The 57,671-nt window shown below is 35.4% G+C and carries 49 protein-coding genes; 5 read left to right on the top strand and 44 right to left on the bottom strand.

The features are described from left to right. Nucleotides 1–311: 311 nt before the first annotated feature. Nucleotides 312–1,448 (bottom strand): CdaR family transcriptional regulator, encoded by a 1,137-nt coding sequence (locus tag BMX10_RS07660; RefSeq protein WP_244272675.1) that lies wholly within the window; start codon nucleotides 1,446–1,448, stop codon nucleotides 312–314. A 588-nt stretch (nucleotides 1,449–2,036) separates the two neighbouring features. Between BMX10_RS07660 and BMX10_RS07665 the strand changes: the two genes are divergently transcribed. Next, nucleotides 2,037–3,152, top strand: coding sequence for an amidase domain-containing protein (locus BMX10_RS07665; protein WP_090441870.1), 1,116 nt, complete (start codon nucleotides 2,037–2,039; stop codon nucleotides 3,150–3,152). 107 nt (nucleotides 3,153–3,259) lie between these two features. Here the strand turns inward: BMX10_RS07665 and BMX10_RS07670 are convergent, their stop codons facing one another. The 14 genes from BMX10_RS07670 to BMX10_RS07735 all read right to left on the bottom strand — a co-directional run bounded on the left by BMX10_RS07670 (nucleotide 3,260) and on the right by BMX10_RS07735 (nucleotide 19,171). After that, complete coding sequence (locus BMX10_RS07670; protein WP_090441873.1) at nucleotides 3,260–5,029, bottom strand: glycerophosphoryl diester phosphodiesterase membrane domain-containing protein; 1,770 nt, start codon at nucleotides 5,027–5,029, stop codon at nucleotides 3,260–3,262. Nucleotides 5,030–5,257: 228 nt separating this feature from the next. Then, nucleotides 5,258–5,935: an NAD(P)H-dependent oxidoreductase gene (locus tag BMX10_RS07675; protein ID WP_090441876.1), complete on the bottom strand. Its 678-nt coding sequence runs from the start codon at nucleotides 5,933–5,935 to the stop codon at nucleotides 5,258–5,260. Next, nucleotides 5,908–6,486 carry a flavodoxin family protein gene (locus BMX10_RS07680; RefSeq protein ID WP_090441879.1) on the bottom strand — a complete coding sequence of 193 codons (579 nt, stop codon included), beginning with the start codon at nucleotides 6,484–6,486 and terminating at the stop codon, nucleotides 5,908–5,910. The genes BMX10_RS07675 and BMX10_RS07680 overlap by 28 nt, the downstream gene beginning before the upstream one ends. 80 nt (nucleotides 6,487–6,566) lie before the next feature. Continuing rightward, on the bottom strand, nucleotides 6,567–7,046 hold the full coding sequence (locus BMX10_RS07685; RefSeq protein WP_090441882.1) for a flavodoxin domain-containing protein: 480 nt from the start codon (nucleotides 7,044–7,046) through the stop codon (nucleotides 6,567–6,569). A gap of 47 nt (nucleotides 7,047–7,093) precedes the next feature. Beyond that, entirely contained in the window at nucleotides 7,094–7,471 is a 378-nt protein-coding gene (locus tag BMX10_RS07690) for an FMN-binding protein (protein WP_090441885.1), read from the bottom strand. Between the two features lies 1 nt (nucleotide 7,472). Next, nucleotides 7,473–8,099, bottom strand: coding sequence for a TetR/AcrR family transcriptional regulator (locus BMX10_RS07695; protein ID WP_170834733.1), 627 nt, complete (start codon nucleotides 8,097–8,099; stop codon nucleotides 7,473–7,475). Between the two features lie 195 nt (nucleotides 8,100–8,294). Beyond that, complete coding sequence (locus BMX10_RS07700; RefSeq protein ID WP_090441890.1) at nucleotides 8,295–9,335, bottom strand: C39 family peptidase; 1,041 nt, start codon at nucleotides 9,333–9,335, stop codon at nucleotides 8,295–8,297. Between the two features lie 33 nt (nucleotides 9,336–9,368). Beyond that, a complete protein-coding gene (asnB, locus tag BMX10_RS07705) occupies nucleotides 9,369–11,216 on the bottom strand; it encodes an asparagine synthase (glutamine-hydrolyzing) (RefSeq protein ID WP_090441893.1) in 1,848 nt (615 codons plus the stop codon). A gap of 420 nt (nucleotides 11,217–11,636) precedes the next feature. After that, complete coding sequence (locus tag BMX10_RS07710; protein WP_170834734.1) at nucleotides 11,637–13,988, bottom strand: EAL domain-containing protein; 2,352 nt, start codon at nucleotides 13,986–13,988, stop codon at nucleotides 11,637–11,639. Between the two features lie 228 nt (nucleotides 13,989–14,216). Next, nucleotides 14,217–15,596: an MATE family efflux transporter gene (locus tag BMX10_RS07715; protein ID WP_244272667.1), complete on the bottom strand. Its 1,380-nt coding sequence runs from the start codon at nucleotides 15,594–15,596 to the stop codon at nucleotides 14,217–14,219. A gap of 68 nt (nucleotides 15,597–15,664) precedes the next feature. Beyond that, complete coding sequence (locus BMX10_RS07720; RefSeq protein ID WP_090441903.1) at nucleotides 15,665–16,291, bottom strand: histidine phosphatase family protein; 627 nt, start codon at nucleotides 16,289–16,291, stop codon at nucleotides 15,665–15,667. Between the two features lie 169 nt (nucleotides 16,292–16,460). Continuing rightward, the gene (locus BMX10_RS07725; protein WP_090441906.1) at nucleotides 16,461–17,348 is read right to left on the bottom strand and encodes a cell division protein FtsX; all 888 of its coding nucleotides are present in this window, start codon (nucleotides 17,346–17,348) and stop codon (nucleotides 16,461–16,463) included. A 1-nt stretch (nucleotide 17,349) separates the two neighbouring features. After that, nucleotides 17,350–18,024, bottom strand: a complete 675-nt coding sequence (locus BMX10_RS07730) for a cell division ATP-binding protein FtsE (RefSeq protein WP_090441909.1) — start codon at nucleotides 18,022–18,024, stop codon at nucleotides 17,350–17,352. A gap of 25 nt (nucleotides 18,025–18,049) precedes the next feature. Next, the gene (locus BMX10_RS07735; RefSeq protein ID WP_090441911.1) at nucleotides 18,050–19,171 is read right to left on the bottom strand and encodes a coiled-coil domain-containing protein; all 1,122 of its coding nucleotides are present in this window, start codon (nucleotides 19,169–19,171) and stop codon (nucleotides 18,050–18,052) included. A gap of 214 nt (nucleotides 19,172–19,385) precedes the next feature. Here BMX10_RS07735 and trmB point away from each other — a divergent pair, with 214 nt between their 5' ends. Together trmB and BMX10_RS07745 are read left to right on the top strand one after the other, a co-directional pair. After that, a complete protein-coding gene (gene trmB, locus BMX10_RS07740) occupies nucleotides 19,386–20,036 on the top strand; it encodes a tRNA (guanosine(46)-N7)-methyltransferase TrmB (protein WP_090441914.1) in 651 nt (216 codons plus the stop codon). Nucleotides 20,037–20,058: 22 nt separating this feature from the next. Beyond that, complete coding sequence (locus tag BMX10_RS07745; RefSeq protein WP_090441916.1) at nucleotides 20,059–20,748, top strand: helix-turn-helix domain-containing protein; 690 nt, start codon at nucleotides 20,059–20,061, stop codon at nucleotides 20,746–20,748. A gap of 191 nt (nucleotides 20,749–20,939) precedes the next feature. On the opposite strand, the gene BMX10_RS07750 is transcribed toward BMX10_RS07745, so the two are convergent. The 8 genes from BMX10_RS07750 to BMX10_RS07785 form a co-directional block, all read right to left on the bottom strand. After that, nucleotides 20,940–21,983: a Gfo/Idh/MocA family protein gene (locus tag BMX10_RS07750; RefSeq protein WP_090441919.1), complete on the bottom strand. Its 1,044-nt coding sequence runs from the start codon at nucleotides 21,981–21,983 to the stop codon at nucleotides 20,940–20,942. Between the two features lie 20 nt (nucleotides 21,984–22,003). Continuing rightward, complete coding sequence (locus BMX10_RS07755; RefSeq protein WP_090441922.1) at nucleotides 22,004–22,939, bottom strand: sugar phosphate isomerase/epimerase family protein; 936 nt, start codon at nucleotides 22,937–22,939, stop codon at nucleotides 22,004–22,006. A 22-nt stretch (nucleotides 22,940–22,961) separates the two neighbouring features. Then, nucleotides 22,962–23,939 carry an ABC transporter permease gene (locus BMX10_RS07760; protein ID WP_170834735.1) on the bottom strand — a complete coding sequence of 326 codons (978 nt, stop codon included), beginning with the start codon at nucleotides 23,937–23,939 and terminating at the stop codon, nucleotides 22,962–22,964. Then, entirely contained in the window at nucleotides 23,921–25,432 is a 1,512-nt protein-coding gene (locus tag BMX10_RS07765; protein ID WP_090441925.1) for a sugar ABC transporter ATP-binding protein, read from the bottom strand. The genes BMX10_RS07760 and BMX10_RS07765 overlap by 19 nt, the downstream gene beginning before the upstream one ends. Nucleotides 25,433–25,513: 81 nt before the next feature. Then, nucleotides 25,514–26,536 (bottom strand): substrate-binding domain-containing protein, encoded by a 1,023-nt coding sequence (locus BMX10_RS07770; RefSeq protein WP_090441928.1) that lies wholly within the window; start codon nucleotides 26,534–26,536, stop codon nucleotides 25,514–25,516. 68 nt (nucleotides 26,537–26,604) lie between these two features. Beyond that, nucleotides 26,605–27,597 carry a LacI family DNA-binding transcriptional regulator gene (locus BMX10_RS07775; RefSeq protein ID WP_090441930.1) on the bottom strand — a complete coding sequence of 331 codons (993 nt, stop codon included), beginning with the start codon at nucleotides 27,595–27,597 and terminating at the stop codon, nucleotides 26,605–26,607. 371 nt (nucleotides 27,598–27,968) lie between these two features. Continuing rightward, the gene (locus BMX10_RS07780; RefSeq protein WP_090441933.1) at nucleotides 27,969–29,873 is read right to left on the bottom strand and encodes a YgiQ family radical SAM protein; all 1,905 of its coding nucleotides are present in this window, start codon (nucleotides 29,871–29,873) and stop codon (nucleotides 27,969–27,971) included. Between the two features lie 32 nt (nucleotides 29,874–29,905). Further along, nucleotides 29,906–32,134 (bottom strand): amidohydrolase family protein, encoded by a 2,229-nt coding sequence (locus BMX10_RS07785; protein ID WP_170834736.1) that lies wholly within the window; start codon nucleotides 32,132–32,134, stop codon nucleotides 29,906–29,908. A gap of 419 nt (nucleotides 32,135–32,553) precedes the next feature. Between BMX10_RS07785 and BMX10_RS07790 the strand changes: the two genes are divergently transcribed. Beyond that, nucleotides 32,554–33,510, top strand: a complete 957-nt coding sequence (locus BMX10_RS07790; RefSeq protein WP_090441939.1) for an LCP family protein — start codon at nucleotides 32,554–32,556, stop codon at nucleotides 33,508–33,510. 43 nt (nucleotides 33,511–33,553) lie between these two features. On the opposite strand, the gene BMX10_RS07795 is transcribed toward BMX10_RS07790, so the two are convergent. The 11 genes from BMX10_RS07795 to BMX10_RS07845 form a co-directional block, all read right to left on the bottom strand. Further along, nucleotides 33,554–33,961, bottom strand: coding sequence for a phage holin family protein (locus tag BMX10_RS07795; RefSeq protein WP_090441941.1), 408 nt, complete (start codon nucleotides 33,959–33,961; stop codon nucleotides 33,554–33,556). Then, the gene (locus BMX10_RS07800) at nucleotides 33,904–34,245 is read right to left on the bottom strand and encodes a hypothetical protein (RefSeq protein ID WP_090441944.1); all 342 of its coding nucleotides are present in this window, start codon (nucleotides 34,243–34,245) and stop codon (nucleotides 33,904–33,906) included. The genes BMX10_RS07795 and BMX10_RS07800 overlap by 58 nt, the downstream gene beginning before the upstream one ends. Next, nucleotides 34,235–34,675 (bottom strand): SHOCT-like domain-containing protein, encoded by a 441-nt coding sequence (locus tag BMX10_RS07805; RefSeq protein WP_090441947.1) that lies wholly within the window; start codon nucleotides 34,673–34,675, stop codon nucleotides 34,235–34,237. Before BMX10_RS07805 ends, BMX10_RS07800 begins: the two co-directional genes overlap by 11 nt. A gap of 32 nt (nucleotides 34,676–34,707) precedes the next feature. Then, nucleotides 34,708–35,115 carry a DUF2089 domain-containing protein gene (locus tag BMX10_RS07810; RefSeq protein ID WP_090441950.1) on the bottom strand — a complete coding sequence of 136 codons (408 nt, stop codon included), beginning with the start codon at nucleotides 35,113–35,115 and terminating at the stop codon, nucleotides 34,708–34,710. A gap of 212 nt (nucleotides 35,116–35,327) precedes the next feature. Next, a complete protein-coding gene (locus BMX10_RS07815; RefSeq protein WP_090441953.1) occupies nucleotides 35,328–35,540 on the bottom strand; it encodes a hypothetical protein in 213 nt (70 codons plus the stop codon). Next, nucleotides 35,530–36,708, bottom strand: coding sequence for an ArsA family ATPase (locus BMX10_RS07820; RefSeq protein WP_090441956.1), 1,179 nt, complete (start codon nucleotides 36,706–36,708; stop codon nucleotides 35,530–35,532). Before BMX10_RS07820 ends, BMX10_RS07815 begins: the two co-directional genes overlap by 11 nt. A gap of 113 nt (nucleotides 36,709–36,821) precedes the next feature. Beyond that, on the bottom strand, nucleotides 36,822–37,310 hold the full coding sequence (locus tag BMX10_RS07825) for a MarR family winged helix-turn-helix transcriptional regulator (protein WP_090441959.1): 489 nt from the start codon (nucleotides 37,308–37,310) through the stop codon (nucleotides 36,822–36,824). A 191-nt stretch (nucleotides 37,311–37,501) separates the two neighbouring features. Further along, the gene (locus BMX10_RS07830) at nucleotides 37,502–38,443 is read right to left on the bottom strand and encodes a thiamine pyrophosphate-dependent enzyme (RefSeq protein WP_090441962.1); all 942 of its coding nucleotides are present in this window, start codon (nucleotides 38,441–38,443) and stop codon (nucleotides 37,502–37,504) included. 11 nt (nucleotides 38,444–38,454) lie between these two features. Then, a complete protein-coding gene (locus BMX10_RS07835) occupies nucleotides 38,455–39,636 on the bottom strand; it encodes a pyruvate ferredoxin oxidoreductase (RefSeq protein WP_090441965.1) in 1,182 nt (393 codons plus the stop codon). Nucleotides 39,637–39,646: 10 nt separating this feature from the next. Further along, entirely contained in the window at nucleotides 39,647–39,955 is a 309-nt protein-coding gene (locus tag BMX10_RS07840) for a 4Fe-4S binding protein (RefSeq protein ID WP_090441967.1), read from the bottom strand. Continuing rightward, nucleotides 39,945–40,529 (bottom strand): 2-oxoacid:acceptor oxidoreductase family protein, encoded by a 585-nt coding sequence (locus tag BMX10_RS07845; RefSeq protein WP_090441970.1) that lies wholly within the window; start codon nucleotides 40,527–40,529, stop codon nucleotides 39,945–39,947. The genes BMX10_RS07840 and BMX10_RS07845 overlap by 11 nt, the downstream gene beginning before the upstream one ends. 205 nt (nucleotides 40,530–40,734) lie before the next feature. On the opposite strand from BMX10_RS07845, the gene BMX10_RS07850 reads away from it, so the two are divergent. Then, nucleotides 40,735–43,398 carry a PAS domain S-box protein gene (locus BMX10_RS07850; RefSeq protein ID WP_090441972.1) on the top strand — a complete coding sequence of 888 codons (2,664 nt, stop codon included), beginning with the start codon at nucleotides 40,735–40,737 and terminating at the stop codon, nucleotides 43,396–43,398. Between the two features lie 187 nt (nucleotides 43,399–43,585). Here BMX10_RS07850 and BMX10_RS07855 read toward each other — a convergent pair whose 3' ends face one another. The 10 genes from BMX10_RS07855 to BMX10_RS07900 form a co-directional block, all read right to left on the bottom strand. Then, on the bottom strand, nucleotides 43,586–44,527 hold the full coding sequence (locus BMX10_RS07855; protein WP_090441977.1) for a methylenetetrahydrofolate reductase: 942 nt from the start codon (nucleotides 44,525–44,527) through the stop codon (nucleotides 43,586–43,588). A gap of 277 nt (nucleotides 44,528–44,804) precedes the next feature. Then, entirely contained in the window at nucleotides 44,805–46,790 is a 1,986-nt protein-coding gene (locus BMX10_RS07860; protein ID WP_090441980.1) for a DUF6449 domain-containing protein, read from the bottom strand. Continuing rightward, the gene (locus tag BMX10_RS07865; protein ID WP_090441983.1) at nucleotides 46,765–47,664 is read right to left on the bottom strand and encodes an ABC transporter ATP-binding protein; all 900 of its coding nucleotides are present in this window, start codon (nucleotides 47,662–47,664) and stop codon (nucleotides 46,765–46,767) included. The genes BMX10_RS07860 and BMX10_RS07865 overlap by 26 nt, the downstream gene beginning before the upstream one ends. A gap of 1 nt (nucleotide 47,665) precedes the next feature. After that, nucleotides 47,666–48,043: a GntR family transcriptional regulator gene (locus tag BMX10_RS07870; protein WP_090441987.1), complete on the bottom strand. Its 378-nt coding sequence runs from the start codon at nucleotides 48,041–48,043 to the stop codon at nucleotides 47,666–47,668. A 224-nt stretch (nucleotides 48,044–48,267) separates the two neighbouring features. After that, nucleotides 48,268–50,457, bottom strand: coding sequence for a DNA gyrase/topoisomerase IV subunit A (locus tag BMX10_RS07875; protein ID WP_090441990.1), 2,190 nt, complete (start codon nucleotides 50,455–50,457; stop codon nucleotides 48,268–48,270). 26 nt (nucleotides 50,458–50,483) lie between these two features. Then, the gene (locus BMX10_RS07880; RefSeq protein WP_090441992.1) at nucleotides 50,484–52,463 is read right to left on the bottom strand and encodes a toprim domain-containing protein; all 1,980 of its coding nucleotides are present in this window, start codon (nucleotides 52,461–52,463) and stop codon (nucleotides 50,484–50,486) included. A gap of 302 nt (nucleotides 52,464–52,765) precedes the next feature. Beyond that, entirely contained in the window at nucleotides 52,766–53,515 is a 750-nt protein-coding gene (locus tag BMX10_RS07885; protein WP_090441995.1) for an N-acetyltransferase, read from the bottom strand. Nucleotides 53,516–53,517: 2 nt separating this feature from the next. Beyond that, complete coding sequence (locus BMX10_RS07890) at nucleotides 53,518–55,932, bottom strand: MFS transporter (RefSeq protein WP_090441998.1); 2,415 nt, start codon at nucleotides 55,930–55,932, stop codon at nucleotides 53,518–53,520. 37 nt (nucleotides 55,933–55,969) lie between these two features. Next, nucleotides 55,970–57,136 (bottom strand): ABC transporter substrate-binding protein, encoded by a 1,167-nt coding sequence (locus tag BMX10_RS07895; RefSeq protein WP_170834737.1) that lies wholly within the window; start codon nucleotides 57,134–57,136, stop codon nucleotides 55,970–55,972. 84 nt (nucleotides 57,137–57,220) lie between these two features. Next, entirely contained in the window at nucleotides 57,221–57,604 is a 384-nt protein-coding gene (locus BMX10_RS07900) for a flagellar protein FlaG (protein WP_090442003.1), read from the bottom strand. Nucleotides 57,605–57,671: the final 67 nt, after the last annotated feature.

Here is a 57,671-nt window from a genome sequence, read left to right on the forward strand (position 1 = left end):
CAAAAGTAATCATCTCTCAGAGTTGTAAATATCTAATCCTGCAAAGTAGAAATTTACACTATATTTAACCTATTGCCTCAAATATTTCTTTATGATAACGTTATCCTATTGCCGACGAAATATTATATGCTGATTATGAGAGTATACTTCTTGTTTTTTTAAAGAGACGGATATAAGACAGATGATTTATTATTTTTTCCATTCTCTTATTAATAATTGTAAAACTATTAAGAATATTAATCTATGTTCAAAAATACAAAAAAAAATAGGATAACTCATCCTATTTTTGTTACCTATAACAACGTCATGACTTATTTATTATTTATTTGACCATATATCTTAACTGCTAAATACAACACAACCATATCCTTAGTAATCCGTGGATCATATCCCGTCAACCTGTTTAATTTGTTTAGCTTATATTGTAATGTATTTTTATGAATGAATAATTCATCTGCAGTCTTCGTGATTGAACCATTGTTTTTGAAATACCTTATAAGAATTTCCATATACCCATCAATCTCAGTAGGTTTCATTTTCTTAAAAACTCCATCAATAAAAGTATCTTTTGTTAAATCCGACACCTCATTAAGAAGAAGATCTGTATCTAAATCTGAATAATTCATTACATATTTTTCTTTAGTAACTAATACAACATCTAAAGCCTTTTTTGCTTCTTCATAGGATTTTCTCATTTCATCGACATCTATACTGCACCTACCAATCCCAAAGCAAAGCTTAATTTCATATTTATCTTTAATACTATCATGTATACTCTCAGCTAAGCTGGATATATCATTTAGAGATTTTTTATCTAGAATCAATATATAATTCATACCACTTTGAATAATTAAATTTTGTTTATTAAAATCAATATAACTTCTAATAAAATTGTATACTTTTTCCTGAAGTAATGGTGTGCTTACTGCATTATTATCATAATCTTGATAAATTCTAGCAACCATTACAATCCTAGGTATATCAATTCTGATATTCAATAGCTCAGAACGCATATTTAAAGTTCTTTTATCTTCATTATGAATCCGATATAATAGCTCTTCTATAAATTGTTTCCTACTTTCTCTTTCAATTTTTTCTTGTTCAACTACATAGGCTTCTTTTATAAGAATTTCCGTCATCTGCTTGATAATCTTTCCATACTTTCCAACTTCCTCTTCACTTCCAGTAATGCCGATCACTCCAACGATATCATTTTGAAAGAATACTGGAAGATTAATACCCTGCTTTGTACCCTCATATTCTCCATCATATTGAATAATGACTTCATCCTTTTTTTTCAATACCCGCCTTGCACCACCATGAAAGGTGCCTACTCTTGATATATTTGTACTGGCAATAATAACTGCATCTGTATCGATATAATTAATATCCTGATTAATAATCTCCTTGATGTTCTCAACAATATCTCGAGCTAAATATTCCGGCACTTTCAAGCTTACACCTCCTAAGTCTGTATTCTCTATTTTCTCTAGTGTACCATAAGATTTCTATGTTATGACTTTGTATTTATTGGCAAGCAGTCCCTCAGCAATAAATCATTTATATGATGCTGTCAGCATTCCTTCTTGGTAAAGCGCTAAATCCCCTTCTTCAAATAAGTTGAAAAAGGGGTATTAAATGGGTTGGGGATTATAGTTTTGTTTAGTTATTATGTACATCTGATAAATTATGCTGGTTTATAATTGCTATAACAAAGAGCGTTAAATCCTAATTGCCCCTATTTAAATAGACTATGCTATTGAAAACTATCCTCTTATAAATCATTGTAAACTTTTTTTAGTTTATTTAATAGGTTTTATACCCCAAAAAAAGACCTTTAAATTCCATTGTTTTTGTTATGAGTACCATAATTATGCACTTATTCAAATAAATCTTACATACCACAGCTAGAGAAATATAATCCTTCATACTTGATCTGTCCATTCCTATTCATATGAAAATAAAGGAAAAAACTAACGGAATAGCATATGAATTTAATACATATACTTCTATGACTATATTTGGGAGGAAAAGAAATGGTTATATTTATAGAATTGAAAAAAGTTAAAATATTTTTGCTGTTTATGGTTTTACTAATTGCCCTTAGTATCGTAGTTTATAAATGGAATCTGTCTGAAACAACCTCTTCTACTTATATAGATGATGAAGCTGCTGTAAAGGTTAACAGAATCATTAATCTTAGAAATAGTGCTTTACTAGAACAGGACATAGAGCTGCTGGAAAGTCTTTATGACATAGATATTCGAAGTGGTCTCTGGGCTTATGAGCAGGAACTTAAAAGAATGACCTACTTGCGCCAATGGGCTAATAAACAAGCTATTAAGTTTATAGCCATCAATTCCGACATAGTTGTACGCAGCACTAAGGATAAGAATGAGGGCTTTGCTTTAAATCTTTTGGTATCCACAGAGTATCAGTACATCTATGAAGATGATCTTTATAACCATAATTCCTTTAGAATCGGCTCCTACCATTCCTTAGACATTATGCCAAAGGATGATGGCTGGGTTATTTCAAGAGAATGGTATAAGGACCCGTTTGCTGATTCCTTAGATCTGGAATCCATAGAAAGCCATGGGATAAAGCAGATTATATTATCAGGGCAGCCTGTGGACTTATCTAATCTCAGTGAAAGAAGGCTTAAGGCAGTAGCCTATGCAGATCAATACTGTGGTGCTGCCAGTCCACCTGAATATGGTTTTCAGTATAATCCTGATTATAGAGATTATAATCCAGAGGGCGGAAATTGTGCCAACTTTGCTTCTCAGATGCTGTATGAGGGAGCTGGATTTAAAAAAAATCGTACCTGGAATTATGAGAGAGGAGCCGGAAGCAAGGTCTGGCTAAATGCAAATGCCTTCAACAATTATATGCTTAATAGTGGAAGAGCATCTCAAATTGCCCATGGAAACTATGAGAATACCTTAAAGGCTTCCTATGAGCTTTTGCCGGGTGATTATATAGCTTATGAAGTAAAGGGCAAGGTTACCCATATATCTATTGTTACCGGCATGGATTCAAAGGGGTATGCTCTTGTAAATTCTCATAATGCAGATCGCTATAGGACCCCTTGGGACTTAGGCTGGAGCAACAAGAATATTAAGTTTTGGTTGGTTCGCGTACACTATTGATAGGATTTTTTTAATAAATAAAGTATTTCTCTCCATATGCTTGATACATTATGGAGAGAAATTTTTTTATAATTCATGCTTATATTATTGTAGTCTTAGCTTTATCCCTATAGATGAAATCCAATGATCTCCTGTACCCTTCCAGGATAATCTGTTATAATTCCATCTATATCATATCTTAACACTTCTTTAATATCCTCTTCATTATTCACTGTCCATACCCACACTTCCCGATCTTTCCTGCGAGCACTTTTAATAAATTTATTAGAAAGCATTCTTTGTTCTACTGCGTAAAAATCTACATCTAAAGTAGATAAATCCCCTGCTGCAAAATACATGATTTGACCTATTTTTATATCTGGATTCAGATTTCTTACTATCTCCAACAAACTATTATCAAAAGATTGGATATAGCAGTCCTCCACCATATCATAAAACTCTACTAACTCAACAACTTTTTTTGCTAAGGCTGGTTCATAGCCATAGGGCTTTAGGTCGATAATTAGTCTAGCTTTGTCTTTTACCGCCCTTAATACTTCTTCTAAAGTAGCTATTCTCTCTCCATGAAATTCTTCAGAGAATCTGTATCCAATATCTAATGTAGAAATCTCTTCATAGGTTACATCAGCAACATTATAAGGAACACCTGCAACTCTTCTTAAATCAATATCATGATTTAAAACGATAACACCATCCTTTGTTCTTTGAACATCGATTTCAACAAAATCTACTTCTTGATCCAAGGCCTTTCTGACACTACTAAGTGAATTTTCCGGTGCATTGATTGGGTCCCCTCTATGGGCGGCGATTAAAACATTTCTTCCTATATAAATAATATTTTCATTTACAGAATAACTTAAAAAGAATGTTGCTAATAGGTTACTGCCCAATATCAGGAACACCAATATTTTTCTTCTGTGTAATAGACTGGCAATCTTTTTTTCCAGCTTTAACAATAGCCCACTTTTATAAGTAGCTAAATTATCTTGTAAGGGTACACCCTGTTTCCTGTTAAATTGATAAAATAACCTTGTCAAAAATATTATATTGATTGGAGTAAGCAGTAAAACAAAAATATATGTCAAAAAACTGGAAAAGGTAATAAAATAGTTCTCAATAAAATAGGCTCCTCTATCTATGTCAATGAAGGATGGTATTAGATTTATTGCAGAAAGTATTGTTAATCCGATAGCAAAGAAAAATATATTAAAGAGAAGAAGCTTTAGTAGAATTCTAATTCTATTGTGTTTAGTGATGACTAAGCTGCAACCGATAGCATCTAAGGTAGATTTGCCTTCAATAATAATATAATGTAGTGTAAAAATCCATCTAAGAAAGAGATAGATAACCGACAAAAAAACTGCTATATATAGGCCTGTTAATATATAGGAGCTATAGATTTCTTGTCTAATAAATATTGGAACATTTATATTTTCTATTAGGGAGGAGGATATGGGTAAATCAATAAAAGGTATTAAAAATAATTGAAAAAACATCAGATGTAATATTCCAAAACCAAATATCTTTGGTGTTTTCATAATCATTGTAATAAAGGCTTCAGATATAGAAATATTCTTAGAAAAATAATTCTTTTGTGATATAACAATAAGTACACCAAATTCAATAAAAATTACTATCACTGATAAAATTGAAATAATAATAAGGCCAATGATGCCGCTAGTGCTTAAAGCTATTTTAAATATATCGCTGTTTAGCAAAGGTCCCGACCCCATTGCCACAAGGACACGATTAAAAACATATGCAATAATAGGTACAAAAATAAAACCAGTCATTAGCATATATATAAACTCAAAAACAAGATACTTTTTATAGGTTCTTCTAAAATCCCTTAAGCTATTTATTAATAAATTGAACACATTAATCACCCTATACTGAAAATAAATGTTGAAAAAACATCTTTATTATATATACCCCTTCAGTTCTATATTACACCATATGCTTCTATTTCTCTAGATATAATGGATTTGCTTTATGAAAAATACTTGTAAAAAAATCAAGGTAGCCTAGATTTTAATCCAAGCTACCTTGATAGAAATTGTATAATTTATCATTTGAAAATTCTAGTATTGTATTAAAAATTAATCCTAGTCCAAATATACCTTTTTAGTAAACTCTTCAAAGCTTATGTTGTGCTTTCGTAGATTTCGTTTTGTCATATGGTTCATAAAAGCTGCTAGAAGAGGATAAAATATTTTGGAGATTTTTATTGTTAGCAGCTCTTGTGAACGGGAAGGTACCATTTTATCCTGAAGGATATTTTCTAAAGCAAGCTTAAAGGCCATCGAAATTTTTTTACCCTTCCTTCCCAAATTCTCTACCTTTTCTCCGTTGATTATGGCTCCACCTCCATGGGCTAAGCCACCAAGCCACTTCATCCCTGTTTCCTCTGCAAAAAATTTGCATGAATTCAGTAAAGGCTCCGAAAGCTTTATATCCAAAAATCCACTTTGTGCAATTGCAAAAAATCTTTTCCCCTTAAGCTGAGTTTTGTACTCATCAGAAAGCCTTTCAAAAAACCAAATATTTGGATAGGTTAATGTATCTACATATAAAGGCGTTACAACGGCTATAATATCACTTTGTTGAAGCTTACTTTCCAATTCTTCAAAGCTTTCTTTTTCATCATAATAGTCAATAATATGTATAATCTCTGCTGTATTTCCTACATTCTCAGTAAGCTTTTTTAATGTCCTAGCAAAGCTATAGGAGGTCCCGCCCCTTCTGGGACTTCCATTTATAAGGAGTAATCTCTTTTCAGACATAGGGGATACACCTCCTTCACAGCATTGCTGATTTCATTTTCTATCGTCTTTATCTCATCAGCTGATGTAAAAACAAGAGATTTATGGGGTGACTGCATATTAAGAGCATTTCTTTCAACTAATGTCTTGAAGTTCTCTTCCTGAGTCTGGGAATGATTTTCTATCCATCCTATACCCAGCAAGGATGTTTTATAATAACGCATAGGGTGGAGTAAATGCCCATCCTTTACAAAAAACAATGGTAAACCCATTACCACCAATCTATCCATAGCCTTTTTAAGCTGAGAGGAATATCCACCAAAGGTAATGGGGGTAACCCATACCAGCATATTGCACCTGGCAATAGCCTTTAATACCTCTGTCATATCATCTTTTATTATACATCTCCCTGGAGTCTTGTAGTTGCAAGTTTCACAGCATCTACAGGGCATAATATTCATATCCTTTAGATTGAAATAGGAAACACTATCAACTTCTTCATCAAGGATTAACCTTAATTTTTCTTCAATACAATTTTTCTCTGACATCCCGTCTAAGACTACCACACTCATAATGACACCTCGCTTTAAAAGATTTTTCCTAGCGTATTAAAGGGTTTACCATCTCTTTTCTAGACATTGTCTAATGGTAATTAAAGATCATTCATTGCCATTGCAAGCTTAGTTATGTTTTCCTCTAGAATGGCGGAAACGTCTTCAGTTTGTTTTGAAATCTTTTTACTAATAAATCGATCTATTGTGTTCATCTTCTTAAAGATAAACTCTCCTCCAAAGGCTTCTGTAGCAATGGACTTTGATAGTAATTCCTGTGGGAAAACACTGTTTAATTGGGTTTCAAGCTGCTGCCCGGTTTGCATTCCACAGATAAATAGTCCCACCTTCTTATCCTGTAATACATCTAGATTTTCTGAGCAGAATTTAGTTGCTTCTTTTTGAATTCTCCCCATATAAATAGATCCTCCTATGATGACTTTATCATATTGTGTCATATCTATGTTTTTTTCTGTTTTTAAATTATATACATCTACTTTCCCTTTAAGTTTTCCTGATAGGGCTTTAGCACACTTTTCTGTGGACCCATACTTGGTAGTATATGCTATTAATGTTTTCATCCTCGTATCTCCATTCCTTGAATTATTTATATTTTTGATCCTCTTCCTTATTTATTAAGGGCATCTTCTATTGCCTTACGAATTGCATTGCTGCTATGGGTTGCCCCAGTAATAGCATCAACCTGCAAGGACTGTTTGTTGATGATTTCCGCTACTATTTCCTCTCCCTTTGATCCTCGACCATGCTCATGTTCATCAATGATTATATCTATTATTTTATTATTCTCTATATGTACCGTCACAATAGCCTTTAATGGGGTCACATCATACTCCCCTTGATAGAAGCCATCCTCAATGCTCTCAAGATTTATTTCTGCAAAGTTATCATCTGGATTCACCCAGGATTTAGTCATAGATATAATTGCAATAATCATAATAATTACCAACACTACCACTACTCCAAGAATTTTAAGTATTATTTTCATCCTATTCAACCTCCTTCCTTATCATGATTCCATTAAACAATATAGTAAAGTTATGTTCAATCAACCGTTCAACTTGTTCCTGAGGGATGTCTTTCTCAACCATTAGCTTTATGATTAAGCCAAATACTGATGTCCAAATAATCTGAGCTGTGATTTCGGGGTCACATGGTGCTACGCGTCCTTGATCTATTCCTCTCTGTACGTTTTCTCTAAAAAGCTGCATTGTAGGACTTTCTTCACATATCCCCTTATGAAGAATACTGGTCTTCTTTAATACCATTGGATCGTCATTAAGCATAAAAGCCTTAAATTCCTCTGGATTCTGTAGAGCTGCCATGATATAGTTGGTAAACACTTCCTTCATTTCCTTTTCTGGTGCCTCTTCATTCCTTGCAACGGACTTGATAGCAGCCAGTATCCTTCCATATCCTTCCATTACTAAAGTTTCTACAATCTCGTTTTTATCTTTAAAATAGTGATAGATAATGGCAGGCGAATAATCAATGGCATTGGTAATTTTCCGTATTGAAAGACCTTGAATGCCGTCCTGAGAAATAATATTTCTAGCAGCATCTAAGATGAAATTTCTAACCTCCTCTTGCTTAAGTAATTGTCTGTTTTTTTTCAAAATGGTTCACCCGCTTTCATTTTTAAACAGTGTTCAGTAAATTTAACTGCGTTTAATATTATAAATTCTTCCGTCTCTAATGTCAACAGTTTTTTGGTAAATTTTTCTTCTAAAAGAAAAATATCCAATATAGATGCATTCTACATTGGATATTTTCTCTTATATACATGTGTTTCTATTTGATTGAATATAGTATTAATACACCGCTACCGCAACACTGCCTAAGCCATAATAGTGTTCAAAAAAAGTATCAGCATCATAAAGAATTTGTCCTTCTAAGGGGTCCATAACATGGACTTTATCCTCAACATACCCATTGATTACAAGGGCGTGTAAATTTGTTGCTGCTTGAAAATATTCCCCATTTTCAATGAGATACCATGAGTAATTAAACCTTGCTGTTCGTTGGTCAATTGTGGACCATATAACGATAGGATTCCCGTTATTTAGCTCTTGGATAATTTCTTCTCTTGTGCTCTTGCTGATATCCACAGCAGTATGGGTTCCTCCCATAGTTTCAATATAGCTGTTTGCTGCCTCTACAATTGGTGGGGCATAGACAAAAAAGCCATTTTGGTCCCTTGGATTTCCCGCAAATGCAATATACGGATTTGCGCCAAATAGTTTATCTCCTTCACGGAAGAAGGCTTGTTGTGGTAAATAACTATCTGCCATTTCAGTTTTTGATACATCATAGCCTAGATAGTTTAGTACTGCTGTTAGTGCAGTTATCTCACAGCCATTTGGCAGTTCAGGTTTTTGCATAACTGTAGGCACAGGAATATAAACTTCATTAATTACGTACTCACCATCAGCGGTCCTAAGAAATGCTTCAATATGCTGATGAATTTTGTTTTTGGTAACAAATTCATAATTGTCTTCACTGATTTTTATGTCAATGACTGCTTCATTATCTATCTGATAAATAGATGGCACCTTCACTTGCCTTATTTCAAATTCCATATCATAATCATACAATGCGGATGTTGCTTTACCTTCCTGGTCAGTAATCAGTCTCTCTACAATATCACCTGATTCTAACTTTGTTATGGTATATTCACTATTTTTTATAGGCAGCTCTGTTGTATCATCCATATTAATGATGGTAATGCTGCCTTGTTTTATTTCAATTATTTCAATAGGCTGTTCAATTAAGTTACTTGCAAAGGTATAAATCCCTACACCTATTAACACTAGGCATAGGATTAATAACGTTAATCGAATTATTACCTTCATCTTATTCTGCCCCCAGACTAAATCATTGTCGGATTATAACTCAACAAAAAACTTCTCATACCACACAAGAAAAACATACACGGTCCAGATGTATCTTGCATAATTATTTTTCCTAGTATAGTGTTCATCTAAAAATCTAATGAGATGGTCAGTATTAAAGAACTCTTTCGCTATATCCGATTCAAACATTTCCTTCACTAGATCATAATATTTCTTTTCTCGAAGCCAATATCTTATAGGTATTGGAAAACCAACTTTTTTTCTATTGGCCCATGCTTCTGGCAATGTTTCACCTGCAGCAACTCTTAATGAATACTTTGTGTTTTTCCTATTGACCCGAAGATAACTAGGAATTTGTGAGGCTAGTGCCATAACTTCTTTGTCCAGAAATGGAACCCTTAACTCCAAAGAATGTGCCATACTCATTTTATCAGCTTTCAGTAGAATATCTCCCGGCAGCCAAAGATTTAGGTCTATATATTGCATTTTAGAAAGATCATCTTGGTTTTTCACTCTATCATACACTTTTTTTGTTATACTTTCCACAGAAGGACCATTTTTATAATCATCCTTTAATACCATTAAAGCATCATTTTCCTCAAAAACCTTTGCTTGTCCGATAAACTTCTCTTCTACTTTTTGTCCACCTTTTAGTAAAAATCCAGTTGCTCTATTTTTAGGCAGCTTTTTACATACCAAAGAGATTGGGCGGCGAATAGGGTACGGTATCTTCTGGTATTTATTCATTGTTGGTGAGGTTTGATACCAATCATATCCACCAAAAATCTCATCTGCTCCTTCTCCAGATAAAACTACAGTAACAAATTCACTGGCAAGTCCAGCTAAAAAGTATAGTGGAACTGATGATGGGTTTGATTGAGGCTCATCCATGTGATATTGGATGGTTGGCAGCATTTCAAAGCACTCATCAGCAGTGATTATTTTTCTATGATTTTCTACCTTCAATAAATCTGATAGCTCTTTTGCTAAATTGGTTTCGTCAAACATAGCTTCATAATCGTGGAAGCCTACAGAAAAGGTATTGTTTGGCATCAATAAAGCTGTAATATAACTAGAATCTATGCCGCCGGATAAAAATGATCCTACCTTCACATCACTGATTTTATGATAGTTGACGGATTCCAGCATCGTTGATTTAATTTTATCAACATAGTACTCTAGAGTATTTTCTTTTTCATCAAACAGACAATCCCAATAACGCTTTATTTTTATGTCACCCTTCTTGTAAATCATGTAGTGACCTGGTTTTAGCTTATAAACGCCTTTGAAAAATGTTTCATCCAGTACTGAGTACTGAAAAGTAAGGTACGGTCTTAAAGCATCCTTATTCAATTCTTTTTTAAAGGAAGGATGCTTCAAAAATGATTTAATTTCGGAACCAAAAATAAGGGAATTGTCTGTGGTATTTTGTGTGTAATATAACGGCTTAATGCCGAAAAAGTCTCTTGCTAAAAACATTGTTTCATTTTTTGTATCCCATATTGTAAATGCAAACATTCCTCTTACTTTTTGTAATAAATCTACACCATACTCTTCATAGGCATGAATAATCACTTCACTGTCAGTATTGCTTTTAAATATGTGCCCCTTCTTTTCTAATTCTATTCTCAAGATTTGATAGTTATAGATTTCACCATTAAATACCAATACACAGCTCTTGTCTTCATTGTACATTGGCTGGCTTGCTTCCTCCGATAGATCAATAATCATAAGTCGTCTAAAGCCCAATGTGACAGCCTCATCTGTGTAAATTCCTCCACTGTCAGGTCCTCTATGAATGATTGTATCCATCATGGTATTAATTGTTTTTTCTTTATCTAAAGCTAGATTTGAACCCGCAAAGCCAACAAAACCACACATTTTTATCACCTTTCATTCTTCTACTATTTTAATATCTAAATTCTCTTATTCTCATACAATTTATTCCAAATCTGTTCTTCATTTTACGCTATCCTTACCGCTGCTGAAGCACTTTATTTTCTATTGCAAAAAACTAGCTTCGCATTGATTTTAGTATACTTTAATACCATTCCTCTGTCAAACAAATAATACCAAAATTGCATTAGACTATATGCTTATTTATCATCATTGGTTTTAAAATCTAAGCTATTGTATACTGTTTCTATTGCCCATTATCAGTCATGGTGCCAAAAATTACATTCACCTGCAATAGTATCTTCCTGATAACTATCATTCCCCTAGTTATATGCTGTACTCTTTAGTATTTTGCCCTAATTTACATAAAGAATGAGCCAAAAGGAAGAAAAGACCTCCCTTGGCTCAAGAATTGACTTGCACTATTTTATTAGCTTCATTGACACTTAAATAGATTTTTTCCAGCTCCTTAGCTGGTAAAGGTCTGCTGTAGAAAAATCCTTGTACTTCATCACATCCTAGGTTGATTAGTTGATCCAGCTGATCTTGATATTCTACCCCTTCAGCTATGGTTTTTATTGCCATTGCCTTTGCTAGCATCACGATGGCTTTCACAATCTGTCTGTCACTGTGATTTGAGGATATATTGTCTATTAGAGGCTTTGCAATCTTTAATCGATTCACGTCAAAGCGTTTAATATAGCTCAAGGAAGAATAACCTGTACCAAAATCATCAATAGAAATAGAAGCACCTCTATTTGCAAGGGCTGTAAACATCTCTTCCATTGTACTTTCATTATTCATAGCACTGTTTTCTGTTATTTCAATGTCTAGCCATTCTGGCTTAATATCATAGGCTTGAATGAAGCTATCAAACATATGCATAAAATTGAGGCTGTTCAACTGCCTAGGAGAAATATTGATGCCCATTTTCAGATTCAAGTCATACTGTTTATTCCATTCAGCGATTTGAGCAATAGCCTTCTCCATTACCCATTCCCCAATTTTGACGATACTGCCAATCTCTTCAGCTATGGGGATGAACTCTCCTGGAGATATCATTCCCTTTTCTTTACTTTTCCATCTCAACAGTGCTTCTATACCAATTAGTTCACCCTGTGGGATACTGAATTGCGGTTGATAATATAATTCAAACTCTTGATGATAATCTGCTTTTTTTAGTAGAAGCTCTAATTCATGCTTTCTTTGTACCTTATTACTAAGGTAAGTATTGAAGAAGGCATATTGCTGATGATCCTGTCCCTTAGCATGATACATAGCTATATCCGCATACTTCATTAATGTATTTCTATCAGAAGCATCTATAGGATAAAGTGAGATTCCAATGCTGATGGTCACTTGTAGTTGATAGGTATCAATGGTCATTGGAATGTGACAAAGTTTGATTATTTCCTCGGCAATTTCTTCAATATCCTGTTTATCATATTCTCCCTTCATGGTAATAACAAATTCGTCTCCACCCAATCTAGCAAGTAACATAGCTGGTGATTTCCAACCCTTAAGACGATTAGCTATTTCTATCAAGGTCTTATCTCCTACATCATGCCCATAGGAGTCATTAACGATTTTAAATCTGTCTAAATCCATGAAAAACAAAGCTACTGTCTCAGGTGAACTTCTTTCGACAATCATTGCGTCTAACTTCTTTAAAAAGTATCTCCGGTTAAAAAGCCCTGTAAGGTAATCCTGCTTTGCCAATATGTCTAAATCTTGATTCGCTTTAAGTAATTCTTGAGTTCGTTCCTTAATGCCCTGTTCTAGCAGGCTATTCATCTCTTTTTCCTGTTTAAGCATGTATTCCTTCTGTATTGCCCCTTGGACATATCCACTCAATGCTTGATGCACTATGACTATTCCAATCAGGAAAAGCATCTCTGCCGCATTGAAGCCTTTCATATAGGCTAGAAAAAGCGGTACAAATAATAATAGTCTCACTTTTTTTGCAGAGCCAGCATTCTCTGGCAATGAGGACTTTATCATTGAAGAGGCCACTGTTGGTTTATATATTTCTAGCAGGCCACCGCTGGCTAGAATAAACAATCCTGCCATGTAAATAGCATCGATAATACTATTAGGGATATATAAGTCATTGAAGGATTGATATATATAATGTAAGTCTGCTCCTGTATATACTAAGGTTCCTAGTATTGTTAACCGCAGTGTGCTGGATAGGTTGTTGGTTCTTTTTGATATGTATACAAGAAAAATAGCGCTGATGGCAAAAAAATCTGTTAGGATATATAAAAATGTTGCAATTGTTTCTAGATCCAACGCTACTAATAATTGAAATTGATCACGGAAAAAAAGAATCCAAATCACGCTGGCACTGGCACTGGCAGTGGCTATAACATCAAGTATTAACTGATATAAATTCCATTTTTTTTGTTGTTTTATCAGAAAAATACCAAAGGCTAGTGCAATAAATAGGTTAGGCAATAGATATAAATACATAAATAGTGTTAAATCCTCAGGGTTAATACCAAAGCCTAGATTATATATTCCCCATAGAAGATCAACTAAGGCCCAGGATAAGCATGCTAGGGCTGCCATCAACCAACTAGTGCGAAAATCCTTAACCTTTTTATAGACATACTGTAAAATCATATATGCTCCCAAGGCGGCAATAGGAGAAAGTAAATTACCCCAAAAGTTTGATTGCTGAAAAACTACAATAAAATAGATGATAAAACATCCCCATAGAAGCCCTAAAATCCAGCTGTAGTTCTTTTTTGTCACTCTATCTCCTCCTCTGTCTTCAAAGCATATCATGATTAACAATTTTGTTTTATATTTATAATACCAAATTTAGACATTATGCGCTATAAATATATTTTCTTATAAAACAATTTGTTATAGAATCCTTGATTTTACGAAGGAAAACAACGAAGGCTGTAAAGAAAAGCATCTAACCCTTCAACTGAGTTAGATGCTTTTCATTTCCTTTTGGAGCAATTTTCTACTGACTTAACTGGATTGTACATTCTTATGAAGCGGTTTGTAGGATTTTTTATGAAGAATAATCATAAACCAACCTACCATTATTATGCCTTTAAATACACTGGTGATGCTGATGCTCCACCATACCCCGTCTAACCCCAGAAGGCTCTCAGAGGAAAGGATTAAAGCCAATGGTATCCTGAGAGCATTAAAAACAATTCCTATAATAGAAGGGGGAACGGTTTTCCCCAATCCATTAAAGGCACCAGACGTTGTAATTTCAATGCACATAAACAGCTGTGATAACCCAATAATCCTTAGATAGACTACACCATAGGCCACAGCCTCTGCCTCAGGCAGAAAAATGCTAAAGACTGGTCTAGCACCAAGTACCAGTATACAGGTTGCTGCTAAACCAATGATGCCCATGATCCTTAAGGCTACATAATATCCCTTCTGAATCCGATCCCACTTTTCAGCACCATAGTTTTGCCCCACGAAGGCACTTAGGGCCGTTGAAAATCCTCCTGCTGTCAACCATGAAACAGCTTCAATTTGTGATCCTACCTTTTGAACTGCAATCGGCACGGGGCCCCATTGTGCAATAATCCTTGCAATAACCATAGAAAAAATAGTAAAGAGTCCACTTTGCACTGCCACAGGTAACCCTAGCTTGATAATACTCTTCATATGAAGTAAATCAGGTTTTGTCAATAGATGAATTCCTGAGAATATCTCCCCTTTAGCTTTTATGATATTGTAAATAAAGAAGAAGGTTACTATTGCTTGTGCTATCACTGTTGCTAATGCAGCACCCTTTACTCCTAAAGCTGGAAATGGACCTAGTCCTAATATCATCATAGGATCAAGAATCATATTTACTATTAATCCAATTACATTAAGCTTAAATGGCATTCTGCTATTTCCAGCACCATTTAAAATCCCACTCAAAACTGGATTGACAAAATAAAAAATCATCCCCAAAGCTACGATTACTAAATAAGATACCGCCATTCCATTTATTTCTGCATCTCCTAGATTAAAAAAGCCAATTAATGATTCTCTAAATAGTATAAGTCCAGTTCCATAAAGAATAGCTAGAAAAATTATTAGCTGTAGGGTATGACGTACGTATCGTTTGGCTTCCTTCATGTCTTCTTTACCAATAGACTGGGCTACACCTACCTCTGCTGCAACTTTAGGGATAAAAATGAATGCGAAGGCCAGCCAAGTAAAGAAGCCTGCAGTCCCTACAGCTGCCATAGCACTGCTTCCTACTCTGCCAATCCAAATCATATCTGTCATATTGTAAGCCATCTGAACAAAGGATGTGCCCATTATAGGAAGAGCTAGTTTTATTAAGGCTTGTGATATATTACCCTCTATTAATAGGTTATTCTTTTTCAATAAAAGTCCAGCTCCCATCTAAATCTTTTTTTAACTTTATAAAACATATGCATTGTTGCTTTTTATGATTAATAAGCTTCTTGAGCTTTAGCAAGATGACTTATGTCCCCATATAGTACAATATTTGATTCTCCATTTTCTATCTCTATTAGACTTACGCTTGTATTATGGATATAAGGAGGCTCCCAAATTTCCTCTAAAGGGCGTCCCTCAAAATAACCCATAATAGCCTTTAAAGTCACAGCGTGAGTAAGAATTAATACATTACCTTGTTTTTCCTCTTCTATAATACTATTGATTGCTTTTATTCCTCGGTTTTGAAGCTCTAGAAAACTTTCTCCACTATGATTCTTATATTTATGAGGCGCCTTCCAAAAATGATTGTACTCCTTTGGATTTAATGTCTCAACCTCTAGAGATGTTTTACCCTCCCAATCTCCTAAATTGATTTCCCTTAGGTTCTCTTCTTTTATGATTTCTATTTTCCTATCTCCCCTAACAATCCTCCCTGTATTATAAGCTCGAGGACTAGGGCTGGAGTAAATAGCATCGAAGGTAGTATTTATTAAATAGTCATGTAGGGCTTCTGCCTCTTCTATGCCTTTTTCTGTTAAAGCAGAATCCTGCCAGCCCTGCATCCTTTTTTCAATATTCCATTCAGTTTCTCCATGTCGAACTAAATATAAGCTTAGCATTTCGTCTCCCCCTCTATTGATTCACTAGATATATTATACCACCAGACTCAAAGAAAATCTTCACCTTCTTGGTGCCTTTGAAAACCCAGCACCCTTACGTATATAAGTATACGCTGTGGATACTGGGTTTTTATACCTTCAGCATGATGGCTTGTAAATAGCCTTCTTTTTACTTGCTTTTAGCAGAGGATAAACCCAACAAACTGCCAATAATCCCAAGAATTCCACTTAGAGACATAACCAGTATAACTAAGCCTGGTACGAGAGTTTCACGAGGAGGCAGAGGAATAAAAGGAAGGGGACCAGTCATTTGAGCATAAACCTGCTTTAGTGTAAAGACTGATAGTATTGATGCCAATAGCCCGCCTCCTAAGGTCAATAACAATCCTTCTAATAAAAAGGGAAGTGCGATAAAATTCTCAGGAGCCCCTAACAACCGCAAAGTGTTTATTTGCTCTCTATTGTTAAATATTCCCTGTCTAATAATATGAGATATAATCACCAGTGTAGAAATCCCTACCGCTGTTATTATCAAGTATCCTAAAAGCTTTGATAACTCTGCAATACTCTGAAGACGATCCAATACCTCCCTGTTATCTCTTACATGCTCTATCCCCGCCATAAGATGTAGCCTCTCCAGAACAGGTTCAATTTTTTCTAAATGAATCTTTACCTCAATAAAGGCGTTAAAGGGATTGTCATCAAAAAACTCTAAGACACGGGCTTCCTTCCCAAGAATTTCCACCATCCTTTGGTAGGCTTCTTCCTCATCAACCACTCGTGCTTCCCTTACACCATCCATGTCATTTATTCTTTCAACCAGCTGTACAGCACCAGTATTATCAATATCTTCATCAAAATATACATTTATTTCTGCCTCTCCCTGGATTACTTCAACCACTTCACTACTTATCAACCACCCAGAAATTACCATGGCAAGAATAAAGAAAATAAGTCCTGTACTGATAAGAGAAAAAATATTGGATAACAAGCTTAAACGTAGCATGGTTTTTGCTTCTTTTAAAAAGTAGCCTGTATTGTATAATATATTCTTCATTTTATGTTAATCCCAGCCTTTCATGACAAATACTTCCATCATTTATTTCAATGATTTGAATATCTTTCGTCTCATGGATTAAATGGGTTGCATGTGTAGTAATAACTACCGCTGTATCTTTATCTTTAAATGATGTCAATAACTGAAGTATATTTAAAGCATTATCCTTATCCAAATTACCTGTAGGTTCGTCCGCTAGTATTAAGGCCGGCTTCCTAGCTACAGCTCGAGCTATAGCTACTCTTTGACACTGTCCCCATGATAGATTTTCTACAGGAGAAAGGGCTTTGTGTTCCAACCCTACTTTTATCAGCGCATTGCTGGCATTTGCCTTTAACTGATGAGGGGGAATCCCTAGAAACCTCATCCCCAGCATCACATTCTCTAGGGCAGTTCTCCCTTTTATTAGTCGAAACTCTTGGAAAACAGGTCCAATTCTCATCCGCATATTTCTGATATTTGTTGCCTGTCCCTTGGCAATGGCCTGACCCAGCACTTCTAATGTGCCGGCTGTAGGATATTCTACCCCCATGAAAAGCTTTAATAGGCTGGTTTTTCCAGAACCACTAGGTCCTGTGAGATAGACAATGTCCCCCGCTTCAATTTTTAGATTTATATTTTTTAAAGCCTTTGTTCCATCAGGGTACTTGAAACAGACTTCTTTTGCTTCAATCATTTTGACCGCCTCCCCTAGCTTTTTACTAGAATAAAAATGGTGTTGATAGTAATTCTATATATCCTTTTTTAATATCTACAGATCGCAAAGTATTGTTTTCTAACACTGGCTTAAGATTCAGGGTTAAATCACCCTCCCGAAATAGGTCCTCCAGTGCTCCAGCCTCTAGTGGCATTTGGTAAAAGCTTCCTTCACTTACTTCAAATTTCAAGGTGTCCCTCCCCTGGATAACAAAGGTTCCCCCTAAAACTAGGTTCTGTTTGGGTAATCTCATTTCAATTTTGTTATCAGAAAAACTAAAGCTCATCTCTGGAAGACTAGAATGTTGTGCAATTATTGAGTTAAGGGTTCCTTCCTCTAAAGTTCCTTTAATACCTGCAAAAGAGAATGATATTTTCAAAGCATCTGGCGGTAGATTCCCTTCTCGAATAATACGTGAAAATTCTTCTACTGTCTCCGAGAGCAAGGGCTTCAGTTGCTGCCAAACCTGCTGTATGCTGGCTAGATGTTCTTGAAAATACTCTCTTTCTTCCTCCATAGATGCAAGATACTCCTCCATGTCCTTTCTTAACTGCATTTTTTTAGCTAGGGCTTCCTTCAGTTGATACTGTTTCTCTTCTGTCAGCAGAAGTTTTTCCTCTAGCTTTGTTTTTTCTATCGTCAGCCTTTCTCTATTTTCATCCATTTCTTCCAAAAGCTCTCCTGTGTTGCGGGTGAGATCCTTGAGGATATTTATTCTCCTAAGAAAGGTCGTCAGGCTATCAGAATCTAGTATGATTTCTAAGTAAGATCCTGGCCCCATTCTCTGATAGCTTTTAAGTACTTGCTTTAGATCTTCTTGTTTTTTTTGATAATCGACTTCTTTTCCTGCAATGATTTTTTCTAAATCATAAATCTCACGGTTTATGATTACTATGTCCTGGGATATCTTCTCTTCCTCCCGCTCCATTTCTTCTATCTCTTGTACTATAAGGAATAGGTTTGATAGAATCTCCCTTTCCTCTTGAGAAATTTCTATTAATTTCTCTTGGACCTCTGTAAAAGAGTCTACTTGTCCTTCCACTACAGTGGAAGAAACCATTATCAGAGCAAAAATAATTGCTAGGCCTGAAACAAAAAATATTTTTACCTCTCTTTTCTTTAACATATACCTCACCCCCGTTTGCCATAAGGAAAAAATGCTTCTTTTTGCCATATCATAATCTAATTTTACCAAAATATCTCCGATACTAACATCTTTTTTTTATTTAGTTTTCCTTATTTCCGACTTCCTTACTTTCATAAAGGGCAATTGATAGAATTTGGTCCTTGATGGTATAATAAAGCATATCAAATATTAGTGAGGGAGCTTTATGTAAAAAATGAGAAGAAGAAAAAAACCTGGATCGAAGGAAAAACTGTTAAGCTATGAAAGATATTTATGTACAGAACCAGAAAAGTATAAAGGTAATTGGAATAAATATTTTGTTGAAAAAAATCCAATTCATGTGGAGCTAGGGACAGGTAGAGGACAATTTCTTAGTACCTTGGCGGAGATGAACCCCAATATCAATTACATAGGCATCGAGATTAAAGAAGAGGTTTTGTTAAAGGCTGTAGAAAAAGCCGATACCAAACAATTAAAAAACATTGTATTTCTTTGGTATGATATTAATAAAATAGAAAATATCTTTGCTGCAGGTGAGCTTAATAGATTCTACATTAATTTTTGTGATCCTTGGCCCAAGAAACGTTGGGCCAAACGAAGACTTACCCACAGAAGCTTTTTAGAGAAATACAAGTACATGCTCATTAAGGATGGAGAAATTCATTTTAAAACAGATAATGAAAAACTCTTTGAGTTCTCTTTAAATGAATTTTCCTTCGTAGACCTTCGTTTGAAAAGTATTACTTTTGATTTGCATCATAGTGAAGTAGAAAATGCTGCTACTACAGAATATGAAGATAAATTCTCTGCTATGGGAATGAAAATATACCGATGTGAAGGAATAAAAATTGATAGAAGCAGCTGATAAAGGGAGATGAAATGAATACATGAGTAGAATAGGAAAAAGAGTTCAAGAGGAGAGAATAAAAAAAGGGATGACACCCAAGCAGCTTGGAAAAAAATGTGGTGTAGCAGAATCCTTTATTTTGGATGTTGAGAGTGGTAAAAGGATTATGAACGAGAAGCTTTTTGCACAAATCTCTAAAGTCCTTGGTGGAAATTTGCAGGAAAGTATGATTTTAGAAACAGCTGTTGAGGATAAGAAACCTATGGAAAAACAGCTAAAGCCAGCTGTCAAGACGGACTCTGTAAAAAGAAGTCAGGTAGAGCCTTTAGCCCAATGGGGAGAGGCCTTATCCAATATCATCAAGAGAATTCCTATTTATGATATGCAGATGATAGGTATTAAAGATTATAAAAGCTTTCCCATCATCGATAAAAAAGTGGAGGGCTTCCATCCAGATAAACTAGTTTATGTTGAGCTTTCTGATGATACCATGGCACAATATAGAATGAAAAAAGGGGATCGATGTCTCATCTATATTAATCATGAATTTACCAATGGATCCTTTCATTTACTGGAGTATGATAACAAGAAATGCTTGAGAAGAGTAAAGAAAATAGAAGGCACTAAGATTCAGTTAGTTGAAGGTACTAGAGAGGATAAAGCAGTTATCAAGGATCTAAAGGAAGTTAAAGTAATAGGAAAGCTGATTCGAGTAGAAATTGATTTTTAGTTGTAAACTTACATAATTCTATTATATAGAAGCATGACTAAAAAAAGAAACTCCCATAGGAATTTCTTTTTTTGTAATGCTTCTATATTTTAAGGGGAGGAAATTGTACTATTATAATCCTCTAGAATATAGCTGTGAAAACTGTCAGTTCGTATCCGTATATTTATAGAACTTGATGATCCCTAGATTTATTAGGACAACACAACCTTCACAGTTTTTTTTGTTTCAGCCGCTAGTATGGAGGCTTCTATTATTTTTAATGCCATCCTGCCATCTTCTCCAGTCACTATAGGCTGTCTATTGTGGATGATAGCATCAATAAATTCATTGATAATGCCAGTGGAGGTTTGATTATCATTAGATTGTATTTCTTCAAGCTGGTAGCAAATCCTTTCCTGGCCCATTTTATTGATGATGATCTGATAATCAGGATCATCATAAATCATCATGGTACCTTTTTCACAATAAATCTTTGTACTATTATCTTCGTCCCCATAGAAAGACCAACTAAAGGTTGCTGTCCCAATATTTCCTTTTTGGGTTTTAAATAAACACACCATATTATCTGGGACATCGATTAAGGCATCATTGGAATCTCTTTTGTTCAAGCTTTCAGCCATTGCACTTACTTCAATAATCTCATCCTCCAATAAGAATCTTAATAGGTCCACCTTATGTATTCCTAAATCTGCTGCAACACCTAATACTGATCTGCTTTTATTGAAGAACCAAGTATCCTTGCTCTTATCTGCCCCCCAGTATTCGGGACCTTTATGTCCAAATGTAGTGCTAAAAGTAATTATCTTCCCTAATTCACCACTTTGTAATATAGCTTTAGCCTGTTTATGTGCACTGGTTAGTCTTTGATTATGGCCAATCATCAAAATCCCTTTAGATGTTTTTTCAGCTTCGAGAATGATTTCTGCCTTCTCTACTGTGATTGCTATTGGCTTTTCACATAAAACAGACTTATTATTCTTTAGAGCAGCAGAAGTGACAATATGATGTGTCTCATTGGTACTGCAATCACTTATAGCATCTATGGTTTCATCTTCTATTAACTCTAAATAATCACTATAAACCTTGCCTCCATATATCTCCGCCAGTGCTTCAGCTCTTTCTCTGTTATAATCAAAAAACCCTGCAATTTCTACATTTGGATTCTCGTGATATTCGGGGGCGTGTCTAAATTTGGCTATAGAACCACATCCTATAATACCTACTCTTATTATCATTTTGTCCTCCTCATTTCTGATTATTCTATTGAGATTGCCCTTTCAAGATTTCTTTTTCCTAATAATAGTCCTTCTTTTACAAGCTCAAGATTCCCTTCATAGCTTGGATCTTCGTGTTCAATACTAACTACACCTTGATAATTTATTTCTTTTAATGTATGAAAGAAGCTTTTCCAATCAACATCCCCATTACCAGGCAGCTTAGCTTCAACCCATCCTAAATCAAATGGATCCTTTTTATTAAACTGTTTTCCATAAATCCCATAGCGATTCAAGTTTTCTTTGATGAATTTTGTGTCTTTAGCATGTATATGAAATATTTTTTCTTTGTAGTCTTTTAACGCTTTAATATAATCTATTTGAAGCCATACCAAGTGGGATGGATCAAAATTCAATCCAAGATCCTTATCTGGAAAAACTTCAAACATTTTATCCCATAGCTCTGGTGAGTAAGAAATTGTTCCAGCCAATCCATCCGCATGCCATACTGGCATAGGACAATTTTCAATCATTATTTTTACATTTCTTTCTTCCGCATAATCTAGAATGTCGGAGAAGACAGTCTTAAATTCCTGAAAATTATCTACGATACTTAAACCCTGATGTTTACCAATGAAGGTTCCTACTAATTCTACCCCTAGCATATTGGCAGCATCAATTACTTTTTTTAAATGGTCATTGTAGCTCTTCCTACGATTAATATCCTCATGTAAATGATTATCATAATAAGCTAATGAAGATATAAACATGCTTTTTTCCTTTAGAAAATCATTTAACTGATTAGCATGCTCTTGGGTAAAATTTTCTACATCAATGTCACTGGCAGAGTAGTCTCGGGTATTGATTTTGGGCCAGCAAGAAACCTCAATGCAATCAAATCCTGATTGATGTGCCCATTCTATTTTTTCTTTTAAGGAAATATCCCCTAGTGCTCCTGTTAAAAAACCTAGCTTCATATTTTTATACCTCCTGGGTGATTTATTTTTCTGTTCTTTTTCTCTGCAATAGTACTGCCAAAATAATAATGACCCCCTTCACCAGGCCATTTAGGAATGGTGGTATCTTAGCCGCTATCAAAATCCCTTCAATCATTTGCAGCATGATTATGCCTAAAAAAGTACCGAAAATTTTACCCCGACCACCACTCATTGCAGTACCTCCAATGGCGACTGCTGCAATTGCATCAAGCTCAAAGGACATAGCTGCATTTGGTGCTGTAATAGAGGTTAACCTTGAAGATAGTAGAAAAGCCGAAACACCTGTCAATAAGCCAGTGATTGAAAAACAAAGAATTTTAATTCTATCTACATGAATTCCTGTAAGCTTTGAAGCATTTTCATTAGAACCTACAGCATATACATATTTACCAAACTTAGTTTCCTGCATTAAGAAGGCTATCCCTACTGAAATAACAATAAATATAATAGCTAGATTAGGAATACCTAATATCTTGCCAGAAGCTATCATTCTAAAGGTAGGATACATTTCACTGCTAACATTAAAGGGTCCTCCTTGCCCTAACTGAACAATAATAGATCTATAGGCACTCATGGTTGCTAAAGTGACGATAAAGGAGGCTATTTTGCCTTTTCTAATAAACAAACCATTTATGGTGCCCAGTATTGTTCCAAATACAATACAAAACACCAGCATGATAAATATACTTTCAGTTGAATTCAACACTACCACTCCCAGGCCCGCTACAAGGGCACATGTAGATCCCACTGATAAATCAATCTCACCTGAAATAATAACCAAAGTCATCCCCAGTGCAATGATTCCTTTGATGCTGGATTGCATGATCAAGGTAGATAGATTGCTATAGGTTAGAAATTGTTTGTTTACAGCTATGGCGATTATCACTAAAATTATAAAGGAAAACACATAAGAGTACTCTTTATATATCTTCTTAAAATTTTTATTATTTATTGGTTTTGTTATGTTTTCGATTCGCATTTTAAACCCTCCATATTTGAACCCGTGGCATAATACATCACCATCATTTCTGTCATTTCCTTCTTTTTCAGCTCAGCATTTATTTTGCCTTTATACATAACCAAGCAGCGATCAGCAACCTTATAAATTTCAGGAAATTCAGCACTGAATAAAATGACACTTTTTTTCAGTTTTGTTAAGGCATTGATTAGTTTATAAATTTCATATTTTGCACCTACATCAATCCCCTGGGTTGGATTATCTAATATGTAGATATCTGAGCCTAATTCCAGCCATCGGGCAATGATTACTTTTTGCTGATTGCCACCACTGAGGGAGGTGATAAGATCATTGGGGTCTCCAACTTTGATGCCTGTAAGCTCTTGATTACGCCTGAACCTTTCTAATTCTTCTTTTTTATTGACCATCAGCTTTTTGTGCTCTGTTGTCAGATATGCCATCGATAAATTATCTTTTATACTCATGTCAGAAATAATGGATCTTTCTTTCCGATTTCTAGGTACCATCCCAATACCTGCTTTCATAACTTCTCTGATGCTTGAAAGATCTAACAGTCTTCCATTTAGAGTAATTCTTCCTTTTGTAGTTTTTCTTGCGCCGAATAATGTTTCAGCCAGCTCACCTCTACCATCTCCATGCAACCCTGTAATAGCAATTACCTCACCTTTTTTTAAGCTGAAGCTTATGTCCTTGAAGAAAGGCTCACAGGTCAAACCCTCCACCGTCATTATGGTATCCTCCATTATCTCATTTCTCTGGAGGGGTATGCTGGATACACTTTTCCCTACCAACATTTCTGTGGCTTCCTCTTCATTAATATCCTTGAAAGCTCCACTGTTAATAAACTTTCCGTCCCGCAGTACGGTGAATCGATCACATATACTAAACAACTCTGGCATTTTATGAGATATATAGATAATACTTACACCTTGTTTTTTTAAAGTCCGCATTATTTCAAAGAGATTCTCTATTTCATTGTTGGTAAGGGCCGTTGTTGGTTCATCCATAATAATTAATTTTGATTCAAATAAAAGTGCTTTAGCGATCTCTACTAATTGCTTTCTAGATGTATCCAGCTCACTTACTAGTTCATTTGGATTAATATCGATTTTTAAACGCTGGAAAACTTCAATAGATTTTTTAATCATACTTTTGTGATCTAGAAAACAAAAATTTTTTAAGATTTCCTCTCGTAGAAATAAGTTTTCATAGACCTTTAAATCATTAACAACATTCAACTCTTGATGAATAAATCTAATCCCCATTTCGGTTGCTTTAATGGTTGTCATCTGATGAATTCTTTCATTGTTGAAATATATCTCTCCTGTAGTTGGCTGAAAAGCTCCTGCTAGGATATTCATTAGGGTTGATTTTCCAGCACCATTTTCACCCATCAATCCGTGAATCTCACCACGCCCCACCTCCAAGGATACATCTTTTAGGGCTTTCACCGGACCAAAATTTTTTGAGATGTTTTTCATCTGTAAAAACATCTTCAACATCCTCTCTGTCTATAGTATAAGAGTCGACCATTTTTCATGGTCAACTCTTGTATGACTGAATTAAGTCTTGTTTTATAATCCGCTTTCGTATCTAATTTTATAAATATCTGATTTTCTAAAATCTGCTTCATTGCTTGCATCAATTTTCATAGTATCAATGAGGTATAAACCTGAGAATTCTTCGCCATTTAATATTTTAGCACCATATTCTACTGCATCTCTAACCATTGTTGGTGAAAATAAATAGGTTACTTGGTCAATACCGTACTGCTCTTTAATTGGCTTAAAGGTATCTAGATTTTCTCTTCTACCACCTACACCTGTTGCTAAACGAATATCCAGTGTAGCAGGTCCGTTATAGTTCATAATCGCATCTAGCACCCCTAAAACAACCTCATCATCATGAGTAAAGACAGCTTTGATTGCTTCAATCTCTTCAACACTGCTGGATGTTAATAATGTCTCCATTTGCTCTTGTGCCACAGCTCTTTGCCAGCCAGTACTAAATTGTTGTACGATTACAAAGTTTTCATCTGCAGTTTTCTGAAAACCGTCTGATCTTTGCTGTGGTACTGTAGAATTATCTCCCTTGAATTCAAGAATATGTACTTTTCCTTCTGCTAATTCACTGGCAAAGTAATTATTTAAATATTCACCAGTTTCTTCACCAATAGTAAAGTTATCTCCCATAACCTCCATCGTGGGTTCAAAGCCATCAATCAGTCGATCGTATACGATAAGAGGAATACCAGCTTCCATAACATTCTGAGCCCCTGATCTCAGCTCATCCCCATTATGAGGCCAAAGCACAATACAATCTACCTTTTGGTTGATCAATGTATCCAATTGATTGTTTTGCTCAGAAGATTCTGCAGAGGTTAAAAATTGATATTCAAACCCATATTCTTCTGCATAAAGCTTGGTTGCTGCTTCAGCGTGTTTAATGCTTTCCCCCAAAAAACCATGCGTTGCATTCGGCATTACTACACCAAGCACCTTAACATCATTTGCTTCAGTAGCTGTCTCCTGTTGACTACATCCTAACATTGAAATAACTAGAACTAAAACTAGCAGCATGATTAGTATTTTTTTCATAATAACCCTCCATCCCTTTTTTTATTACAAAAGCATAATGCTTTGTAAACAAAAATGTGCTGTCTGGACTATTTAATTGTGGATTCCCTTATAATGAGTTCAAAGTCCATAATAATTTTTTCAATATCTGCATTTCTATGATGAATACGATTAAGTAACAATCTACAGGATTCACATCCTATTTCATACATCGGTTGAGCTATGGTGGTTAAAGCAGGATTCATCATGGTAGAAAAATCAATATTGTCAAATCCCACCACTGCAATATCTTCAGGTACGGATAAACTCATATCCCTTATAGCCTTTAGTGCACCTATTGCTAAAACATCTGAAACTAGAAAAACAGCATCCGGCCTATTTTTTAGTGCCAATAACTGCTGCATATTTTTTTGTCCCGACTCAAAATCATTTTCTCCATTGATGATGTAGTCCTTATTAATCTCTAGTCCTGCTTCTTCAAGAGCTTTTATATAGCCCTTTTCCCTTAATCTAGCATAGATAAATTTATTATCAGAATTTATAAAGGCTATTTTCTTTTTTCCTATAGAAATCAAGTGCTTAACCGCTTGATAGCCTGCTTGGAAATTGTCTATTGTAACATATGGCAAATTTAACTCTTCTGAATACTCACAGGATTGGACAATTGGATAGTCCTGCGATATACCCTTTAATACATTGATATCGATTTTAGGATCAAGGGAAATCAGTCCATCCGCTAATCTTTGCTTCAGTAAATTGATATATACTAATTCCCGTTCTGGTTCAGAATCTGTTTGACATAACAATACATTATAGCCATTATCTCTTGCAATATCCTCAATCCCTTTAATAATCATGGTGTAAAATGGATTTGAAATGCTTGGTAGCAATGCTAAAATCATTCTGCTTTCAGATCGTCTTAAATTTCTTCCAAGCATGTTGGGTTCATATTTTAATCTTTTTATTGTTTCTTCCACCTTGATTTTTGTTTTTAGTGTTACTTTGTTGCTCTTGTTTAGCACTCTCGATACTGTTGCTACCGATACCCCTGCCTCTTTAGCCACTTCTTCAATCGTTGACATGAAACCCCTCCTTGAAATGTAATGGATTACATTTTATGATAAAAAAATATTTAATACTCCAAATCATTTCGACATTGTAATAATAATTAATGTAATCGTTTACATTTTTATTCTATACTATTCTTCATCCCGTTGTCAATAATAAATTAAAATTTTTTTATTTTTACGCTATGTTACAGATAAATGTTGATTTTGTATAAATAAAATCATTACAAGATACTGAGTGATTGTGACTCTGAGCATAGCAAAGAGTCTAATATCCTTCGGTTTCCTCAGGATGACAGGTCTGAAAAATTCAAAGAAAGCTATAATCAACAATAGTGTTTAACAGGACCTATTTTCAAGCTCTTTCTCTATTTTTTTTTATCTTTTCACCTGCTTTTTCCTGTAGTATTTCTACCTCTTTTTTTGTTTTTATTGCCTTTGTTGTTTATATCCCTACTGTTTTTTTCTTTTGCTTTGTTATCTCTATGCGTATTCTTCTCTTGTCTAGGTCTTATTAAGCATTTCTTATCAAAACCGATCAAATCTGTTCTTCCAGCCTTTACTAGGGCTTCATAAACTAATTTATAGTTTTGAGGCTTTCGATATTGAATCAAAGCTCTTTGCATCGCTTTTTCATGGGCAGACTTAGGTACATAAACCTCTTCCATTGTTCTTGGGTCCATCTCTGTATAATACATGCAGGTAGACAAGGTTCCTGGTGTTGGATAAAAATCCTGCACCTGCTCAGGCATATGTCCTAAATCCCTAAGATACTCTGCAAGCTCAATGGCTTCTTTTAAGCTAGAGCCTGGGTGACTAGACATCAGATAGGGAACTAAGAATTGGTCCATGCCTAATTCTTTGTTTATTTTATGATATTTTTTTACAAAGCTGTCATATACTTCTCTTTGGGGTTTTCCCATTTTCTTTAGTACTTCAGGTGAAATATGCTCTGGTGCTACCTTAAGCTGTCCGCTGATATGATGCTGGCATAATTCTCTAAAAAAATCGTCATTTTTATCAGACATGAGATAATCATATCTTAGACCAGAACGGACAAATACCTTTTTTACATTGGGAAGCTTTCTCAAATTTCTTAAAAGTTTAAGATAGTCCTTATGATCTATCTTAAGCTGCTTGCATGGGTTTGGAAACAAGCATTGTTTGTCTATGCAAACCCCATGCTTTACTTGCTTTTCACAGGCTCTATGACGGAAATTCGCAGTAGGTCCTCCTACATCATGGATGTATCCTTTAAAATCCGGCTCCCACGCCATTTTCTCTGCTTCAGTTAAAATGGACTGATGACTCCTAGATTGTACCACCCTTCCTTGGTGAAAAGTTAGGGCGCAGAAGCTGCAGCTTCCAAAACAGCCCCTATTGCTAATCAGGCTAAACTTAACTTCTTTTATTGCTGGTACACCGTCCTTTTCCTCATATATGGGATGATAGGTCCTCATATAAGGAAGAGCATATATATTATCCAACTCTGATTGTGTCATAGGTTCATGAGGAGGATTTTGGACAACGTAATAGTTTCTATACGGCTCCATCAAGGGCTTCCCTACTACAGCATCCATGTTTTTATATTGCATCATAAAGCTTTCTGCATATTTCTTCTTAGATGCCAGTATTTCATCATAGTGGGGTAACACCAAGGGTTTATAGGGTCTTTCCTTGTCCTTCGTTTTATATACGGTTCCTTTTATAAAGGTTATCTCTTCTATTGGCAATCCGCTTTCTAAGGCCTCTGCTATTTCTATTATCTGTCTTTCTCCCATACCATATACCATCAGATCTGCTCTTGCATCTAATAATATGGATCTTCGTACCTTGTTGGACCAATAGTCATAATGAGCAAATCTTCTTAGACTTGCCTCAATTCCCCCTAGAATAACAGGGATGTCGCTATATATCTCTTTGAGTCTATGGGAATAAATGATAGAAGCCCTATCTGGCCTATACCCTCCTTTCCCCCCAGGAGAATATAGATCATCCTTCCTCTTCTTTTTTGCTGCTGTGTAATGATTTACCATAGAATCTATGTTTCCGGCAGTAACCAAAAATCCAAGTCTTGGCTTACCTAAAGCCTTAAAACTCTCAGGGGTTTCCCATGAAGGCTGAGGAATAATGCCTACTTTATATCCCCTATTTTCTAGAATTCTTCCTATCACTGCTGCTCCAAAGGATGGATGGTCTACATAGGCATCTCCTGAAACAAGAATAAAATCCAGCTGTTCCCATCCTCTTTCCTTCATGTCTTTTTTATTTATAGGCAAAAACTTTGTCATTTTTATCATTCCTGACGGTAAATTTTATAATATTATTGGTGAAAAACTCCTTTTATAGGCTGTCCGTTTCTTACACGGGTGTTAACGCCATTCTCGTCTAAGACAACTTTCCCAGATACCAATACATACTCAATCCCTTCTGACAGAGAAGTAGAATTTTCAGCAGTGGCTGTATCGATTATTTTGTTATAATCAAATATGGTTATATCTGCATGCACCCCTTCTTGTATTCTACCTCTTGTTCTTAAGGCTGGAGCAAATTCTTCGAAGTGTTTCGCTGAAAGAATTGTCATCTTTTTAATACCCTCCATAAATGGAACAATATCTAAATCTCTAACATATCTCCCAAGAAATCTAGAAAAGGTTCCGACACCTCTAGGATGGTTATTGTTGTTACTGGTAGCACTATCACTTCCTATCATGCTGTGTTCAACCTGCAGTGCCTGTATTATCTCTTCTTCATCCATAGCATGTACGATTACTAAGCCACCCTCTCTTCTATATCTATAGAAGGTTTCTGCTGTCAGTCTTTCTGTGCTTCCTGCTACTTGTATATCGGAGTAAGTGATATTGAACCTTTCTTTCCAGCCTTCATTTAACCTTTCAAAGGCGATATTGGTTGCCCAGGAGTCATAGGGATATATATCAAAAGTCACTTGATAGCCCTCTTGTCTTGCTTCCTCAACAAGTTCCAGAGCCTCCTCCATACATCCTGTTCCTCCAGTGCTATGTAAGTGCATAAAGTGAACTGGAGCATCCAGTTCTCTAGCATAGGCCAATACTTCCTTCACTGAATCTATTCCAGTATTCTCTCCTGAAAGACTGGAGTATCTCCCATGGAAATGCGTTGGTATGCCAAATTCCTTTGCTACCTCCATAATAGCCTTGATTTCCTCAGAAGATGTTCCTGGGTAGTATTCTGGACTAAAGGCTACTCCTATGGCTCCTTTTTGTATTTCTTCCCTTGCCCTTCTAACCATGTAATCAATTTGGGATTGACTAGCTTTGTCATGATGACCTAATCCCGCTTCATATCTTAGTCTAATGGCAAATAAGGCTCCTCCATAGTTGACTAATGTGGGGTTGTTTCTATAGGCTCTAAAAAAACCATCAAAATCAACTGTGCAACCATGCATGGATAGATTTGTTGTTACACCATCACTAACCTTATACATAGCTGCTGTTAGACTTGGATTAAAGGATAATATGTCAATAAAACCGGGACTTACTATCTTGTGAGTTGCATCAATTTCTTCATTACCATTTAGTTTCATTTTGGTAATACTCTCGATTTTATCATCAATGATTCCAATATTATATCCAAATTTCATTGTTTCTTCATCAGGATCAATAACAATACCATTATTAATGACCACATCATAGACAACGCTATCTACGATTTCAATAGAATCCTTCATCTCATCCATACTTATTTTATTTTTATAATTCACCTCAAAGGACGCTTGGGTATCTATTGTAATAGTATTTGGAAAACTTAATATTTTATTATCTGCAAATGTAAATATTTCTTCTTCACTTATTTCTTCCAAAAGGATAGTTTCATTTTTAGTCAAATCATGTATGTAGGTTGCATGTCTATCATTTTTCTTATCATGTATTGTATATAGGATATATTCAATATCAGAGGTTATATCTATCCTAGAGACATAAGCCTCATCTGAAGGAAGCTCCACCACCAATAATTCAAATTTTGAATCAAAGGCCAAAGTATTCATGATGATCTCTGCTGTTTGCTTTCTATAGTTTGATTTAGCATAAAACATTCCTTCAATGTAGCCATCAATATATCTAATATTGCTGAGTTGATAATCTTTTGCAAATAACATTTCTTCAACAAATTCATTACTATGCATATCATATATTTCTATAAAATTAGTCTTATCTTCTTTCACCCCATAGACATATAGTTGATTATTCTTATCATTAATTTCTATAGATTTATAGTTCTTATCTTCTGTTGTTAAAAGCTGCAGCTCCTCTAGTGGCTCTAATTCTACGATTTTATCCTCATCTATACTTCCCTTATATAGGCTTTTAGCATCCTCCTCTATCACTAGCATGATTACTTCATCATTTAAAACGACTATATCTAGCACTTCACTTGTATTTTCTTCAATATTTGGGCCTATGGCTAATTTCCCGTCTTCAAAAACATTTTGATTGAATACATGAAAAATGCCAGCCAAAATGAACAGTATCATAAGCACCAATGACTCTTTTTTTCTAATTATGTCTTTCAAATAAATTCCCCCCATTCTCAAAGTTGCAAAATAGTATACTGTAATAATACCATATTTAGTATTTGCATTCCTCCAAAATAGCAGAAAAATCGACTTCTTTCTATTTTTTTCTTGTAAATTACTTTAAATAAGGCGTTAGGGAGGAAATGAAGACTTTTACCTGATTCTGTTGAATCTGTTCAAACCTATAATGAAATACTTCATCTCCACCTTAAGTATAGCCTAATATTTCTCTCCACCATCATTGATAGCGTCCTTTGTAATTGACGAGACAATTCCATCGCTTATATTTTTCTTTGCATATGGTTCCAATTACCACAGTAACTGGATTTGACAAAGGAACAAGCATTGATTATACTTAATCTGATAACCATTTACAATAATCATTGAATCACTTTATTAGATGAGGAGAAAAATCTATGAAAAAATGGCAATGGGCTATAGCAGTTGGGCTTTGTATTCTTTTAGTTTTTACTGCTGTCTTTGGCTATAATTTATATCAACAGTATAAAAACACATTGGAAGCTATTTCTGTTACAGAGCCAATTGATGAGAATGAAGGGGAAGAGGGCAAAGCTGGGGGCTCAGAAGAAATGAAGCCTTTTGTAATGTTGCTTTATGGCATTAGTGCCAGGGAGCATATTGGAGACAAAGGTCGTTCCGATACTATGATGCTGGCTTTAGTGGATCCTGATGAAGTAAAAGTCAGCTTGATTTCAATTCCTCGAGATGCCTATGTAGAAATTCCTAGATATCGAATGGATAAAATAAATGCTGCTTATCCACGGGGTGGCTCAAGCTTAATGATGGAAACCATCGAAAATTGGCTGGATGTTGAGCTGCATGGTTTTGCATCTATTAATTTTCAAGGATTTATCGATTTAGTAGATTTATTTGGAGGAATTGATGTTGAGGTTTCAAGAAGAATGGAATATGATGACCCTTATGATGGAACAAGGATTCGATTGTATCCAGGGGAGCAAACCCTTGATGGTAAAAATGCTTTAGATTTTGTCCGCTTCCGTCAAAGCAATGATGGCAGACATGCCAGTGATTATGATCGAATGAAAAGACAGCAACAGGCATTGCAGTCATTGTCCCAAGAAATTACTTCTATTAGATCATTGACCAGAGCCTTTGATATGATGAATATTTTAAGTGAAAATGTGCAAACCTCCTTAACCTCTTATGAATTAGAAAAGTTGATTCGAATTTTTCTATCCTTCAAGCCGGAGGAGCTAGAAACTACTTCTATCCAAGGTGAAGGCTACTATCATAATGGGGGATGGTATGAAAGAATTCCTCAGGAGGAAGTTCAACGTATACAGCAAATCATTGCCGACTTTTTAGAAGAAGAAAATGAAAATCTCAGTTAATAAATGACTGAGATTTTTTTCGTTTCTTATGGTATTATTAAGTTTAAAATAATTTCTTTAACCCTCTGTTCAAGGCCATAATCAGCATCGCCAACAGTAAAGAAAGCCAAAATCCAGAGATATGAACTCCTCTCATGATGGTATCTGCAAGCATAATCATCCACGTATTAATCACTAAAGTGAAAATTCCTAAGGTAATCATATTAATAGGAAGGGTAATTAATAGCAGCAACGGTCTTAAAATCAAATTGATTAGCCACAATATAACACCAAATAAGATAATCTGTGTAATTCCACTGGCTTCGATAAAGGAGAATACAGTTGCCATCAGATAAACCCCTAAAATATTTGCCAACAGCTTTAATTGTTGTCTTTGCATTTTCTTTTCACTCCCTAAAAAATCTCTACCTTTACCTTGATATCTTCTATATCTATCTCTGCCAGCTGCCACCTTCCATGCTTCCTCAATTCATAAAACACTTCCTTCAAAAGCTGAAAAGGTAATACTAAAGAAAAATTTTCTATAGGGATAGAAGACGCTATTGACTGCTGCAGCAGCTTCTTTATATTTTTATTCCACCCAGGAAAAACCTTTTCATATAGCCATACAAGATCCTCCAGGCTCTCTATCACTTCCTGAAAAGCTCCTAGGGCTAAAGGAATAGTAATCCTCATTTTCCTGCCATGCTTAATTTTTACTAGCATGATATTGCTTAGACTTGACCTAGTCCACATACACTTCCACCTGAATTCTGCCCTCTTCAGGATCATCTACATCAACATCCACCAGTTTTCCATCGGATAGCCCCTCTTCCATTAAATACACTAACTCATCAAAATCAATCTTAGAAATATCAATTCCTTTTTCCTCCATCTGCTGTCTAGCTTCTTTGGGTATCATCCCCATCCCCATATTTACAAAGTTTGAGGCCACTCTAAGTAAGCCTAGAGGAATATTTACATCTGCTTTTTTCACCCCTGTTCCATCTCCTGATACCCTCACTCTTAAAAAGCGTTCCTTTCCTCTTGCCTTCATTTTATTTTTCACAGGATTTTCTTCTATTTTGTCTGTCTCCTGTAAGGCGTTAAGAAGGGCTAAGCCTTCCTCTGAAGTAATTTTTCCCTCTTGAATCATTTCCAAAATTTTTAATTTTTCTTTATCCATTTTAATCCATCCTTTCACTATGTGTGTTATTACTATTTACCTAGCTTGCGAAGCTGTTCTGCAGCCTCCTGGGGACTAATTTCGCCGTTTTCCAGTCCACGAAGGATTTCCTGCCTTTTTTCACTTGTATTTTCCAATAATGCATCTTCTTCCATGTCATCTCTAATTTTGTCAATCCTATATCCTAGAGCTTGTATTACACCTTCAAGTCGATTACGAACTGTAGGGTAAGAAATCCCCAGCTCCTTCTCGACATCCTTGATGCTTCCTCTGGATTTAATAAAAACCTCGATAAATTCCAACTGGTCCTTTGGCAGTTTGCAAAATTTGCATCCAGAAAACTGTCCTTCTAGATTTGTTTTGCACTTGGAACAGCTCATTCGGGTAATCTTTAATTCATCATTACATATAGGACATTGACTTGGGGCTTTATAATTCATTTTCATCACCTACTTTTGGGTTAATTTCCCTTTTCTTATTTAAATAATATAGAAAAAAGTTAATATTGTCAATGGTAATATTAATTATTTTAATATTTGTATTAATATTATTAATGCATCGTTTCATTTTCTTGATTATTTATATTTAATTAGAAAAATTTTAGTGATTTATAGAGAAAGCCACTGGTTTGCTCCAGTGGCTTTTTCCGACATTATTCTATTTCTATCGTCTTTATCTTTTTCTCTTTCTTTTCTATATCACTTTTCTCTACATATTCTTCAGTAGCCTCATGAATGGTTTTAATCAATTTCCTTTGCAGCTCTTCAACAGGCTCTCTGATTTCCTTAGGAAGCATATCTGTAACTACATCCATTGTCTGCAACTTTACTCTAATGATATTTTTTAAAAGCTCCTCATTCTTCATTGCCTTCACCACCAAATTTTATTTTTAGCGTATCATTATCAAATTTTGCTCCCTTTATGGAGTAATTCAACAATGTTCTTGGTAGGATAATATTTCTCTTGTAGCTGCCAGCCTTAACAATAAGCTCATCAGCTTTTTGGTTTAATGATAAATTCTCTTTTTCTGTAAATGGCATGTAGATGGATAAGGTATAGCCCTCCTCCTCTTTTTTGATTTCCTGTATTTTAGTGTTATAATAGATTTCCGCAGGGTTTTTATCTTTAAAGAGACTTTCTCCCATCCTTGACAGCATCTTAAAGCCTACGATTTCCTTTTCAAAAAGGGGTACATAATAAATAGGGATTGGATAAAAGCTTTCCATGATAATTTCTTTGTACTGCTTATGAATTTCCTTCCATGCTTTAAAATAATCATCAGTAACATTATCTGGAATCATTCTATTGACAACAATGGCATCTACATTAAAGTCATAAAGATTCAGATAGGTGAAGCTTCTTTGGGCTTCCTTCACCACCATTTTTTCAGGATTCACTACAATTCTCACACTTGTCACATCTCTGTTAGACAGGATTTTCCTCATTTCATCCATCTGATTGTATATATTTTCTATCTCTCCCATCACCCCGTCAGAGGGCATCGGCATCCCCAGTAACGGTTCAATCACAGGCTTTGTTAGCTTAATAGCTCTTCTTTTCATTGGGAATAACTTATCCATCCACCATCTAAACATATCAGGAAAGCTTAAGAGTGCCAGGGTTTCCCCTGTAGGTGCACAGTCAATAACAATGACATCATACAGCTTCTCCTTATAATATCTAAGAATTCTCAGCAAACTCAATAAATCCTCTATACCGGGAAAAATCGTCAGCTCTTCTGTTGTAATATCCTTGACAGTTTTTGATGTCATGATTGAGGTTATATACTCCTGTACCTTTTTCCATCCCTGCTCTGTTTCATATATGGTATCTATCTCCTGTGCCCAAAGATTTTTTCGGATCTCTACAGCCTCAGGAGATAATTGTGTATCTAAAGAATCTCCAAGACTATGGGCTGCATCTGTACTTACGATCAGGGTCTTCAATCCCCTTTTTGCACTTTCTAAAGCTGTTGCTGCTGCAATACTTGTTTTCCCTACGCCACCTTTACCAGTATATAAGATAATTCTCATTTTAACTCCTCCTTATATTTCATTATAGGAATATTTCTTTCCTCGAAGTATTTTTTTTATTTTAAGCCCATCATCCATGGGCATTAAAATCAACCTTTTTATTTTTGGGTCTATTACTCTATCTCTATCTTTTTTATGCTATTGCTCTCTTTTCCATCATCAGAGTGGTCCTTTTCCTTATTAATATCATTGATGACTTCAATTGCTTTCGTAAATACTTTGCCAAGCACTTCTACTTCCTCTTTTGTAAGAGATTCACCGATCTTCTCGATATAATGAAATATCATGTCCTTCAGCTCAGCTACTAAAGCTTTTCCTTTATCTGTTAGCTTTATTACTACAATTCTTCTATCTGACTCACTTCTTTCACGCTTTAGGTAACCATTTTTCACCAATCTCTCCACCAAGCCAGAGGCAGTACTCATAGGAAGATGAATATGCTCAGCAATTTGGCTCATGATGATTTCCCCATGTCTCTCCACCAACAGCATAGTAAAAATCTCAGTTTTAGAAAAGTTCCAGTCAAGCTTAATCCACTCTTCTGGATAAAATACTTTTTTTAAGTGCTGAAAGAAAAAATCATAAAGATTATTGATATTCAACTTAGTACCTCCTTAGAATATTTCGGTTTAAGTAATATTCTAATTACATAATATATTGTTTTCTCTTTAAAGTCAATAGTTATTTATAAAAAAGTTTCGTCATTATTATTTGATTTTTTCATAAAAAAATGCTGATTCAAAAATTTTTAAATCAGCATTTTTCTTCTGGATTTCTTCAATTACGATTTCCTCTATTCAATTTCCTCTCCACATCGTTTCAATAATTGATTCCATTTTTTATCTATATCTGCTTGTATTTCCTGAAGCATATCCTCATTACCAGGATTAAATAGATGTCTAAATCTTCCTTGTGGCTTTAAGAAGGCATCAATTGGAAGCTTTTTCTTTGGTCTATAGGAAAGCTTCCATTCTCCGTTGACAACCTCAAACATAGGCCAATAACAAGTTTCCACCGCCAGTTTGCAAATTTCCATCAAGTCCGCTGTTTCATAACGCCATCCACGGGGACACGGAGCTAGTACATTCATAAATGCTGGCCCTTCTGTATAAAGAGCCTTCTCAGCTTTTTCATGAAGGTCTTTGAAGTTGCCTATAAAGGTAGTCTGAGCAACATAAGGGATTTCGTGGGCAACCATAACCTGGCTTAAATCCTTTCTAAACTGTTGTTTTCCTAATACTTCTGTCCCTATAGGTGAGGTTGCTGTCTCAGCGTACTTTGGTGTAGCTGATGATCTCTGAATTCCAGTATTCATATATGCACCATTATCGTAGCAAACATACACCATATCATGGCCTCTCTCCATAGCTCCAGAAAGAGATTGAAACCCGATGTCATAGGTGCCACCGTCACCGCCAAAGGTAATAAATTTATAATTTTCCTTGATTTTCCCTTTTCTTTTTAGTACCTTATAGGCAGCCTCTGTACCACTTATGGTGGCAGCTGCATTTTCAAAGGCTGAGTGTATAAAGGAGTCCTTCCAGGCAGTGTAGGGGTAGGTAAAGGTAGAAACCTCTAAACATCCGGTAGCATTGGCAATAACTGCTTGATCTTCTTCCTTAAGTGCCCTTAAAACACCCCGAGCAGCTAGCGGCGCACCACAGCCTGCACACATCCTATGACCTCCCGTTAATCGTTCAGGTTTGTTCATCGCTTCTTTAAAATTATATGCCATTTCCTTCACCTCTACTCTCTAACGCCAAGGTATCGATAAACCTGGCCTGTCTGATTTTTGTTAATCATGCTGAAGAGCTGATTATATACCTCTTCTATGTGGGTTGTTGTCACATCTCGTCCACCCAATCCATAAATGTAGTTTATCAGCATTGGACGGTTTTCAGCTTCATATAGGGCTGATCGTACTTCTGCAAAAAGAGGGCCTCCAATAGAAGAAAAACCTTCACTACGATCCATAACTGCAATAGCCTTTAGATGAGATAATGCATCGCATATTTCTTCATGGGGGAAGGGTCGAAAGACTCTTATTTTCAACAGTCCTACTTTTTTTCCTTCTTTCCTCATTTTATCAATAGCTGCTTTTGCTGTTCCAGCAGTGGAGTTAATAATCACAATAGCTGCTTCTGCATCCTCCAATTGATAAGCTTCAAATAACCCATACTTTCTACCAGTTACTTTTTCAAATTCCTCCGCTACCTTAAGAATAACCTCCTTAGCCTTATTCATTCCCTCTGCCTGCTGTCTCTTATGCTCTATATAGTAATGAGGTGAGTCATAGGGTCCTATAGCAATAGGCTCTTTTGCATTCAGTAAAGAAGCAACTGGTATATATTCTCCTACAAAGGCTTTTACTTCTTCATCTTCAATCAATTCAATATTTTCAACAGCATGGGAGGTAATAAAGCCATCTTGACAAACCATCGTTGGTAATTGTACTTCTTTATCCTCCCCAATCCTTACAGCTTGAATAAAATTATCATAGGCCTCTTGATTGTTTTCACTATAGATTTGAATCCACCCTGCATCTCTAGCTCCCATAGAATCAGCATGATCAGCGTTAATGTTGATAGGACCTGTCAAAGCTCTGTTCACTAGAGCTAATGTAATAGGCAGCCTTATTGAGGATGCTATATACAAAGTCTCCCACATCAAAGCTAGCCCACAGGATGAAGTGGCTGTCATGGTCCTAGCTCCTGCCGCCTGAGACCCTATACAGGCTGACATGGCACTGTGCTCTGACTCAACTAGTATTAATTCAGTATCAACTTCTCCATCAGCTACATATTGTGAAACATACTGAGGTATCTCAGTTGATGGTGTGATGGGAAATGCTGCTAATACATCGGGGTTGATTTGCTTCATTGCAATAGCAATTGCTTCGTTTCCAGATAATCTATCTCTTATCGCCATAATACACCTCCTACTTCCCTTCTTTAATGAAATCTATTGCATTAAATGGACATACTTTCACACAGACTCCACAGCCTTTGCAATGATCAAAATCAAAGTCTAGTCTTTTCTTATCTTTTACTGGTATAGAGGAATCTGGACAAACCGGTACACAAAGTAAGCATTGCTTGCATTCTCCTGCCTTAAATACCGGTTTCATGCTCCTCCAATCACCAGTTTTAAATAAGTCTGCACTTCCTGGATATGCTACTGTTCCTCCTGGGCAGATGTCCTTCCATTTTATCTCTTCGTTTATTTCTACTCCATCCTTAGTCTTCATATCCTCTGACCTCCTCCATCGACCTCTTTAATGCATTCATATTGCCCATTATTACTTCAGGCTTTGAAGCAAATTTATGCTTAAAAGAATCCTCCATCGTCTGAATAAATTCTTCTACCTCCATAATTTTACTTACCTTTACAACAGCTGCCAGCAAAGGAGTGTTGGGAAAATATTTTCCCAGCGTACTTTCCGATATCTCTCTTGCATTGATGGTAAATACACTGCCACCATAATCTTTGAATTGTTCTCTTACTTCCTTCCATGGTCTTTCTGTATTAACAATGATTGCACCCTCATCCTTTAACCCCAAGGTTACATTAATGGAATCAATTAGGGATTCATCCATAACAACAACAAAATCTGGCTCATAAATGTTAGAATGAATTGTGATTTTCTCAGAGCTAATCCGATTGTAGGCGGTGATAGGTGCCCCCATTCTTTCAGGTCCATATTCAGGAAATCCTTGCACATAGTTACCTGTGTTAAAAGCTGCATCAGCCAGCAATAAGGAGGCAGTTTTTGCTCCCTGCCCTCCACGGGCATGCCAGCGAATTTCAGTTAATTTACCCATGTTAAATCCTCCTTTATCATTTTAATCTATACTTAATTAAATTCTATGTTAAACTATAAAATCCTTCTTTTGCCAAAAACAGCATCTTTCACCATTGCTTCCGATAGCTTATTGTTTAAAAAAATAAAGGTATTCTGTAAAGATATGTAGAATAATTTTTATTAATGGATTTCAATTGTGTTGTAGAGAACAGAGGTGACTTTTTATGATCAATGAAAATAGGGAAATTTATATGGATCTATTTGATGATGCATTGATAGGGATTTTTCATAGTACCATCCATGGTCAATTTATCTATGTTAATAAAGCTTTTGCCACTATATTAAAGTATGATACACCTGAAGAGGTTGTATCTTCTATTAATAATATTGAAGAAGAGTTTTATGCCAACAATTATAATCGCCTAGCTTTGCTGGATAAAGTAAGAAGAGATGGTAAGCTTTCTAACCATGAAATGCAATATTATTGTAAAGATGGTAGTATTATTACTGCTTTATTAAATATCCACATAAAAAAAGATTCTCAAGGGAATGAGCTTTATGTAGAGGGCTTTATCAATGATATTACGTCCTTAAAGGAAAAAGAAGAAAAGTTTAAAGAGAATGAACAGATGCTACAGGAGTTAAATGAGGAACTAGAGGCTACTCTCCACCAGCTCACTGCTAATGAGGAAGAGTTACGTGATAATTATGATCAGCTGAAGAAAAAAGAAGCTGCATTAAAGGAAAGTGAGGAACGATGGCATTTCGCATTGGAAGGCAGTGGAGATGGTGTATGGGATTGGGATATACTAAATAACTACGTTTATGGCTCTAAGCGATATAATGAAATAAGAGGCTTTTCTGAAAATGATCCCATGAATTCTTATGAAGAGTGGATGGATTATGTACATCCTGAAGATAGAGAATTGGTAAACAATGAACTTCAGAGACATCTTGATGGTCAATCCCCTGTATATATAGCAGAATACCGAATCTGCTGTAAGAATGGTGATTATATATGGGTACATGAGAGAGGTAAGGCAACTCAGAGAACACCAGATGGTCAGCCCCTTAGAATGGTGGGTACCCTCAGAGATGTTACAAAAGAAAGAAACAGTCAAGAGGCTTTGCTATTCCAAAAAAAGTCATTCGAGTGTCTCTTTAATAATTCATCGGATGCTATTGTTCATTTTGACGACAATGAAAATATTGTAGCTGCTAATCCTAGATTTTTTGAATTATTTCATTATACCTCAGAAGAGGTTATAGGTAGATATATCAATGATGTCATAGATCCTTTTAAAAAACTAGCTGGTTATCTTACTTTGGATGGTTTAATAGGTGGTGATTGTCAGTTTCAGGATGCAATAAGATATGATAAACATGGAAATCCCATCAATGTTTTTCTTAAAGGAATACCTATTATTATTAATGGCAAAATTATTGGAGGCTATGCTACCTATACTGATATACGTCCAATTAAGGAAGCAGAAGTGCAAATTAGAAGACAGCAGAAAATACTAGAGTCTTATTTTGAGTATTCCCCTGATGCCGTGGTCTATCTTGATATGAATCATAAAATTCAAGAGATAAACAAGAAATTTACAGATCTATTTGGCTATACATCCCATGAATGTTTTGGAAAAACCGTTGATGAATTGATTGTTGATGATAAGCATCTTGAAGAAAGTGGGAGGATTAATGATTTAGCTCTCCATAACAGTGAGATAGCAGTAGATACAATAAGAAGAAGGAAGAACGGTACATTTATTGATGTTTGTGTACGAGGAGGCCCTACAATTGTCGATGGAGAAATCATTGGATATCATGGTATCTATACAGACATTAGAGAAAGAAAAGAAGCTGAAGAAAGGATAACCTATCTAAGTTATCATGACAACCTCACAGGCTTATATAACAGAACTTTTTTTGAAGAGGAATTAAAACGCCTCGACACCAGCAGACAACTACCTCTTTCTATTATTATTGGTGATGTAAATGGTTTAAAGCTAACCAATGATGTTTTTGGTCATTTAGTAGGGGATAAGCTTTTAGCACAAACTGCAGAAGTTCTTAAAACAGCCTGTCGTAAAGAGGATATCCTATGTAGGTGGGGTGGAGATGAGTTTGCAATCCTCCTGCCCAAAACTAATAAAGAGGTTGCTAACTTAATTTGTCAAAGGATTTATAGTTTAAGTAAGCAATCAGCTGACACACCAATACATATAAGCATTTCTCTAGGTTATGCTATAAAATACAGTGGTATGCAATCCATGACGGATGTCATCAAGGCAGCTGAGGAGCAAATGTATAGAAATAAACTGTTGGAAAGCAAGAGTACTAGAAGTCATATTATACATTCTCTAGAAAAATCATTGTATGAGCGTAGTCATGAAACAGAGGCCCATGCACAGCGTATGAAGGCGTTAAGCATTAAATTAGGTAAAAGCTTAAATCTTGATAATGATCAGATTAATGAATTAGGTTTACTGGCTATACTTCATGATATTGGTAAAATAGCTATATCTGATAGTATCCTCCTGAAGCCTGATAAGTTAACAGAAAAAGAATGGGAGGAAATGAAAAGACACTCTGAAATTGGCTATAGAATTGCAGAAACATCTCCAGAACTACTTCATATAGCTAAATATATTCTTTTCCATCATGAACGATGGGATGGCAATGGATATCCTCATGGATTAAAGGGTGATGAAATCCCCCTATTATCTCGTATTATTGCAATAGTTGATGCCTACGACGTAATGACCCATGCTAGAGCATACAAAGAGGCCATTTCTCATGAAGAGGCTTTGGTGGAAATCAATAGATGCTCCGGTAGCCAGTTTGATCCAGAAATTGCAAGTGTATTCACAGGAATTTTTGAATAGATGTGAAGGTTTGTACAGCTGCAGTGTGCGATGCACTCATGTTGGATGTTATAGGTATTGCTAAAAAATGTGCAAGGTATGCTCCTAATTATAGTAAAATAGCAGAATTTTTTTCTACTATGAAGTGCAGCCTCAAAGGAAAAGTACCCTTTGAGGCTTAATCATTTAACTATTAAATTGTGGTGTATCAAGCTTGAACCTGTTGATATAACATTCTTTTATTTATTTGTTGAACTGCTTCTACCAGCTCTATCGAGGCTTCGATTTCTACCTTTCTCACTGATAAACTTTCTATATTACATCCAAAAGGAATGCCCTTTTCTAATGCAAAATCTAATAGTTCTTTATACATTTCTTTTGATAAATCCACAGATTTTTCCAATATATTTTCTGTGCTTTTCAAATCATTTTCCAGCCATCTTGGTATACTTATTCCTAACCATCTCATAAACTCTAATGTCTTAATGGAGCCACAGGGTGTAATTGTAAAAATGATGGGAACCATTTCTATTTGGTTTTTCATGCAATAATAATAGTAATCCGATAAAAAGTTTTTGGATGCTTCTACATTATATACAGCTTGGGAGATAAAATATTTACATCCATTCTCCATTTTTTTAATAACTCTCATATGTTCATCATGCTTGATTATATGTCTTTCTGGTATTGTAACAGCCCCCAGTAATAAATCTGGATTCACTTCATTTCGTAGATGATATGCCTGCTGTAAGCTCAAGTTCACCTTCTGTTTTCTTGAAGCTGCACCCACAAAAACAGAAAATTTATCCTGTGCTGTATCTACTTTCATCCATTCTGATAATTCTTCTTGTGTATACTTGCTGACACAGCGATAAATTATTTTCGGGATATTTAACTCCTCCAAATATTTGTTACTGTATAGACCAGGATCTAATGTAGGTAGAAATGGAAACGGTCTTTCATCCTTTATTCTATCAGCTTCCTCTTGGATATCGTATATCACTAGCCCATCGATTTCTAAGTTTTGTATTCTTTCTATCTGTTTTTGTGATATCTCCTGAATCTTCTCTAAGGTATTTCTTTGTTTTGGCGGTGTCAGGCCATAAGTGATTATTCCTGATTCCCTCCTAAGTATCTTTTCCTTTAACATTTCTTCCTCCTTATTTTTATGCTTCTATTCTTTTCTATTAATTACAATCATGTAACTATATTCATGCATTGCTAATTTTTATACTATTCTGCGTGTTTTGTCAAATACCTTCAAGGATATATTTTTTGCAAAATATTTTCTTCTATTTCTTAGAAAAAGACACCCTATTGAGAGGGGAAGTTTCTTCAGGAATCTTCAAACTGGAGGCGCAAGAAAACCCAGCCATTGTAGCGCATAAGTAATACCTACAGGTACTGGGTTTTTTAAAAGGCTATCTCTACTGAGGTGGCAGTTGTTCTATGTAATGTCTTAACTCATCAGAAACAGCTGTATCTTCATAGAGATGTCCTAGATAATATGAAGTTCCTGAATGCCCTGTAATATAAAAGCCTACTAGGATCGTACTATTTGGATATCGATTTGAATAGGTAGTGATTTCTAGTAATTCTTTAATTATGTCAAAATTTCTAATTTCTACTCTTTCAGCTGCAGCTGTATCTCCAAGTCTCTCTAAAACTATATATTCTACATCCTCTGGAAGGAGGATAACATTTTCATAGTGCCCATGTTTCTTTAGCCATTGAAAAACGGAGTTGTAGCTTTGTCTTAATGCATAATTTATACGATTCCCATCAGTGTCCGTAAGGATGGCCATGGGATGACCCTCTAGGGGCTTTATCAGTTCTTCAAAGGCAACCCCTTCTACATCCTTCCTAAGATGCATTGTAAATTCCTGTATTTTTATAGGATCATATAATACGACAGATTTTTTAGCAGAACGGGGATCAGTAATTTCAATCCGTTCTATTTCTTCAGCTCTTTGGTGAATAATAGGAAATCTTTTTTCCTTATATTCTTTTGATTCGTACAAAGACTTTAGTGCTGCAGCGTATCTTTCTTCATTGATAGGATATTCTCTTATTATATGCTTTCCATTTTTTAAACTATAAATAATATGCTGATATCTATAAATACCAACCATATCTTCGGGTCTTTCAGGTCCTTCTATTAAGCTTTCATGTAATTTAATCATGTTTTCGATGTTTACCTCCTGCTTAAAAACATAGCCATCCATGGAAATGGGGGTATCCTTGTCTTCCCTTGCTTCTAAACGAGTCCATCCATAATAGGATCCCAAATAAACCTGTTCCACATCTTCAGCCTTAGGTATCCGGTCAACATAACCAATAGCATCCACATTAATAGCAGTCACCAGCATGAGGACAATCACTGTATAAGCAATATATCCCTTATAGGCACCCCAAACCTTGAAGGACTTTTCCATAATCATCTCCGCAATCCAATAGCCTAAAAATGAGCTGAATAGATATCCAAAAAGAGTTGTAAAGATACTAACTCCTGCAATGCTTGTAAAATAAATACCTCCCAGCAGCATACTGCAAACCGTTACACCATATTTAAAAATAGGCCGAACCACCTTAAAGGCAATAACATCCCCAGCTGCTTCCGCATTTCTTCCTTTATAAGCCAAATAAGCTCCTATAAAGCAAAGAATAGCTGTTATCGCATAGGCTATTATCGTTCCTATCGAAATGTAGTCCCCATTTATCCTGCCATTTAGTAATACAAATAAAGGGAGATGATTCTCTATTTTAGATGCCAAAACACTATTGTGGCCATAGCCGTAAAGTAGATTCCTTATATTAAAATGTAAAAGTATGAAAAATCCTGCTGGCAGCATATGTAGAATATAGGTAAATGCCATTTGTGCAATAGAGTTGCCCGTAAACATTCCTACAAATACCGCAATACTAAAAAACATAACCAGGAAAAGTGAAGTATAGCCTAACCATTGTATTATATTGATAAAAGAATAATACTCACTTAGATTTGTAATGACTTGTAAAATCATCAGTATTATTGATGTCATAATAATTGGAAGAAGAAGTAATAATAATCCTGCTATAGTGTGACTACAGTATAGTACTTTTCTATTATAGGGTAGACTGTGCATCATTGCAGCAACGTCGCTTTGCTGCATATACCTAAATACTAGCGCAGCCATTACAACTGGTATTAGTAATATAAGTATAAGCTGAAAATTATTTGGGTTAGCAGCCAAATCTAAGGAATTGCCAAGCTGATGTTTTATCCATTCATCATGAATAGCATTTTTTATCATCATATGTCTTAAAGGCAGCATAAAAAAAAGTAGTAGTCCATATACAGCACTCACCCACCAAAATCGTTTGAAATTACTGAAAATCAAACCTTTACTAAATAAGGATGCTTTTAAGGTCATAACCCATTCCCCCTAACTCGTAGATAAAGATTTCTTCTAATGTCAGCGGCAAGATATCTAATACAGCTGGTTTGGCTTTTTCTATCATAGAAACTAACCTTCCTTTATCTCCTCTTGCAATCAATAGTACAACGCTTCCATTTTGAGTACAATGCAAAACCTCTAGTTCTTCAAATAATCCCTCTGGTATTTCCTCTAAAAAGGCGATCTGCAGCTTATGTATATCAGATTTCATATTGTCTAGTTCCCTTTCAACTACAATTTTGCCATGATGAAGTATTCCCACATGATCACATACATCCTCCAGCTCCCGCAAATTATGAGAAGCGACCAATATAGTTGTTTGGCGTTCTGCAACATCCTGAAGCATTAGATTCCATACCTTTTTCCGCATCACTGGGTCCAAACCATCTACCGGCTCATCAAGAATCATGACTTCAGGCATGACACATATCCCCAACCAAAAGGCTACCTGTTTTTGCATACCCTTTGATAGTTTTGTAACTCTAATCCTTTTATCAATAGGGAATACCTCCCCTAGAGCTTGGAATCTTTCTTGATTCCAAGTAGGATAAATAGTAGCATAGAGCTTTGCAGTTTCCTCAATACTGTATTGAGAAAAAAAGTATGGATTGTCTGGTATATACACAATAGAAGACTTGACTATAGGATTTTCATAAACCGACTCTCCACCAACAGTGATTACCCCTTCGTCTTGCTTATAGATACCTACAAGATGCTTAATCAAGGTTGTTTTCCCAGCACCATTAGGACCCAGCAGTCCATATACAGATGCTTTTTTTATACGAATACTTAGATCATCCAATGCTTTTACGCTTCCAAAGCTTTTATTTAGATTTGTAACTTCTATCATGCTATTTGTCCTCCTTCTTTTTGTAAATGGCATCAATATAGTCAATTAACTGACTTTTTGATACCTCCATATACCTAAGCTCAGCGATGACTTTTCCCAGCTCCTTCAATAACTCATCCTGTCTAACAGAATTGATGCTATCCTCTATAGGAGCAACGAAGCTTCCCTTCCCTTGTACAGAATAAATGAAGCCTTCTGCTTCTAAATCCTTATAGGCTTTTTGGATAGTGTTTGGATTGATGGTCAGGGACTGAGCTAGCTCTCTAACAGAAGGTATCTTTTCATTTGCCTTCAATACCTTTCTTATAATCAGAAGCTTTGTTTTTTCTTTAATTTGTTCATACAATGGTCTACGGTCTTTTAAATCCAGCTGTATCATAAGTACCCCCTAACTGTATTAATAATATTAATACACTTAATACAGTTCTAGGATATAATATGAGGATAATTTTGTCAATAGAAAATAAAAATTTATTTTTTAGCCTCAACTGTGCTTAAATTTTTTCTATAAGATACAGAAAAAACCAATATCCTCAACGTATAAGAAAATACGTGAAGACATTGGTTTTTTAAAAGTAATAGAGAAGATGAAAATCATCAGCCTTAAAGCATCGATGTCTGAATAGGCCCGGCTTTTTGGAGAGAGTCTTCTTTTTTTAAAAAGGTGCCTATTGCCGGAACTTTGCCTTTATAGTAGTCCATATCAGCAAAAGACACATTTTCTGGTGCTATAATATTGGTCAATGTGCTATTGTTTTTAGATTTCAATACTTGTATACCAATAGAGCTTCTTGTAGTCTTGGCATTGATTCCTTCGGTATTAAAAACCAAAACCTTTTTTATACTGCTGACAGCTACCAGCTCCTTGTCTTCTGTTATATGTTCAATATAAACCAAGGGACTTTCATTTGAATAGGCATTGGCTAGCTGTTTTCTATTGGTCTTGGTCTGATAGCTTTCCAAAGGAATTTTAGCACATTTTCCGTTTTTATAGAAAAACAGCATATGTCCACTATAGTCATCAGTGGCAGCCATGTAAATAATTTTTTCATCATCCCCTAAACTTAATAGGTTCATTAAATAATCTCCTAAGCTGCTGGTTTTTTTATCCTCCAGCTCATAGCCTCTGATTTTGTAGACCACTTGTTTACTGGAGAACAATAATAAATCTGATTTGTTATTGCCCTCTATCTCTTGAATAATAACATCATCATCCTTCAGTTTATGACCATTGCTGCTGCTCCTAAGGGATGCTAAGGTTACTTTTTTTAGATAGCTCTCCTTTGTTAAAAAGTATTTTACCTTATAATCTTCAATTAGTACCTCTTCTGATACTACTTCTACATGTTGTTCTTCAATTACTTCTGTTTTTCTAGGTTTTCCATACTTTTCTGATACTGCTTCTAGTTCTTTGATGATCAACCTATTGATTTTATTATCACTTTTCAGTGTATCCTCAAGATTTTTTATTTCTTTTTGTAGTACTTGAATATCCTTGGTTTTGTTTAAAATATATTCTTGGTTAAAGTTTCTTAGCTTTATATCCGCTATAAACTCCGCTTGTATTTCATCCACTTCAAACCCCTTCATGAGGTTTGGAATAACCTCTTTGTCCTTCTTTGTATCCTTGACAATCTTTACTGCTTTATCTATATCTAAAAGAATTTTTTCTAAACCCTTTAAAAGATGCAGCCGCTCACTTTTTTGTTTTACATCAAAAGCTAGTTGTCTCTTAATACAACGGATTCTGAAGACAGTCCATTCTTTAATGATCTCTTTTACTCCCAGCACCCTAGGATTGCCATTAATCAAAAGGTTAAAGTTGCAGCTAAAGGTATCCTGCAGGGTTGTCATCTTATACAATCGATTCATCAAGTGTTCAGCATCTGTATTTCTTTTTAGGTCTATGGTGATCTTCAAGCCTTCTTTGTCTGTTTCGTCTCTTATATCATTAATTTCTTTGATTTTTCCTGCCTTCACCAGTTCTATAATTTTTTCTATGATTGCTTCAGTAGTGGTTGTATAGGGAATTTCATAGATTTCTATACAATTGTTCACTTTGTCATAACGATATTTTCCTCTTAAATGAAAGGTGCCTCTACCGGTGTTATAGATTCCCTTAAACTCTGATTTGTTTAGGATAAACTGCCCACCTGATGAAAAATCTGGCCCTTTTAAATACTGACTTATATCTACTTCTTCATTTTTAAGGAACTCAACGGTAGCTTTACATACCTCCTGTAAATTAAAGCTGCAGATGGAGCTTGCCATTCCTACTGCTATCCCCATATTGGGATTCACTAAAATATTTGGAAAGGTGGTAGGCAATAATTTAGGTTCTTGCATTGTATTATCATAATTTGGTACAAAATCTACAGTATCCTTATGGATATCCTTAAAAAGCTCTTGACAAATCTCCTCTAATTTTGCTTCTGTATATCGAGGTGCTGCATAGGCCATTTCTTTAGAATAATTTTTGCCAAAATTTCCTTTGCTATCAATCAAGGGATGTAATAATGCTTCATTTCCTCTAGTTAGACGAACCATTGTCTCATAAATGGCGCCATCTCCATGGGGATTTAATTTCATGGTTTGTCCAACAATATTTGCTGATTTGGTTTTGGCACCCTTCAATAAACCCATTTTAAACATGGTGTACAACAATTTTCGATGGGATGGTTTTAATCCGTCAATCTCTGGTAATGCTCTTGAAATAATGACACTCATTGAATACGGCATGTAATTTTTTTCTAGGGTTTCTATTACATTCAGTTGAGTTAGTTTAGACTGCATTCTATTTCTCCTTTGGATTGTATTTTTTAAATTACATCCGATTCATCGATGTATTTATAACCATGTTCCGAGATATATTCCTTTCTTCCTGCTAGGTTATCTCCTAGGAACAATTCAAAAGCTTCCTTGGTGGCCTCAGCCTCTGCTGGTGTAACCTTGATCAGTCTTCTGGTCTCTGGGTTCATAGTGGTCTGCCACATCATTTCTGGCTCATTCTCCCCTAATCCCTTTGATCTTTGGATTTTATAATTTTTCTTTAACTTCTTTATAATTTTGTTCTTTTCTGCCTCCGAGTAGGCAAAAAATACATTTTCTTTAGCATCCGTGATCTCATACAATGGTGATTCTGCTATGTATACATACCCTCTTTCAATTAAGGTAGGAGTCAGTACATACAGCATGGTTAGTATTAGTGTCCTTATTTGAAAGCCATCTACATCAGCATCTGTACAAAGAATAACCTTATTCCAATTTAGCCTTTCTATATCAAAAAAGCTTAAATCATTGTGCTTGTTCTTGATTTCAACCCCACAACCCAATACCTTTAGAAGGTCTACAATAATATCATTCTTGAAAATTTTGTCATAATCAGATTTTAAACAGTTTAAGATTTTTCCTCTGACAGGTATAATTGCTTGAAATTCTGCATCTCTGCCCATTTTTGTTGAACCCAGTGCCGAGTCTCCCTCTACAATAAAAAGCTCTCTTTTGGCTATATCCTTACTTCTGCAATCAACAAATTTTTTCACCTTGTTGGAAAAATTATCAATGTTTTTGCTTAATTTCTTTCTAACGTCTATTCTAGTAAGCTCCGCCTTCTCTCTACTTCGCTTATTGATCAATACCTGTTCGATAATCTTTTCCAGATCTGCTTTATTCTCTGTAAAATAGATTTCTAGCTTTTCCTTCAAAAAAGTAGTCATAGCTTCTTGAATAAAACGATTTGTGATAGCTCTTTTTGTTTGATTTTCATAGCTTGTAATCGTAGAGTAGGTATTGGTAACTAGAATCAAGCTGTCCTTTATATCTGTAAAGGTGACTCTTTTTTCGTTTTTTGTATATTTATTTTTATCCTTTATAAAGCGATGTATTTGAGATGAAAGAGCACTGTCAACCGCTTTATCTGGCGAACCTCCATACTCTAAGAAGGAGGAATTATGGTAGTATTCTAGCATAGTATTTTCATTGTTGAAGGTAAAAGCCACTTGAATCTTCAGTTTATATTCTTCTTTGTCCTCCCGGTCTCTCCCCTTGGTTTCAAACTCATAATATTGGGGAGTGGTGAAGCCTTTGTCCCCACTAATCTCCTGTACATAATCGATGATACCATTTCCGTAGAAATACTGAAAGGTCTCTTCTGTTTCTTCGTCATATAGTTTAAAGGTAACCCCTTTATTTACGATAGCTTGTCTTCTAAGGGTTTCCTTGAAAAAACTTAAGGGAATGTCTACATCATTAAAAACATCTAGATCTGGCTTCCATCGAATGATGGTGCCGGTGTGTTGATAATCATACTTTTCTTTTACCAAACCCCCAATATTCTCTCCCTTTTCAAAATGAAGATTATATTTGTGGCCATCTCGGTACACCTCTACTTCCATATATTCTGATGCAAATTGAGTAGCTGCGGTCCCTAATCCGTTCAGGCCAATACTGTATTGATAGTTGCTGCCTGAGTTGTTATTATATTTTCCTCCACCATAGAGAATTGTAAATACAATCTCCCAATTATACTTATCCTCCTTGGCATTATACTCCAGAGGGATTCCCCTTCCCTGGTCTCTAACTTCTATGGATTTATCCTTATAGCGAAATACCTCTATCAAGTCTCCAAAGCCTTCCTGTGCTTCATCTCTAGCATTAGCTACTATTTCCACAAGGGTGTGTCGGCAGCCTTCTATACCATCACTCCCAAAGATCACCCCGGGCCTAAGCCTAACCTTATCCTTTTCTTCTAAGGTTGAAAGGCTATCGTTTCCATAATTATTTTGCTTTTCTACACCCATTTCTGTCCCTCTTTTCTTATGTAAATACTATTTATAATCATATCATATTCATTGCTGATTTATCGACCCATCTTATGACCTGTTTTTTATTTCCATTCTTTTGTTTACTCTTCTATATTTTGGTATTTAATGCTTATCTAAGAAACAGTATACCAAAGCTATCCTTAACGAACAAGCGTTTTGCAAAAATTTATGAAAGCCCCTTAGTAACAATGCCTTCTTTAATCGTCACTAAGGAGCTTTTGGAAGAGCCCTTGACTCATCATCCAGCTTAGGGCCAAATTGTAGTTTTTTTCCTCATACTATCCCAGCATATTATAAGCATCAAATCTATACTGAGCTTTTGTTCTTTTTGCAAAAGATACTGTATCAGCAAGCCCTTCTCTATTTAGCCGAAAGCCCACATAACCTGCCTCTAAAAGCTTCTTTTGTTTGACTATATTATTAACAGGAATCATCTGCATGCTATTGAAATCCAGTGATAATGCACTTCGCAAGTCCTTGTAGAAGATGTATCTCAAACGTCCGTTATACATTTTCTGTATATCAATTAAAAGCATGTTTACTGAAAAGATGTTGTGAACACTAGGGTAATTTTGAGGTGAGGCAATGGTGAAAATATGACGGTGCTTTTTGATCTGACGCAGCATTTCAAGGGCAATTACCAGCATTTTCTTCTGTAGTCCGTTTCCTCTAAAATCAGGATGTACATTGGTCACTTCCAAATGAACCACTTGATTAAACTGCCACTTCTGCAGTCCAATATACGGTCCAAGGTTTTCTTCTAAGTCCTCTGGAAATAGAACTGCTCGAAATGCAATTAGTGTTTTTTCAACAAATATGCCAAATAGCATGCCTTTTGTTCCCAACATACTTTGAAATTCTTCTGGAGTAATTGTTACGCATAACTCCCAGCTATCTAATTGTTTTAGGATCCTTTGATGTAAATCTACTACCTCCTGCAAGTGTGTTTCATTTAGCATAATCATTTCGTATGTATAGTATTTTGAGTCATTCATATTTTTTATATAACCGCTATCAATCACTGCCATTCTTAACTCTCCTTTACCTTGTATTCCTCTTTTCCTTCAACAGGATCTTTATACGACGATATGAAGAAGAATAGAATCAGTGCTCCAAAACATGCTGCTGCGATTAATCCTACACCTGTTTTGTTGCCAAAGACTAAAACACTACCAAAAATCATGGGACCCAACATTTGCCCAATTTTTTTAACATTACTGTAATAACCTAAGGCTTGGCCTTGACCAAAATCTATAGATGCTTTCAGTCCAAGGAAATAGTTGGTCTGTGCTACCAAACCAAAGCTATCTGCAATACCAAGGAGTACCACAGCTATAAACGCAGTTGTAAGGCTTCCATTTAATGCAAATGTCATGGTGCCGCCAATAACAAGGGCATATGCAATAAGCATCGATCTTTTATGTCCAAAATACTTGCCTGTATACTGACTAAGCATTGGTCCTAAATACACAATGCACAGCCCATGTAGTAGGAAAGCACGTCCTATATTAGAGACAGAAACCCCTGCTCCTTGTGCATAAATCGGGAAAAAGTAATCTAAAAACATGCTGCAAATTGCAGTTGGAATCAGAATTAGTAAAAAGTAAGAAAACACCTGCCGATTTGCAAGAAAACTTTTAATACTTAATCCTTGAGACTTTTGATCTCCTTCTGATGATTTTTTCACAGCTGCTACATTAGGTACAAAAATCAAGGCAAATGCAACCGCCAGCATCATTACAATGACAGAGATATAAAATACTTTAGAAAATCCGATTCGATCTGCCAGCATAGCTCCAATAACAACACCACAGTTTATTCCTGAATAAAGTCCAGAATTAAGGGCGGAAAAGCCTTCAGTCTTTTTAAGAGGATTGGCCAATATAAATCCTCTGACTGCCATCAATGTAAAACCATATCCTGCTCCGGCAATCCCTCTAGCAAAAATAAATATACTAGGATCATTTGTAATGCCTGAAAGAAAAGTACCTACACTAAAAAATACAGCACCTATTAAGAAGGCCATCTTCCATCCCTTTCTATCAATAACCCTCCCAGCTAAAATTGTGGCTACAGCTCCAAATAAAAAATTAGATGAAAGAGGTAATCCTAGAATCACAGTCTCTGATAATCCCAAAATAGGTCTATAGATTTCCTTCATCATGACGGGTATAAAGGCACTTGGCATAAATAATGCTATAAATAAAATGAAAGTAAGGGGTCTAACGATGCCAGTATCAACTTCTCGATCATCTTGATTTTCTTCATCCTCTGCTGCTGTATCTTCATCCCCCAGTTGTTTTTTGAAAATCATCAGCATAAAAAATGTAATTTCCACCATAAAGAATATAGATGTTATTAATATCGTTAATATATCTAAAATAACCTCTTGCATTCTACTCTTTAAATAGCTCTCAGAAAGCTCTGCATTAAGGAAAGCTCTAACATTTTCAGTGTCTTCTATTAAGGGCAGCTGATAAGAAAATGAAGATTGAATAATTTGGTTATTCTCAACTGTTGTATCTGATGTCCTAAATAGCACTTCATTGTCATGACTCACAATATTTATTTCTCCAATTTCTGGGACTACATGAATAATGTTATTCATATAATCATCAAGATTATATAGCTTCCTATAGGGTACGCCTTTATTTACAACTGATTCAATATCATTTTGTATGATCCGTGAAACCATCGTTGTATTTTCAGTAGCTATATCAATATACGCCCGCCTTAATACTGAATAATTGATAAATCCATAGATAATTTGAGTTGCTCCTAATAAAACTAAGATCATAGCTAATATACGTTTTCTGTCTATCTTTCCTTCCTTTGTGGTAATAGAAACAAAATTATTTAGAAAAACCAATAATAAAACGCTAATACCAGCTAAGATTACTAAGCTATTGATAAGACTTCGAACATAGTCCTTAGTAGCTAAATCGATTACTTCCTTATCAAAAACAATATCCATATTACCAATGGGGTTTCCTTCTTTGTCTTTGATGGGCAGCATCAAATGATATTTTTGGTCTTCTAAAACCATTTGATATGAATCAGATGAATATGCATTAAATTTTGGTGCAATCGTCAATTCATATATAGGCCGCTGCTCTTCTCTAACTGTTCCATGAATATCATAAACATAAGACCCATCTCTTAGTACAATATAGACATTATCCACCTCTGGCAATTCTGTTTTGACTTCCCCTAATAGTTCTTCTATTCCAAGAAAATTATCCAACGGCTTGCCATATTTCTCAGCGTATTCTATTTTTCTTACAGTTTCTCTACCTACAACTGCGTAGCTTGATACAAGAGATTCTGTATAGTTTTGTTGGAATGAATTAATGTTAAGTATTCCTGTGAATCCTAATGCAAGAACAATTAGCAAGAGAAAGACAATGGTTAAAGTGCTCCTTACTTTCTTTATTTTCGTTGTCATAAGGCTTCATCCTCCTATCCCATTAAAGATACTTGCACTAGTATTCTCCTTCTATCCTGTTATAGATTTCATCTGCACTTAGTAATATTTCAAAGGGTGCTTTATAACCAATCCTATCAGCAACTTTTAGGTTTAGAACAATACTAGGAGTATCACCATATATTTGAGATAATTCTCTGGGCTTAGCACCCTTCAGCACTCTAGTAACATTGTCGGCACCAAATCTGCCAATGCCTGAAAAATCTGCTCTGTATAAGCTAAGTAAGGCACCATGCCTAACCTCTTGAGCACCTAGCTGTGAAAACACAGGGATACCTGCTTCATAAAAGGGTGTTAACAAATAGCTGATTTTATTTATATCACGAGTCCCTGCCGTCAGATACATTGCATCTACCTGTGTTGCTAGCTTTTTATGGGCTTCAAGGACCTCCCTGTGATATCGTTCACGATCCTCATCATCCCTAGCCTCATCAACAGTATAGGTAATAACTTCATACCCCAGTATATCAGCAAGCTCTTCTATGTCATCTAATGCAGCATATATTCTTCCAACTGGAGAATCTTCATAAACCACACCTAGCTTTTTAAACTGAAATATATCATAAAATACCTGGATTTGTCTTTTATACCGATCTGAATCCATATGTGCCCATATATGATCCCGCCCAGAATCTATATCTGACTTAATGATCCCAGCACTTACAGCATTTGTTGTAGAGAAGACCATAACAGGTGTATTATGATCATCATTAGACAACAGCCGACCAGCATAAGTACCTTTGGCAACCATTAAATCGATATCCTTGGTTTCTGTCAGTCTTTTATGAACTGCCTCCTCATCACCAGGTCGATACAATGAATAATATGCATCTTGAACAAATTCAATATATGGACCAGTATCTTGAGCTGCTAACCAATTCCACATAATCAAGCTGTCTTCTTGCCCAATCTCATATGGCATTTCTTCGAGGTTCACCGATATCCACCCAGATTCATTAAGTCCAAAGATAAGTCCATACAGTGAACCCGTAAAATTTAAAAATGGTTCTGATTCACAATACCCAATACGCCATTTGTTACCATCATTTGTATCAGGAGAATTACTAAGGATATCTCCCGAGCCTGGCATTGCTATGGTTACTATTTGCATAGATACTAGAAAAATCATAAGTGTACAAACGATTTTAATCATAGCTCTTTTCAAAATAAATCCTCCTTTCTTATACATTTAAGTGGGTAACCTAAATCTTTGATTTGGAACTAGTCACTTATGCTGCGGGAAATAAAGTTATGCCTTTTCATCCACCAGCAATCCTGCGATCTCCCACATTTTTGCTACCATGTCCAACAATTTTTCTGGAGGAATTTCCCTAATAACCTCTTGATTTTCTGTATTAACAATCTTTACGCTGATACGCTTGGTTGCTTCATGCACAGAAAATTGAAGCTCTGAGGGAGGTTTTAAAATCACTTTATTTGCCTTCTCAATCATTTCAATCAATTTTTCTTCTCCTATGCTTTGACTTTCCCCCTCTAGCTTAACAGTGCTTTTTTGGGGGGAGTCCTGCTGGTTAGTACCCCCAGATTGTGTTTTATTATTTTGCCTTTCAGATAACTGCTGATTTTGAATCAACTGACTATGGGTGTTGGATTGTATATTTGAAATTCCCATTTATTACCTCCTTTTCATTATTCTAGAATATTAAGTAACTTTTATCAATACTTATACTGCAAAAATA

Origin of the sequence: Natronincola peptidivorans (genome assembly GCF_900111615.1) — a bacterium.
Classification (GTDB): Bacteria; Bacillota; Clostridia; order Peptostreptococcales; family Natronincolaceae; genus Natronincola_A; species Natronincola_A peptidivorans.

Coding starts and splice junctions, on each gene's coding strand:
- BMX10_RS07665 (WP_090441870.1), top strand. CDS start 2,037: ATGGTTATATTTATAGAATTGAAAAAAGTTAAAATATTTTTGCTGTTT.
- BMX10_RS07675 (WP_090441876.1), bottom strand. CDS start 5,935: ATGTCTGAAAAGAGATTACTCCTTATAAATGGAAGTCCCAGAAGGGGC.
- BMX10_RS07680 (WP_090441879.1), bottom strand. CDS start 6,486: ATGAGTGTGGTAGTCTTAGACGGGATGTCAGAGAAAAATTGTATTGAA.
- BMX10_RS07685 (WP_090441882.1), bottom strand. CDS start 7,046: ATGAAAACATTAATAGCATATACTACCAAGTATGGGTCCACAGAAAAG.
- BMX10_RS07690 (WP_090441885.1), bottom strand. CDS start 7,471: ATGAAAATAATACTTAAAATTCTTGGAGTAGTGGTAGTGTTGGTAATT.
- BMX10_RS07700 (WP_090441890.1), bottom strand. CDS start 9,335: ATGAAGGTAATAATTCGATTAACGTTATTAATCCTATGCCTAGTGTTA.
- asnB (WP_090441893.1), bottom strand. CDS start 11,216: ATGTGTGGTTTTGTTGGCTTTGCGGGTTCAAATCTAGCTTTAGATAAA.
- BMX10_RS07720 (WP_090441903.1), bottom strand. CDS start 16,291: ATGCTAAGCTTATATTTAGTTCGACATGGAGAAACTGAATGGAATATT.
- BMX10_RS07725 (WP_090441906.1), bottom strand. CDS start 17,348: ATGAAGAATATATTATACAATACAGGCTACTTTTTAAAAGAAGCAAAA.
- BMX10_RS07730 (WP_090441909.1), bottom strand. CDS start 18,024: ATGATTGAAGCAAAAGAAGTCTGTTTCAAGTACCCTGATGGAACAAAG.
- BMX10_RS07735 (WP_090441911.1), bottom strand. CDS start 19,171: ATGTTAAAGAAAAGAGAGGTAAAAATATTTTTTGTTTCAGGCCTAGCA.
- trmB (WP_090441914.1), top strand. CDS start 19,386: ATGAGAAGAAGAAAAAAACCTGGATCGAAGGAAAAACTGTTAAGCTAT.
- BMX10_RS07745 (WP_090441916.1), top strand. CDS start 20,059: ATGAGTAGAATAGGAAAAAGAGTTCAAGAGGAGAGAATAAAAAAAGGG.
- BMX10_RS07750 (WP_090441919.1), bottom strand. CDS start 21,983: ATGATAATAAGAGTAGGTATTATAGGATGTGGTTCTATAGCCAAATTT.
- BMX10_RS07755 (WP_090441922.1), bottom strand. CDS start 22,939: ATGAAGCTAGGTTTTTTAACAGGAGCACTAGGGGATATTTCCTTAAAA.
- BMX10_RS07760 (WP_170834735.1), bottom strand. CDS start 23,939: ATGCGAATCGAAAACATAACAAAACCAATAAATAATAAAAATTTTAAG.
- BMX10_RS07765 (WP_090441925.1), bottom strand. CDS start 25,432: ATGTTTTTACAGATGAAAAACATCTCAAAAAATTTTGGTCCGGTGAAA.
- BMX10_RS07770 (WP_090441928.1), bottom strand. CDS start 26,536: ATGAAAAAAATACTAATCATGCTGCTAGTTTTAGTTCTAGTTATTTCA.
- BMX10_RS07775 (WP_090441930.1), bottom strand. CDS start 27,597: ATGTCAACGATTGAAGAAGTGGCTAAAGAGGCAGGGGTATCGGTAGCA.
- BMX10_RS07780 (WP_090441933.1), bottom strand. CDS start 29,873: ATGACAAAGTTTTTGCCTATAAATAAAAAAGACATGAAGGAAAGAGGA.
- BMX10_RS07790 (WP_090441939.1), top strand. CDS start 32,554: ATGAAAAAATGGCAATGGGCTATAGCAGTTGGGCTTTGTATTCTTTTA.
- BMX10_RS07800 (WP_090441944.1), bottom strand. CDS start 34,245: ATGTGGACTAGGTCAAGTCTAAGCAATATCATGCTAGTAAAAATTAAG.
- BMX10_RS07805 (WP_090441947.1), bottom strand. CDS start 34,675: ATGGATAAAGAAAAATTAAAAATTTTGGAAATGATTCAAGAGGGAAAA.
- BMX10_RS07810 (WP_090441950.1), bottom strand. CDS start 35,115: ATGAATTATAAAGCCCCAAGTCAATGTCCTATATGTAATGATGAATTA.
- BMX10_RS07815 (WP_090441953.1), bottom strand. CDS start 35,540: ATGAAGAATGAGGAGCTTTTAAAAAATATCATTAGAGTAAAGTTGCAG.
- BMX10_RS07820 (WP_090441956.1), bottom strand. CDS start 36,708: ATGAGAATTATCTTATATACTGGTAAAGGTGGCGTAGGGAAAACAAGT.
- BMX10_RS07830 (WP_090441962.1), bottom strand. CDS start 38,443: ATGGCATATAATTTTAAAGAAGCGATGAACAAACCTGAACGATTAACG.
- BMX10_RS07835 (WP_090441965.1), bottom strand. CDS start 39,636: ATGGCGATAAGAGATAGATTATCTGGAAACGAAGCAATTGCTATTGCA.
- BMX10_RS07840 (WP_090441967.1), bottom strand. CDS start 39,955: ATGAAGACTAAGGATGGAGTAGAAATAAACGAAGAGATAAAATGGAAG.
- BMX10_RS07845 (WP_090441970.1), bottom strand. CDS start 40,529: ATGGGTAAATTAACTGAAATTCGCTGGCATGCCCGTGGAGGGCAGGGA.
- BMX10_RS07850 (WP_090441972.1), top strand. CDS start 40,735: ATGATCAATGAAAATAGGGAAATTTATATGGATCTATTTGATGATGCA.
- BMX10_RS07855 (WP_090441977.1), bottom strand. CDS start 44,527: ATGTTAAAGGAAAAGATACTTAGGAGGGAATCAGGAATAATCACTTAT.
- BMX10_RS07860 (WP_090441980.1), bottom strand. CDS start 46,790: ATGACCTTAAAAGCATCCTTATTTAGTAAAGGTTTGATTTTCAGTAAT.
- BMX10_RS07865 (WP_090441983.1), bottom strand. CDS start 47,664: ATGATAGAAGTTACAAATCTAAATAAAAGCTTTGGAAGCGTAAAAGCA.
- BMX10_RS07870 (WP_090441987.1), bottom strand. CDS start 48,043: ATGATACAGCTGGATTTAAAAGACCGTAGACCATTGTATGAACAAATT.
- BMX10_RS07875 (WP_090441990.1), bottom strand. CDS start 50,457: ATGCAGTCTAAACTAACTCAACTGAATGTAATAGAAACCCTAGAAAAA.
- BMX10_RS07880 (WP_090441992.1), bottom strand. CDS start 52,463: ATGGGTGTAGAAAAGCAAAATAATTATGGAAACGATAGCCTTTCAACC.
- BMX10_RS07885 (WP_090441995.1), bottom strand. CDS start 53,515: ATGGCAGTGATTGATAGCGGTTATATAAAAAATATGAATGACTCAAAA.
- BMX10_RS07890 (WP_090441998.1), bottom strand. CDS start 55,932: ATGACAACGAAAATAAAGAAAGTAAGGAGCACTTTAACCATTGTCTTT.
- BMX10_RS07900 (WP_090442003.1), bottom strand. CDS start 57,604: ATGGGAATTTCAAATATACAATCCAACACCCATAGTCAGTTGATTCAA.